Source organism: Pseudodesulfovibrio thermohalotolerans (genome assembly GCF_021353295.2).
Lineage (GTDB): Bacteria > Desulfobacterota > Desulfovibrionia > Desulfovibrionales > Desulfovibrionaceae > Pseudodesulfovibrio > Pseudodesulfovibrio thermohalotolerans.
On record NZ_CP120635.1, the window covers coordinates 3,548,426 to 3,604,935 of the forward strand.

Consider the following 56,510-nt stretch of genomic DNA (forward strand, 5'->3'; position numbering starts at 1 on the left):
CGGTCCGCTTCACCCGGGGCGGAGCCATGCGGATTTCCGGCGGCTCGCGCAACTTCGTTCTGTCCGACGCCCAGGCGCTCATCGACTCCGTGCCCTCGGTAATCGACGGCACGCCCTTCGTCACAACCACCATGACCGTGCGCGGCGGCGGCAACGCGGTCGATGCCCAGATCATGGCCTGCTGGCCCAACTATCAGGACATCCGCAGCTTTCATCCGGACATAGGCCGTTTCTTCAGTTTGCGGGAAGTCGAGGATCGGGCAAAGGTCTGCGTGCTCGGGCGCAAGATCGCCCAACGTCTGTACGGCAGGCCGGAAGCCGCCGTGGGGCGCGATCTATATATGTTCCGGGCCAGCTTCCGGGTCATCGGGGTCATGGAGGAAAAGGGGCGCGACGTGTCCGGCACCGACCAGGACGAAACCCTGCTCTTGCCCCTCACCACTTACATGCGCCGGGCCAGCAACCAACAATGGCTTTCCGGGGTCTATCTGCGGCTGGCCAAGGATGCCGGACTGGACATGGTCAATGAATCGGTCAACGCGATCATGCGTGAGCGGCATCGGATCGACCCGGGCGAGGATGACGATTTCAGCTCCATGTCCTCGGCCGACGCCATCAAGTTGCAACGGCAGGCCCTAGACCTGATGACCACCCTGGGCGGAATCACCTCGACCATATCGTTCGCCGTGGGCGGCATGGGCATCCTGTCCATCATGATCCTGGTGGTCCGCTCCCGCCGCGTGGAGATCGGCGTTCGCCGCGCCGTGGGCGGACGCAGACGGGACATCGTCCGGCAGTTTCTGTTCGAGTCCGGGCTCATGGCGGCAGTGGGCGGCGGCCTGGGCGTGGTCGTGACCGTCATCCTCGTGCTGGTCGGGTGCACCCTCGCCGACCTGCCCATCATCATCGACCCCGCCAGCCTGGCCACCACACTGGTCGGATCGTGCCTCCTCGGCGTTGCGGCGGGAGCTTATCCCGCCTGGCAGGCCGCTAACATCGAAATTCTGGACGTGCTCAAGTCCTGATTTTGTTAGTTCAACAATATAGGGATATTGCAGCTTCTAATAGTTGGCTATATATCTTGCCGTCGTTGCTTTTTCGTCGTTTTCAGCTCCCTCTTTCGGTTCTTGAAGTCCTTGCGCCCGCTCCGTGAAGAGCAAGGCCGCTCCTCCCCTCCCTCTTCATCGCGTCGGTTGGCGCGGCTGTGTCCTGATCGTTCGGAATCGGGGCCGGAGGCATCTTTTTCACGGATGTTGCGCGGTTGTGCGTGGAGAGGTAGTGTGAACGCCAAACACGAGCCGAGGAGTCGAGATGGCCGCATTTCCCCCCGTGACCCTGTTGGTCCGAAACATCGTCAATTCCGCTGACTTCTACAAGAACGCCCTGGGATTCGATCTGGCCTGGGACGGGCTTCTGGTCGGGCCTTACGGTCAGTCCCTGCGCCTTGTGGAGGGGCGGGATACCACGGCCGGGGGGTGCGTGATCGTCACCCTGGAGGTGCCGGACGTGGTCCGCGCGGTGGAGGGCATTCTGGACAACGGCGGAGGCCGCGCCGAAAAGCTCATGGGGGACGAGCCCATCTACCTCGGGCCGGATGGCGAAATGCTCTCCCTGACCGGCCGAGGCGTGCCCGGCCTGGAACGTGTGGGGCTTATCGTCTACGACTTCGACGGCGTGATGACCGATAACCGCGTGCTTACCGATCAGGAGGGGCGCGAATCCGTGTTCGCCAACCGCAGTGACGGCATGGGCGTCAACCTTATCCGCGCCCTGGGCATCACCCAGGTCATTCTTTCCACCGAGGTCAATCCCGTGGTCAAGGCCAGGGCCGACAAGATCGGCCTGGAAGCCGTTCACGGCATCCGCGACAAGGGTGCCGCTCTCATCAATCTTGCCGAGAAAAACGGTGTTTCCGTGAGCGAAGTGCTCTTCGTCGGCAACGACGTCAACGACGCCGACGCCATGGGACTGGCCGGGTTCAAGGTCGCGCCCGCCGACGCTCATCCGGCCGTCCTTGCCCTGGCCGATCTCGTCACCGAGGCCCGGGGCGGGCAGGGCGTGATCCGCGAACTGGCCGACATTCTCGCCGCTGCAAGGGGCTAGTCCCGGCGGTCCGCTCCCCTGCTTCGGCAGGTCGGCGCGGGGGGGGCCACGCTTGCCGCGCGTATCTTGTACATAACCGTTTCCCGCTTTGTCCCCCGCCAACCGGCGGCGGCAGGCTATACGGCAACAATTCCATCCTTTTCTGGACATTTTTGAGACTTTTGGTCTACGGATGAGCCATAGTCGGGTGCAGAAAGTCGTCAGCGGGAGCCGGGATCATGTCGCAAGCATCGTTCGAGAACATCTGCATATTTCACATTCTGGATGGCCTGCGGGACGGGCTGTCCCATTTCTCTCCGCCGAGCCGGGTGGCCGTGGTCTATGCCGTGGGCCGGGGTGAGCCGCCGCGCATCTGCGATCCGCAGGGGCTGCTCGAAGGCCATGAGCCCAAGCTTCAGGATTATTTTCTGTATTCGAGCCGCTGGCGCGGCAAGGAGGAGCGCATCGAGGGGTTGCGCGTCCTCAGCCCGGATGAGGTCGGATTGGACCTTGCCGGACTCATCAACCTGGCGGCGCGGTCCAACTCCGTGAGCTACCAGATGTGGTTTACCGAAGAGCACCCGGATATGTGCTCCCTCGGTCCCACGCGGAGCTGGCTGGAATACGCGGCCGAGCTTTTTTCCCAGCATTTTGCCACGGGCAGCGTCCTGGGCCTGGACACCGCCGGATTCATGCTTCAGCACTGCGCCATTCACGCCATTAGGGATTACATCGTGGACGAGCGTTCCCGCCAGGGGTGGCTGGATACCCAGATCAGGGTTTATCCTTTCCTGGACGCGCTTATCGGCGTGTCGGCCACCAAGGAGGAAGGCGCTGCCCCGAGGGGGCGCATCGTGGTGGTGGAGCCCACCCAGCTCGATCAGGTCCGCTTCATTTGCCGGTTCCCTGAACACGAGCAGCCCAAGACCGCGAATTTCAAGCATGTCCGCAAGCTGTTGCAGGCGGTTGAGGACTCGGGCAGGGTCCTGGTCTCGAACGGGACCTCCGTGCTCGGCATCGCCATCGGCCCCATGCCCGGCGCCTACCTGGCTGCCCAGTTCTCCGGCTCCTACGGGTTCCTCTGGATTCGCGATCAACTGGTGTGCAGCTTTGGCGACGGCCGGTTCCGCTCTTCCAATCTTCGGGCCAATCTGGTCCAACTGGAGGAGCAGCTTCTGGAAACGGACATGACCATGGAGAAGCAGAACGCCTTGTTCAAGATCGTCACCACCATGGTCAACCGGGTGCGCGATCGCAAGCACGGCTGTACCCTGGTGGTGGACATGGCCCGCGAGCCCATGACCATGTCCGGCCAGCATCTGGTGGAGCCGCTGGACCTGACCAGCACCAGCCATCTCAAGCTGGCCTGCTCCCTGGCCAAGCTGGACGGAGCCGTGCACATTGGCCGGGACCTCAAGCTGCACGGCTTTGCCTGCCTCATGGACGGCCGCAGTGTGCCCGGCGAGAACCGGGCCAGGGGCGCGCGCTTCAACTCCGCTCTGCGTTTTACCGCCGAGCACGAGGAGCTTGTGGTGGTGGTCGTGTCCGCCGACCGGCCCGTTTCCATCATCAAGGACGGGGTGGAACTGACCGCCCTGTGCCACTTCCAGCACATCTGCGGCCTGCGGCGTCCCCCGCTTCTGGCCGAGTGGGTCATGAGCTGACCCCCGTTCCCGGACCATGCGCGCCGACTGGATATCCGATCCCCTCTTCTGGGTCCTTGCCCTGCCCGCTTTGGCCGTCTCCGGACTGCTCGTCCAGATGGTCCTTTCCCTGTTCCGCTGTTGCGCCTCCTTCAAGCTGCGGGGACGCCCGGTCCAGCTCAAGTGGTGGATGATTCCCGTAACATCCGCTGTCTGCGGCTTGCTGTGGCTTCTTGCCGCGCTTTACGTCGTTTTTGGTCAAGATATTCATTTCTATGGATAATCATTACGATTATCGACGTAACGAAAATACTGTTCAGTTGTAACGCAAGCGTTGCCCTCCTGTAACAAATCGGGTCGCCAAAACTGAAACCCCGAGTAGGTTCACTAACTTTGGAGCACTGCATCGAAACTGTGGGCCGTGCCGAAAGAGGGGGAAAAATGCGACTCAGCGTCAAGATGATACTGTTCTGCCTGTTGGTGGGGATTGTTCCCCTGGCGGGCATGGCGGGTTACAGTTTGCACAACGCTTCGGAGAGCTTGAAGGAACAGTCCTACAGCAAGCTCGTGGCCCTGCAGGAAGCAAAGTCCAAAGAGCTGGACGGGCTGACCGAGCTTTGGAACCGTGACATCACCATGTATTCCGAGGCCAAATACGTATACAGCGCGTTGGTCAGGCTTCGTGACATCATTTTCTACGCCGCTAAACCCGGCGAGCGCATGAACCTGGCTGACGAGGATTACGCGCACGCCCTGAAACGGGTCGTCCCGGATTTCGCCCCATGGGTCAAGGTGCGCGGGTACGCCGACGCCCTGCTTCTGGACGACACCGGGCGTATCGTCTTTTCCGTGGCCATGGGCCGCGAGTTGGGTGAGGACATCGTCAACGGCCCCATGGCCGGGAGCCGCCTCGCCGGGGCCTGGAAGCGGGCCTTGAAGGGCGAGACCGTGTTCGTCGACTTCGCCCCCTACTCGCCTCTCGACGGGCTGCCCTGCGCCTTTATCGCCGCTCCCGTCCGCCGTTACGGCGAGGGTATCGAGGGCGTGGCCGTGCTCCGCATTCCCATCGATTCCGTGGACAGGGTCATGCGCGTCAGGGCGGGCATGGGCAAAACCGGCGAAACATTTCTGGTGGGATCGGATGGGCTTATGCGGTCCGATCTCCATTCCGATCCCGAGGCGCACAGCGTGATCGCCTCCTTTGCCGATCCCGGATCGGGGACCATGGATTCCGAACCGGCCCGCCGCGCGCTCGGCGGCGAGAGCGGCCGCATGGACAGCGTCGACTATCGAGGTTGCGAGGTCCTGGCCGCCTATTCCCCGATCAACGTCGGCGGTGTGGTCTGGGGGCTGGTGGCCAAGATCGACGCTTCAGAGGCCCTGAATCCGGTGCGCGGACTTGAGAACGCGGCCATGGCCGTGGGCAGCGTGTCCGCAGCGGGTATTGTTCTCATTACCTTGATTTTCTTGCGTATGGTTCTGCTCAAGCCGCTCAGGGAATTGCGTGTTTACGCAGGCCGTGTGGCCGATGGCGACCTGGACGCGCGGCCCGAGGGCCGGTTCAAGGGCGAATTGGGCGAAGTCACCGAGGCCATTGAGCGGATGGTTCACAACCTGGGCGAGAAGATGCGGGAGGCTGGGGAGGCGTCGCGTCTTGCCGAGACCCGCGCCGCCGAGGCCGAGGCCGCCGTTGTCCGGGCCGAAGGGGAACGCCGGGCGCGCACGGACGCGGCCCGGGCCCAGCGCGAGGGGATGCTTCAGGCAGCCGGAATGCTGGATAATGTCGTCTCCGGAATGCGCGAGGCGTCGGCCACGGTGAACCAGGAGTCCGATCGGATCATGGAAGGGGCCAACAGCCTCAGTTCTCGCGTGGAGATCACGGCGGCGTCCATGGAGGAGCTTGCCGGGTCCATCCGCGAGGTGGCGAACAACGCCGAGACAGCGTCCAAGGACGCGGAATTCGCGCGCCAGCGCGCCCAGGAAGGGTCCGAGGTGGTGCGCCGCACCGTGGAGTCCATCGGCGACGTGTATTCCATCACCGAGCAGCTCAAGGAGCAGGTTTCCAGCCTGGGCGGCAAGGCCGATTCCATCGGCAAGGTTATGAACGTGATCTCCGACATCGCCGACCAGACCAACCTCCTGGCGCTCAATGCGGCTATCGAAGCCGCCCGCGCTGGCGAGGCCGGACGCGGATTCGCGGTGGTCGCCGACGAGGTTCGCAAACTCGCGGAAAAGACCATGGACGCCACCCGTGAGGTGGGCGGGTCCATCGCGGCTATCCAGGCCGACGTGCGCGAGAACATCAAGGGCATGGACCGCGCCGCCGAAAGGGTGGACGTGGCCAACCGTCTGGCCGGGGAATCGGGGCAGGCGCTCAGCGAGATCATGGAGTTTTTCGAGACCGTCACGCGGCAGGTGGAGACCATCGCCACCGCCAGCATTCAGCAGTCCAGCGTGGGCGAGGAGATCAATCAGGCCGTGAGCGAGGTGGACACCGTGTCCACGCAGACCGCCGGGGCCGTGGCCCAGACCGGCGGAGCCATCGGCGAGCTGACCGGCCAGATCGAGACCCTGTCCAAGCTTTACGGGTTGTTCATGCTCCTGGGTGAAGGCGTGGTCCAGCAGCAGGTGGAAGCCCTGGCCAAGGCCCCGGACCTGGCCGTGTCCGACAGACGGTTCAAGGTGTTGCAACGGGTGGTCCGGGACAATCCGAGTCTGGAGACGGCCTGGATCGTGGACTCCCGGGGCGTGCAGTCCTCGGAGTTCGCTACGGCGAGTGGCGGATCGGAGAACCTGAAAGGCGGGCCGGGGTCCAGTTGGGCCGACCGCGACTGGTTCCGCGAAACCATGCGCACCGGTGAGAGTTTTATCTCGAACATCTATTATTCCGAAGCCTTGGAAGACTATTGTTTGACCGTTGCGACGCCGGTCAAGGATGGCGAAGGCCACATTCTGTCCGTGCTGGCCGTGGACGTCCGCCACGCGGTCTAGCCGGTTACAGGCTTTCGGACGGTCCGGGCCGCGAATCCCGGCAAGGCGGCAGCGGCCGGTCTAGCGGCCGAATCGCGGACGGCGGTGAACGAGCATGGCCAGCACGACAAGGGCGGCCAATCCCAAGGCCCAGGCAAGCCCGGTGACCGGCAGAACCGACCGTTCCTCCACCTTGCCCGCGGGCGGATTGACCACTTCGGCACCGTCCGGCGCGTGCAGGCCGAAGCGCGCCAGGGCCGTGCCGTCGAACCGCATCACCGGCTCGGTGGAGACGGGCAGCATCTCGCGGACGTCAACGCCGTCGAGGACTTTGAGCGCCACTCTGGCCGCGTTCTCGCCGACATTCTTGGCGGGAATCATCAGCCCGCCTACCGCCCCGGACCCGAAGGCCGCGTCGTTGACGAGGAATATGGGCGAGGCCGCGCGTGCCCGGATGAGGGCCGCTATATTCTCGTTCGACACGGGGTTGCCGTCACGGTCTTCGGTAAACCGCAGGAAAAGAACCGCGCCCGATGAAGGCACGCTGGCCAGGGTGTCGCCCAGTTCGGCAAGATTCAGCTCCCCGTCGTCTCCCGCCTCAAAGCCCGGGAACATGATTTGCGCCCGGTCCAGATAGGGTTCCATGGCCCGGTTCACGGCTTTTCTGATCCGAGCCGACTCGGGAGCGCCGTCCACAATGGCCACCAAGAGCCGGGTCTCGGGACGCATGGCGAAGATAAGATTCACGTTTTCGCGCACAGAGCAGGTCATGGGAATGCCGGTGCAGTTGCCGCATTCGGAAAGCTCTCTCGGATTGGGGCGGTCCATGGCGCAGAAGATCAGCGGCGCGTTCGGGAACAGGTCCCTGAATTTGCGGGCAAAGGCAAAGGCGATGTCGCCCTCGGTCACAACGGCGTCGGGCGTCTTCCCGGCCATGGCTTCGGACATTCTGTCGTAGGCCGCGTCAAAGGCGTCCTCGTCCGTGCTGTCGGACGGGAGAAACGCCTGTTGCACCCCTGCCCTGCTGCCCAGGCCCTCGATCAGCCCTGATGCCAACCGCTGGTTCCAAGGGGTGGGGGCGGGGTCGGAATGGAGCAGGAGAACATCCCTGGCCAAGGCCGGGGCGCAGGTCCAGAGCAACCATGTCAGGCACAGTACTGCGGAAAATCGGAACCGTGTAATTCGTTTGTTTTTCAATATATCCTCGATCGTCAGTTCTCGGTAACTGTCGATATGCCGGGCGGCGCATTCGGCCGCATCAGGCCGTGCAGACCCGGTTTCGGCCCGTATCCTTGGCCTTGTACAGGGCGGCGTCGGCGGCCCCGATCAATTCGCTTGCGGACCACCCCACCTTCATGCGGGCCACGCCCACGGACACGGTGAAGCCGATGGAATCGTCCGCCAGCTTGCCGTCGGTGCGGACCCGGAAGTCGTACCGCTCCACATCCTTCCGCAGGGCTTCGGCATTGGTGACGGTCCGGGTCAGGTCCATGCCCTGCACGACCACCATCAGTTCTTCGCCCCCGTAACGGGCCGCGAACCCTTGGTATCGGACGGCGTGCGTGTCGACAATGTGGGCCAGGGCGCGGAGAACGTCGTCACCCGCCTGATGGCCGTAGGTATCGTTGACGTTCTTGAAGTGGTCCACGTCGATCATCATCACGGCCAGCGGCGTGCCGGTCCGGGCGAATTCCTCGGCCGTGACCTTGAGGTGCGCTTCCAGGGAGCGCCGGTTATGGAGTTGGGTAAGCAGGGGATCGAAGGCGGCGGTCATCCGGAAGTGTTCGGCCTTGGCGTTGAGCGCCCTCGCCTCCTCCCGGAATTCCTCTATGAGTTCCTTGAACATGCCCCGCACCCGGGACACGATCAGGGATTTCTGGCTCCCGTCCCGAAGGACCTCAACGGTCTCTTCGCGGAAGGAGTGGAGCCGCTTGTCCTGGCGTTCGTTGGCCCCGTGCATGGACGAGACTATCTCGTTCATCTCGTTGATGAGGACCGCTGCGGTGCGCTTTTCCTGGGCCAGGGCCTCCTCCAGCTCCAGTGCGCCGATGGTCTGGAGCAGATACCCGTCGAGCAGGCCGACGACCGTTTCCAGCCGCTTTTCCGAAAAGTCGTTCTGCATGAGCTGTTCGCAGATTTCGAACTGTATCTCGGATTTCTTGTGGTCGGAGTAAATGGACAGGCGGGAGAGCAGGTTCCGGATGAACAGGATGATGGCTATCCAGTCCGCTTCGTTGGGGTTGCCGGTTTCACGGAGATTCTTGAACAGGAGGTCGAGCTTGCTGGAGCTTGTGGACATCGTAGCTGTCTCCCGGTGTGAGCGGCTCTGAATTTGCTCGGCCAACCGGCCGGCCGGTAGAAAATGACGCCTATACAGTCTGATAGCACCGGTCGGCGATCCGGTTCAAGGGGAAAGGGGGAAAAGTGCGGGCGCAAAAAAGTGCGCCTTGCCGGGTTATCCGGCGGGCATCAGGGCCTGACATTTCAAATTATGCACTTTATGACGGCCTGGTGCGGGTATTATTGGCGCACGGTGCTCTTTCTTGGAGCGGGGCGACTCCATTCGCCATATGTCTTATCGAAACAATCGGCGTCTATTTCCTCCCATCCTCCGTCTCAGGTTCTTCGTTACCCTCATTTCGAGGTCCTTTACCTTTGATTCAAATATACGCTCCCCGGAAAATGGGCGCAAGAGGTTGGGCCGAATAATCCGCCTGGTAGGCCGCAACCATCGGTCGGGCTTGAAGATAAAAGTGCTTTTTTTTCGGGAAAGGGGGCCGGTCACCGGCCAGGGACACGCATTCCGTAGAAGGTCCAATTATGACAGAATATTATCCCTGTGTTCAAAAGGCAAGCACAAAGGGTCCTCCGGGGAAGATCGGGGCGGCGGACAGGAAAAAAGAGGGACTAGTCTTCTTCGAACGGGTCGCTGATGAGGTCCAGAACCCTGGCATGATCGAGGCTGTGGGCGGCGCTCCCCTTTCCGGCCAGATCAAGTCCCAGCGCGTCCAGGTTCGCTTCGGCCTCGGCGGCTTCCCGGCGGCCCAGGTTTCGGGTCACGGCGGTCATGGCGTCGTCCAGGCTCTCGGTGGCACGGGCCTTGAGCTCCTGTATGCGTTCGCGGGAGGTTCCGACAATGGATTCGTGGGGCGGGATGGATTGTATAGCGGGCATTTTCGTCTCCTTCTTGTTGGCTGGCCCGATAAACAGCAAGACCCGTGCTGACTAAAAAATAGTATGTAAATTCAAACAGTTGTGATTTTAGTCGTTCTCTCGGGCGGCAGGTTTTTCCGCTTTTCGGACCGGAACGAGGAACAGGGTCAGGATCACGAGACCGAAGAACGCGGCATAAATTCCGGCGAACCAGGCCGGATCGATGTCGGGAAACAACACCCGGCCCAGCCAGTATTGCACGCACGAAACAGGTTCTCCGCCCTCTTGGCCGGCAGCGCGGCGCAGGGCCGCTTCCCATTTGGTCAGGGGGCAAAGGCTGCCTGCAACGGTTTCGGCCAGGACAAAGCCCATGAGGGCCGCGTGGGTCCAGCGGAACCCTCTGTTTCGTGCGAACCTCCATCCGGCCGCCGCTCCGATCCATATGGCGGGCAGGCCCAGGACGATGAAGGCCGCGACCGCGAAATGGACGGCCAACACGACGTCCGCCCAGAAGGCCGGTGCGCCGTCCGTCATCGGCAGTGGCCCGGCAGCCCCGCCAGGAATCGGCGGAACCCGTCCGTATAGCCTGGGGACGTCAGAAAGCCGTGGTTGTGGTCACCGGTCAGTCCCCAGAACAACTTGGGGCCTTCGTATGTCTCGTACAGCTCCCGGCCCATGGCGTAGGGCACGAGCTCGTCGTCGGGGCTGTGCAGGAACAGGGCGGGCGTCCGAACTTCGGATAGGGCGCGCAGGCTGTCGTATCGATGCTGGATCAGCCAGCGGACCGGCAGCCAGGGGTATTGCTTCGCCCCCATGTCCGTCAACGAGGTGAAGGTGGATTCCAGGATTAGTCCGCCGGGTTCTTCGCCCCGCCGCGTCAGGTCCGCCGTCAGCCGTGCCGCCACGCCGCCGCCCAGACTGCGCCCGAACACGATAATGTCGCGCGGCTTGACGTCGCGGATCTTCACCAGCCAGTCCCACGCTGCCAGCGCATCGGCCCTGGTGGCCTTTTCCGATGGCCTGCCGCCGCTTTGCCCGTATCCCGAGTAGTCGAAAACCAGCACGGACAACCCGAGATCGTGAAATATCCTGTACGATTCCATCAGGTGGGAGATGTTGCCCCCGTTGCCGTGGCAGAACAGCAGGACCCGCTCCTCGCCCTCGCAGGGCAGCCACCATGCGTGAATCCTCGTGCCGAGCGCGTTTTCCAGCCACACGTCCTCGAATGCCAGCCCGTTTCCGTCCGGCGTATCCGCCAATTCGTTCCTCGGGCAATAGACCAGTCCGTTCTGGGCGCAGAACACCCATGCCGCCATGCCTCCATAGACGGTCCCTGCGGCCGCCGCTATCTTCAAAATCGTCCACATGCCGATACCATACACCGCGCTGCCCTTTTGTGCACCCTTTCCATTTTTCCGGCCTTGATTTACCTTGCGCCCATGGACATCGCAGGCATCATTCTGGCCGGGGGGCTCGGCACCCGCATGGGCCGCGTCAAGAAGGCGTTTCTGACCATTCGGGGCCAAACCATTGTCGACCGGCTTCTCGCCGTCTACCGTCCCCTGTTCTCCGAAATTCTCATCTCCGCCCGCGATCTCGACGATTTCGCCGACTACCCCTACCCTCTCGCGCCGGATAAATACGAGGCCCGTTCCTCCCTGACCGGCATCCACGCCGGGCTGGTCGCCATGCGCGCTTCGCACGGCTTCATGGCCGCCTGTGACGGGCCGTTTCTTCAGCCCGGACTGGTACGCGCCCTTCTTGAACAGGCCGCCCCGGAAGACGACGTCGTCATTCCCCTCAAGGATGACGGCTACGTCGAACCCCTCTGCGCCGTCTACTCCAAGCGGTGCCTCCCGTTCATCGAGGCGCAGCTTCAGAGCGAAAACTACCGCATCATCGGATTCTTCGATCAGGTTCGGGTCAGAAAAGTTCCGATCTCCCTGCTCCGCCAGGGCGATCCCCACCAGGTATCCTTTTTCAATGTGAACACCCCCGACGACCTGAGGCAGGCCGAACGTCTGGCCGAAGAACTCGGGATTTAGGCGGGCTAAAGGTCGGGGGCAGATGATATGCCTCCGGCGGCCGGGGGAAGCCTTGGCACATAGCCAAAGGACTCAAGCATACGTCCGGCGGCGTGTTTGGTGTTCTTGTTATACGATTTCGAAGCGCCTTGATCCAGCGGGTGATCCAACCGCAGATTTAATATGTCAAGCAATCCCATGGCACCCCTGCGGCCATGACACAAACGGTCGTTCCGGCAAGGTCAAGCCCTCCGTGTGGACCGGTCTTGCCGTGCCGACTTTGCAAGTGTCGTGACCACTGCAGACGATGGCGAGAGGGCTGTGTGTGGCTTCGGCTTGATGGCTAAAAAAGATCATTCCTAAATATAACCAGTGAGTTGAGAGTTCCCCTCACATCCCCCATGGGAACATGACTTCCGCAGTGATCTGTTCTTTTCTATTAATCGCCATAAGCAATATCGGTTGACATGTTTATTTGATGCAAGTTAAAGGGTAGTAAATTGAACTTGGAGTGCCGCGAACTACGTAAATAAAGTAAAGAATAATTGTATGAATTACGCTGTTTTCACAATTAAAGAATGGAATACTTCGACTTTTTCTCATGTGTGTAAAGATTATCCAGGGACTTGGCATATTTTTACAAACAAAGAAGATCTTACACTTGAAAATTTATCTCGTATAAACCCGAGGTATATTTTTTTCCCGCATTGGAGTTGGATGGTTGATGAACAAATCACCAGTAGCTACGAGTGCGTTTGTTTTCATGAGACAGACTTGCCTTATGGAAGGGGCGGAAGTCCTATCCAGAATCTGATTGCGAGAGGACACAAAAAAACTGTCATAAGTGCTATCAAAATGACCAACGACCTGGATGCTGGCGAAATCTATCTTAAAACAGAGCTTTCCTTGGAAGGCTTGGCGGAAGAGATCTATTTGCGATCAGCGCAGGTTGTAGCCGGGATGATTTACAGAATTATCACAGAGAATGTGATTCCTATTTCCCAGAATGGGGACCCTGTATATTTTGAAAGAAGAACTCCCAAACAAAGTAAACTTTCTGCCGATTTTGATTCTTTGGATGCAGTCTTTGATCATTTAAGAATGCTTGACGCAGATACATATCCGCGAGCGTATATTGACGTTGGGATGATGAGAATCGAATTCTCAAGACCTGCATTACGTTGTGGTAAAATTCTTTGCGATGCAACTATAAGAATTAAAGAAGCTGAGTAAAATGAAAATCAAGTACGATAAAGTATTATGTTTTTTTGCTCACCCCGACGATGAGACCCTCGCGATGGGGGGGACAATAGCTAAGCTCGTTGAGGCGAACGTGCATGTCAAAGTTGTTATTTCCAATACAGGAATTGCTTCCAGAAGAGATAAGTTGTCAGAAGAAGATGTAGCCTCTCAATTGCAAAATTTGAAGGAAGATTGCTCAAAAGCTTTATGTAATCTAGGCATTTTACATGATGACATTATACTGGGAGAATTTTCTGACAACGAAAGCGATAAACATACGCTTCTTGAGTTGAATCATTGGATTGAACCTATTCTTGATGATTTTATGCCAGATGCGATTTTCACACACCATAGATTTTGCACGAATATTGATCATCAGTATTGTTATAATTCTGCTGTCGTAGCAACAAGGCCAGGACTTAATTTCAATATAGATTTTTACACATGCGAAGTCCCTAGTTCAACAGGGTACCTGAAGCCGACACAGTTTGAGCCAAACTGTTTTGTCGGTTTAGAAGAAAGGCATGTTTCCGCAAAGATCAAATCAATGAATACCTATAAGGGAGAGGCTCGTCCTTACCCGCATCCCCGATCGGGGGAAGTCCTGAAAGCCCTTGCCCAAGTGCGTGGTTCAGAAGCTGGATGTTTTTTTGCCGAAGCGTTTATGCTCAACCGCCTTTATCCATTATGACAGGAAAGGATGCAGCCGCTTCGTAGGTACTTTTGGGGGTAACCTTTATGAATCTGATGCATTACCTCCATTTTAACACCACAGAAGGCCGAATGGTGGCATCTGAAAAAACGGTATTATATCAACGAATAAGCTGAGTTAACCCATCATTGGATTTCAGGTCCCCATGTACCCTCTTTCTCGGTGGTTAATTTGTAGCGCATTTTTTTTAACGGAAAAACGTGTAGATAGGGAGTAGGACACCTCGCCATCTCCCCTCCCCGCCCATTTTCTCTCTTAAACTTTTTGGTGCTGCCTCCGGCCCCCCCATCTCCTTTTCCTTCCGAAACTTTTTGGAGCCGCTTCGCGGGCAGTCGGTTTGCGCCGCTCTTTTGGTCAGTCGGCTTGCGACAGGATGATGATATCGGTTCCGTCCATGCGGATTTCGCCGTTGTCGGCCATCTTGCGCAGTGTGCGCGACAGGGCTTCCGGGGTGATGCCGATGATTTTGGCGAGTTCGCGGTGGGAGAGATCAAGGGTTACGCGGCCGTCGCGGTGTCGGCTTTCGAAGTAGGCCATGAGCCTGGACGGGACCTGCTTGAGGGACAGGGAGTCGATCATGTTCATGGCCTCCTTGAGCCGTCGGGACATGACCCGCATCATGGTCAGGAGGATGGTCGGGTCTTCCCGGACGAGCCGTTCGAACTCGGGAGGCCGAATGAAGAGGACGCGGCTGTCTTCGAGCGCGCCTAGGTTGGCGGGCAGCTTGCCGTCGGAAAAGGTGGAGCAAAGGCAGAAGGGTTCGCCCGGGCCGAAGACGAAGATGGTCTGCTCCTTGCCGTCCTCGGCCAGCCGGAAGAGTTTGACTTGGCCGGACAGGAGCACGTGTAGCCCCTGGGCTGAGTTGTCCTCGCTGAAGAACAGGGATTTTTTCGGAAAGCGCAGGACTTCGGCGTGTTCGGCCAGCCTGTCGAGCTGGGACTCATCGAGTTTGGCGAAGATCGGAAACGCGCTGATTTCGTTCTTGAGGTCGAGTGGCTGCATGGGAAAATCCGAAAATTGCTGAATGTTGATCGAGATCAATGCCGCCGGTCAGCCGTGCGTCTATCCTGGGGGCCAGAACGACAAAAAGCAAGGAGGCCACCCATGAGCGCAACCATCCACTGCCCCTATTGCAATGCCAGCCGGGAGACGGGCGATTTTGAAAGCTACGCCCCCTTCTACGTCAATTGCGAGGAATGTTCCAGGCGGTACATCGTCGAACCCGTGCGAAGCGGCGTCGTCGTTTACCGCGACGGCGAAGCCCCCTGCTGCTCCGATCCCGATTGCCGTGAGACCGAGATGGCCGGTTCGGGCCAGGAATAGCCCTCGGCAAGGAGTCTCTTATGTTCAAGATGTTGCAGAAACTGACCAAAAACCTGATCTATGCCATCCCCGCGATGATGCTCGCCGGGTTCGTCTACGGCCTGTGGGCGGACACCGGCTGGCTCAAGGCGGCCATCGTCCCGTTCACCTTCCTCATGGTCTATCCCATGATGGTCACGCTCAAGATTCGCAAGGTTTTTGAGGGGGGCGACGCCAAGGCGCAAATCCTGACACAGCTCATTAATTTCGGGCTGACTCCCTTCCTGGCCTTCGGCGTCGGCCTCCTCTTTTTCCGCGACAACCCGTACATGGCTCTTGGGCTGCTGCTCGCCGGGCTGGTGCCCACCAGCGGCATGACCATATCCTGGACCGGGTTTGCCAAGGGCAATATGTCTGCCGCAGTGAAGATGACGGTCATCGGGCTCATCGCCGGATCGTTGGCCACCCCGCTCTATGTCCAGGCCCTCATGGGCACGGCCATCGAGATGCAGATCTCCGCCGTGTTCAAGCAGATTCTGTTCATCGTCTTCCTGCCCATGGCGCTCGGCTATCTGACCCAGCGGTTCCTGGTGAAACGGTATGGGCAGGAGCGGTTCCAACGCGAGTTGGGGCCAAAGTTCCCCGGCCTGTCCACCGTGGGCGTGCTCGGCATCGTTTTCGTGGCCCTGGCGCTCAAGGCGAAAACCATTGCGGCCGCTCCCGGCGTGCTGCTCGATATTCTCGTGCCTCTCGTCCTGCTCTACGGCGTCAATTTCCTGATTTCCACTTTCGTGGGCAGATCGCTTCTCCCGCGTGGCGACGCCATCGCCCTGGTCTACGGATCGGTCATGCGCAACCTGTCCATCGCCCTGGCCATCGCCATCAACGCCTTCGGTGCGCAGGGCTCCGACGCCGCCTTGGTCATCGCCATGGCCTACATCATCCAGGTCCAGTCCGCCGCCTGGTACGTCCGCTTCACGCATAAGGTTTTCGGCCTTCCCGAAGAGCTTGCGCAACCGGCCTGACGGTTGGTTGAGGGTGCCTCCGGCGGTCGGGGGAAGGGGAGGAAAAACCCTTTGAAAAGGGTTCTTTCCTCCCCTTCCCCCGAACCCCCATCCCCTCCTTTTCCCAAACTTTTTGATGCCGCTTCGCGGAGGGGGGTGACCCTCAGGAAGTGCTTCTTCTCAAAAAACTATCATCGGGTCGGGAAACCTGTTTGTTAAGGAGCACTACTTAGCGCGTCCGTCCGCTCTCCGCGAAAGCGGCGACAAAAAGTTCTGGAGGGGGAGTCCAGAGGGGGAACCTCTTTCAAGAGGTTCCCCCTCTGGCCGCCGGAGGCAAAAAAAAGACCAGCCCGACATCACTGTCGGGCTGGTCTTTTATATCGCGTTGATGGGCGGTTAGTCCCAGGTGCGCTTGTCTTCGATGGGCCGGATCTGCGGGGGCAGGGTTCCGGGGGCGAGGACCTTGAGGATGGGGCGCAGCTTGATCTTCTCGCGGAAGAGATGGAGCAGCTCGTCCTCCTGGTTGAACTGACCCGCCTCGATGGACAGGATCATCTCGTCGATGCCGCCGGGGTTGGTGACTTCGATCTGCCAGCGTTTGACCTCTTCGAACCGGGCCATGACCTGCTCCACCTGGTGGGGGTAGACGAACATGCCCTTGATGCGGGCGGTGGTGTCCACGCGGCCGACGATGCCGCCCAGGCGCGGGGAGGTGCGGCCGCAGGCGCACGGGGCGCGGTCCAGGTATCCGAGATCGCCGGTGGCCAGTCGGATGAGCGGGTAGGTGCGGTTGAAGGCGGTGACCACGATCTCGCCGACTTCGCCGTCCTTGAGCGGAATGCCGGTGTCGGGGTGGCAGATTTCGACGTAGGCGCGGTTGGACAGGTGCAGTCCGGACTTGTGGAAGCATTCGTAGCCGATGCAGCCCACGTCCGCAGTGCCGTAGCCCTGGCGCATGATGCAGTCGAATTTCTTTTCCAGGGTGGAGCGCATCTTCTCGGAGAACTTCTCGCCGGTGACGAAGGCCACTTCGAGGAAGAGGTCCTTGCGCAGGGACAGACCGGCCTCTTCGGCCTTCTGGGCCAGGTGCATGAGGTAGCTGGGAGTGCCGACGTAGCCGGTGACGCGCAGCTTCTGCATGATCTCGATCTGCGAATTGGTGTTGCCGGGACCGGCGGGCACCACGGCGCAGGACAGGTTGCGCAGGGGTTCCTCGAACATCAGTCCGGCGGGCGCGAGATGGTAGTTGAAGGTGATCTGGGCCAGGTCGCCGGAGCGGAAGCCCGCGGCGTAGAAGCCTTCGGTCCATCCCCAGTAGTCCTCGGAGCGGTCTTCGGGGTCGAAGATCGGGCCGGGGGAGAGAAATACGCGCTGGAGCTCGCCCAGGTCCTTGGTGAGCAGTCCGCCGAGGCGGGGGCCCATGGACTGGAGGAAAATGAGTTCCTTTTTCTTAATGATAGGGATATGCTTGAGATCGTTCAGCGTGCGGAACTTGTCCACATTGAACTGCGCGCGGTCGAATCGCTTCTTGACGTCTTCGGAATATCGATAGGCGTAGGAGAGCAGCTCTTTCAACTGCAACTGGCAATACTGCCTGCGCTCGGACTCGTCGAGCACCTCGCGGCGGGAGTAAATTCCCTCGGTGCGGTCTTTTCGTGTCATATTTGTGCTCCTTGGTGGCTTGATTCCAATAACGGATGGGAGCGGGAATATAACACGGCAGATTTTTTTTGCAAGAAAAACTTTAAATTTGCAGATATTCCGGCAAGTTGCAAGGCAAAGATTAAAGATGGCCGAAGTTTTAAAATGTGCTTGACACCAGAAGGCCAAATGGATACTCATACGTTCCCTAACGGGTCGTTGGGTCGTTAACTCAGTTGGTAGAGTATCTGCCTTTTAAGCAGAGAGTCACTGGTTCGAGCCCAGTACGACCCACCAAAATGCGTCCCCATCGTCTAGTGGCCTAGGACTCCGGCCTCTCACGCCGGCAACAGGGGTTCAAACCCCCTTGGGGACGCCAAGACAAATCAACGGGTTACATCGAGAGATGTAGCCCGTTTTTTGTTTGCGTGGCTCGTCCGCGTGGCTCGATCGCCACATCAGCTTCACCGGACCAGTTTAAGGGCAGGCGGTTCCCTGTCCCCGTCATCCCGCCAGGCCGCATCCAGGGCATCCACCGCGCCGGTGCTTTTCTTGACCTTGTGGATGTACCGCTGGGTCGTTGCAATGGACTTGTGACGAAGCAACTGCTGCACTTCCACGATGGTCGCCCCATTGTGGATCGCAATGCTTGCGGACAGGTGGCGGATTCCGTGATAACCGAAGTTCCTCACGCCGACGTCGGCGCACAGCCGCCGCAGCCAGCGGTTGTTGATGTCCAGAAGGCCTTCGAACCGGCTTCCGAACACCAGTTCCTCGTCCCTGGACATCAGCTTCCATTCCGCCAGGTGCGCCCTGAGCATGCCGGAAATGGGCAGCTCGTCGAACTCGGCATTCCCGCTTCTGCGCTTGTTGGTCCAGAAACCGATCATGCCCGTGGCCAGATTGACTTCCGACCACTTGAGCTTCCACAGTTCGCCCCGACGGGCAGCCGTGTGAAACGCCAGCAGAAGCAGTTGCTGTTGCAGGGGTGTCGCCGCATCCACGGCCTTGCGGTAGTCCTCCAGGGGCGGAACCCACCTCGGGTGACGCTGCTCGGGGAACTTGTCCACGGATCGGAACGGATTCGTTTTGTCCATGCCCAGATACCGCGCACCCCACTTCCAGGCGGCGGCAAGGTTTTTCCTGTCCCGATTGGCCGTGTTCCCCGTGGTCTGCTTCTTGAGTCGGCTCAGATGGTTCAGGGCCACCACAGGGCTGATCTCATGAACCAGCTGTGTCGGTCTTGCCGTCATTTCGAACAAACGCCGAAAGGCAAGGCGCTTGTCTGAGCAACTTCCCTTGGACCATGTGGCCGTGGCGTAATCCATGTAGGCATTCGCCCAATCTCCGGCCAACACTTCCAGGCCCACGCGATGCATGTCCTTTCGTTTTTCCGCATCGGCGAGCTCCAAGGCTTCTCGGGTCTTATTTTCCCATTTTTCCGCGTCTTTCATTTTGTCAAAGAGCTGGGTGCGCCTGATCTGCCGCGACCCGTCGGTGGGTGTGTACCGCACGGCCCCACGCCACCGTTTTCCTTCCTTGTAAGGCATTGTCTTTTCTCCTTATCGGGAAGGCCGCTTACTTGGATTCACGCTGCCACAGTTTGTGTTTGTCGGTCAAATTCTTACGCCGCCGCTTTCTGGCTACAGGGATATCGTCTGGCTGATCCGACGCCCTAACGGTGTTGCGAGCCAGGTAGGCGTCCACGTGTTCCCGGTGAAACCGGATTCCACGCGTTCCGACAATGAAGGCTTTCAAGCGAACCTTCATATCGCGACGCCTGACAAGGCTTTCGGAAATTCCCAAAAGCTGGGCAACTTGTTTAACCGTCAACACATTATCCACGTTCACGACCTTCAACCGGTTTCGTTGAGCCGGACATCCTGACGCCCAACACACCAGTTCAACACTCCCGGCATGCGCAAAGTCAAACGGCTGGAGGGGGAAAAGAATAAAAAAACGACCCCGCCGGGAAATGGCGGGGCCGCATCTAATAGGAACTGCCCAGGTAGGCGTTCGATATGTCACGGCGACCGGGGGAATGCCCTGCCGCTTCCTCGATGGCGTCTCGCGCTTCGTTGTCGAGCCGGGGCCATTCGTCCCCGACCGTTGCCTGGGCTGCCTCCTGGAACACCTGCACGCTCTCGTGCTGGTTGGGCGGCTCAAAGCCAGCGTGATTCACATACATTTGATGAAACCTTTCGTGCCGAAGGCCGTGCAGGGTTCCTCCGGCATTCTTACCCGCAAGGCCGTGTTTCCTGGCCGCATAGTCCAGCCGGTGCAGCCAGTTGTCGCCCATGCCCTCGGGCATGAGGTTGTGGATACCCTTCCTGTTGGAGGGGGACACGTATTCCGCGGCTCGGCCAAGAGCTGCTTCCTGTCGCGGGGACAAGTCGTACAGGGTCCGGGGCCTGCCGCCCTTGGTCCCGTATTGTACGAGCAGGCTATGGTTTTCCCTGTCCCAGTCACTGGGCAAATCCAGTTTGGCGGATTCTTCTCGTCGCAGCCCGAGCTCATACATTAACTCGATCTGGACCGCCGCCCGACCAGCATGCCGGAACGACGCGTCGTTCCGCATGCTGGTCAGGGATTCTTCAACAACTTCCGGGCTGACCGTGCGGGACGCCTGGTTGGCTATGGACCCGCGCTTGACCCCGAAAGTGTCGTTGTTCCCGCTGATGCGGTCGTTTCCGTAAGCGTCGCAAAGATGCCTGGCGGCACTGAACACCTCGGCTATCCGACCATCACCCACACCGTCCGAGCGCATGACATCCGCCACGCGCTGGAAGTGCTTGTTCGTCAGTTTGGACCATTTCTGGACCCCAAACCCAACCCTTCGCAGCGTCTTCACAAAGAAGCGTCCGTTTTGGCGGATTCGGTACTGTTTCGTTTTCGGACCGGACAAGGTTGCCCGGTTTACCGCATACTTGAGGCTGTCGGATTTTCCCATTGGAATTCTCCTTCCGTTAAAGGTTCGGGGCAGCGCCCCTGGGCCAAGCAGATCGGACTTTTCCCGTTATCCAGGAAAGACCTGCCTGTGGCGGAAACCCGCCACGCATCACCGGTCAGGGGTAGAATGAATGCCCGATTCCCATTCGGAAGAGGATTCCGGAAAACCTAGTTAATAAAGGGTGATGCCCCGCAAACGCGTATGTCTTGCGGATTGGATGGCATCCATTGGGGAAGTGCGGCAATGACAGACGTAGATATCTGTCATTCAACCTGTGGCGGGTGCTGCGTTACAGCCTGCGTTTGGATTCTGAAAAGACCGTTTGTTTGGAAAACGGCGCGCGGATCGTTGAAGCCCAGGGCTTCTTCATGCGTCATCAGTTCGGACTTCGTCACGAACTTATGACGCGCGTCAATGCGTTTCACCTCCTTTGGGTTACGGAATTATCCGGTGGATATGCCCCACCATATGACGCCGCAAAACCTTCGCGCAAGGTCCGGCGGCAGGGTTTCTGCCCCTCCCGCCCATTTTGCCGCGAGCGTGACGCAAGCAGCCGCCGGGGCAAGGCCAAGCCCTGCGGGCGGACGCTTCGCGGTCCGGCCTTGCCCCGACGACTTTACTTGCGTCGTGATTACCGCAGGCGACGGCGAGAGGGATGGCGGAGTCGACTCCGGCTCAAGGGATATCCTCAGGTCCCTGCTCACGCATCCACTCCCAAAAGCAACAAATCCCTTGCTACTGATTATCAACTTATTTATTGATCTTGATAAGCAACTAGTTGCTTAACCCTGTTAACAAGGTGGTTGATTAACCATGGCTGAAGATGACGTCGTTGACCTCACCCCTGTGAAAACCCCGGAGCAATTGCTGAAGGAAGAAGTCGGGCTTTATCTGAAGATTGTGCGGGAGGCTCAGGGCAAGCCCCTCAGATGGGTCGCCCAGAAGTTGGGGTGCACCAGCTCGTTTATATCCCAGATTGAAAAGGGGAACGCTTCGATTCCGCTGGATCGGGTACTGGACTTCTCCCTTGCCTATGATCTTCCTGTGCCGGAGTTCGTTCGAATTGTTCTCGTCGCCATGCACAACGACACTTATCGGGCGCTCATGAGCATACTGGAAAATGACCCGGAAATGGCCCATGCCGCCGATCAGTGCCACTCGACGAACGACGCGAAACTACGAGCCAAGCGCCGCAAAATTCTCAATCCGGGACTGAGCTCAAAATCGCTTGATCGAATGCGGGAATTTATCTTGAAGAACCAAAAGCCAACATATGGGGAACCGGTGGCAGGTGACTCGTGATTGATTTACGGAAACAAGACCATCTTGGGGTAACCTCGTCGTCTGAAAATGGAGACATTCACAACAATGACGCATTTCTATTTTTGGGAAATTGCCCTGCCCACAGGTACGAGGCCATAATCACAGACCCACCTTACGAGATCGGAATTGCCGGCAAGGATTGGGATTGCAAAAAGCTGCGGATCGACGTTCTGGCTTATCAATTCCATCGTGTTCTGAAACCTGGCGGCAATGTCTTTGTATTTTGCTCGGATTTTCAATTCGGCGACTGGTATTGTGAACTTTCGCGCTACTTCCCCAAACTGCGCAAGTTTGCCTGGTGCAAGCCCGACTCCGTCGGGTTCAACAAGGGTATGTTTCAGGAAAGCTTCGAACTTGGGTTGCATGCGTGCTCGGAAGACTCATTTTTCGATGATCAAAAATACTACAAAAATCATATGGTCACTGGGAAAACATCGGGGAAAGAACGGCTGATGCCTGACCCCGACGAAGAATGGTCAGAGAAAAAAGGCGAAAAAGCCCTTCATCCCACACAAAAACCGCTGAAAGTGGTCGAAGATCTGGTTGCGGCATTGAGCAAAGAAGGTGACACCATTCTTGATCCCTTTGCCGGCACCGGAACGCTTGGGGTTGCAGCCAAAAAACTGGGCAGGAAATTCGAGATGGTCGAGTACGGCTTCCGGAACCACATTGCGGCATGGGACCGGATTCGAGGGGAAGAGTAAACCATATCCCAACAAGCCGAATCAATATTCGAGCCGAAGCTCGACTGCCCGATTCAACTTCATCCTAAGGTGTCCCCATTTTGGGACGACTCGGGACAACAGGCGATAAAACGCTGCCGAGTGGTTCCTGACGCGCAAATGGCAAAGTTCGTGGAAAATTACGTACTCGATGCAATCCTTCGGCGCTGCGACGAGCTCGGGGTTCAGGATGATCGTACCGCTATTGGTACAACTTCCCCAACGTTTCCGCATCCGAAGCATTCGCCACTCCGGAACGGTTTTCACGCCGATCCCGGAAGTTCTCTCCAGACACGATCCCACCAGGGAATGGAAAATCGCATCCGCCCGATCACGAAGCCAAGCATCCACCAGTTTCTTGGCCACATCTGCGCCATCCTGGGCCAGGAGGGTCACTTCCAGATGCGCTCCCTTGAGCTTGGCTGAACGTTCGAGACCAACCAACAGCTTCAACCGATATTGCCGTCCCAGATACCTGACTTCCTCGCCGGAGACATATCGCCTGGCCGGGATGGCCGGGGGATAAGCCGCGAACATCCTCTGCTGCTTGAGGACCCATGCTCCCCGGCTTTTTACCTTGGCCGCTATCTCATCTTCGGTCGCCGTCCGAGGCGTATCCGTGACGACGGTACCATCGGGGAAGACATGGATGGCCAAGGTCTTCCTGGTCGCTGGCCGGATGGAGTAATCGATTCTGGTGGTCCCGTAATGCACGGAACCGCGGGCTGGCAAATCAGGCAAGGTCACGTCTCTTGGCAACAAGAATCAATTTGTCGATGACAGCATCTATCACTTCGCCGGGGAATGTCACACCGAATGATTCCGAAGCGTCATACAAAACGTCTTCAATATCGTTCTTCATTTCGTTGACAATATCAATATTGTCGCTCCAATCCCTGATTTTCCTGGATGTTAGGGCGTCGTCTATGGATATCGCCATCTGGGGCAAGGAAGCTTCAGCAATCTGCCCTTCCAGCATTTCCCCCAGGATTCCGAAGTAAACGGCGGCTTCGTCCTTGCCCTTGAGGGACGGCGGCAGGTTGCCACGTTCCCCCTGTTGCAAGTCATCCAGCAGTCCCCGCATCTTGCCGAGATATTCGGCATCGGAAAGCCGGTGCGCACGATGGCTGCTGATGGTTTCGTTGATGATTTCCGACAGGCGTTTGAAGAGGACAGGGTCCTCGTCCATCCGGACGGTGATCGTTTTCTTCACCCGGGCCGCGATGTGGTCGGCCTTGGCGGCATCCCCCTGGATCAGCTCCAACTGTTGCTCGAAGGCGTCCACGGCAAAGATATCCACCGGGGCGACCACCTCCTGCACGGCATCCGCTCCGATGTGCTTGCTGACCATGTTCTTGAGCTGCTGCTCGTAGGCCGAGTAATCCACGGCCTCGCCGAACCGATGCTTGACGGCGTTGCGAAGGTTCAGGAAATCCTTCAAATCGGTCTTGTACCGGCGGATCGTCTTCTCGGGCGTATTGTCGAGAAACCGCGCGCTGCTCAGCGCCAGTTGCAGGGTGTTGGCAAAGAGGCGTAGGGCATCGTAAAACCGCTCCCGGATATCTTCCGGCTCCAGAGCCAGTTGCATGGCCTCGATGTCCGCCTTGTTCCCGACTTCCTTGAAAATCTCCCAGACATTGGCATGCCTGGCCTTAAGTTGTTCGATCTCGCCGCTGACGTCGAGAATAGTGTTCTCAATGTCGGCCCGGTCGAACCCTTCCTTTTCCAGGGCGGCATAGGTGTCGATGGCTTCATTCAAGGCCCCGAAGATGCCCCGGTAATCCACCACCAGGCCGTAATCCTTGCCGTCCCACAAACGGTTCACCCGGGCAATGGCCTGGAGGATGTTGTGCTCCTTGAGGTTCTTGTCCAGGTAAAGGACGCTGTTCCGAGGCGCGTCGAACCCGGTTAGAAGCTTGTCGATGACGATCAGGATTTCGGGGTCGTCATTGTGGTTGAAGGCGTTGATGATGCTTTCGAGATACTGCTTCTCGTTGCCGTACCGGCGCATCATGTCGTTCCAGAACACCTGCACTTCTGGCATCTTGGATTCATCGGTGGAGGTGTTCCCCTCTCGGCTATCAGGGGAAGACATGACCATGGCCACGGAGACTTCGTCCTGTTCCTCGAAACACCGAAGGTAGGCCAGAGCCGCCGGGCGGCTGGCAACGGCGAACTGGGCCTTCTTGCCGGTCCCCTTGCAAAACTGCTTGAAATGCTGGGCGATGTCATAAGCGACTTCTGCAATCCGCGACTCGGCGGAAAAGAGCTGCTCGGCCTGCCTGAACTTCTTTTTGAGGTCGCGTTTCTGCTCGGGAGTCAGCCCTTCGGTAATACGGTCGAACCACTTGTCCAGTTCGGCATCGTCCCCGTGCAGTTCGCTCATGCGCCCTTCGTACCTGAGCGGGGCCACGGCCCGGTCCTGAACCGCCTGGTTCATGGTGTACTTGTGGATGAAGCCGCCGAACTGGTCGGCCGTGCTCTTTTCCTTCTTCAGGAGCGGCGTACCTGTAAAGCCGATATAACAGGCATTGGGGAAGACCACACGCATCTTGGCATGGCTCTGGCCGTATTGGCTGCGGTGGCTTTCGTCCACCAGCACGAAGATGTTCCGGTCCTCATCCTTGGTGCGCTTGTTGGCCACGGTCTCAAACTTGTCGATGATGGTGGTGACGATGGAGGCGCGTTCTCCGGCAATGAGCTTGAGCAGGTGTTCCCCGGTCCGGGCCTGGACCACGTCCTTGCCGCACGCCTTGAAAGTCTTGGAAATCTGGTTGTCCAGGTCGATGCGGTCGGTGACGATGACCACCTTGGGATTCTTGATGCGGGGATCGAGTGCAAGGGCCTTGGCAAGCATGACCATGGTCAGCGACTTGCCCGATCCCGTGGTGTGCCAGATGACCCCGCCCCGACGGCGGCTGTCGCCCTTGACGTCGGTGACCCGGTCCACCGTGGCCTTGACCGCGAAATATTGCTGGTAACGGGCGATTTTCTTGATGCGGCTGTCGTAGATGATGAAACCGTATATGAGTTCCAGAAGCCGCTCCGGGCGCAGGAGGGAATGCAGGGTCTTGTCCTGCGGCGTGGGGGTGCGATGCCCGGAAGCAAGGATGCGCATCAGGACTTCCCGCTGTTCGTCCGTGGCCTCGGCCATGAGCCGGGACCGTTGCGCTTCGGCCAAAGGCGCGTTGACGATGGCGTCCAGGGCTTCATTTTGGCCGTCAGCGTCCTCTTCCTTCCAGATCGACCAGAACTTTGCATCCGTGTCCGTGGTGGCGTACATGGCCCGATTCTGGCTGATTGAAAGCAATATCTGGCTGTAGATGTACAGCTCCGGGATTTCCGTGACCCGCTGATTGCGCAGGTGTTGGCTGATGCCTTCCTTGATGGCCCCGCGCTGGTCGGGCCGCTTGCACTCGATGATGGCCACGGGAATGCCGTTGACGAACAGCACGATGTCCGGTCGGCGCACGGCATCGGAGTGGCGCCGCTCGAACTCGAACTCGTCGCACATGTGGTAGACGTTGTTTTCCGGGTGTTCCCAATCGATGTATTTCAAGGAATGGCTTTTCACGGACCCATCAAGGGTCTGCTCCAGGCTGATGCCGAGGGCGAGCAGATCGTAGACCTGTTCGCTGGTGGCGATCAGGCTGTCGAACGGCACCTGGGCGATTTCCCTCACGGCCCGCGCGATATTGGCATCCGAGAACCCGTGCTCCTGCCCCTTGAAGGTGATGGAATTCATCGCCCGCAACCGGGATTCCAATACGTCCAGCAGGACCGGCATGGACTTGCGCCCTCCACGCATGGCCAGGGCCTTGGTGGGCGGGACATACTTGTAGCCGAGCTGTTCCAGCAGGATCAGGGCAGGGGCGTGGGAGGAGGCGTATTCTTTGAAGTCGAATGAACTCATGTAGCACCCCTCACGGCTTTGTTGCAACGACCTCAATCGCAGCAAGATGCCCCGGGCTAAAAGACTCAAAACCCCACTTGGGAGCTTTCAATTCGCCCTTTGTAAATCTTTCGCACAGATCAACCAACGCATCTTTATTATTAATTTCCAGGGCTACCTTAACCTTGTCAAAGTATGCTGAAGATTGGGAACGCGCGAAGACTTCAAACGGTGCATGTCGAAAACCCACGTACAACATAGAAATGGGGTACCACCCATTCCACATATCCCCACCTTGAAGACAACTATGGATGAATAAGAAAAAATCGGCCTGCATTATGTGATTAAAGCTAAGTAGCGGGCATACGTCTGCTCGGCTTTTCAACATATCAGCATGAATTGACATCCGATTCATTTTAAGTCGCTGATTTCTCGTAACCTCAAGGCCTTCAAGATATGGTCGATAGCGAGTGTACGATTTCATAGGGCGTTCGTTGGAGCCAAGCCGACCAACATAATAGAAATCCTGTACTAACTCGGGCACTACTTCAAAACGTTCTTCCTTCAAGGCAATGGCAACGGCGGATAAGAACAACTCATGAAGAAAAAATCGGTAATTATCGGCAGCAATTTCCACCCATCGATGCCTTCCGTCATCGGGCCACTGGGTAAACGGATAAAGCCTTTCAATGAACCGACGAAGAGTCTCTCCAGCCTGCTGTGCAGGGACATATCGAATTAAGGTTGCGAAAAATTCAACCAGTTCATTTTTGGGTTCTTCCAGCATCTCGATGCTCCGCATCAAGCGATCATCCAGTTCCCCATCACCTTCAGGTTCAACCCGAAAACGCTCAAGGTTCTCGACAACCGTATCGAAATAGTCCCTGCAGGCCCCAAGAGCATTTGCTTTCCCGGCTTGAAGCGCCGTCATTGCCGCTCGTTGCTTCGAGGAACTTCCGAGAGTGATTTCTTCGTCACTAAGAATATACGCAGGCGGTTTCCCCAATTCCGGCTTTTTAAAAACCGGCTTGTTGAAGATCGCCCGTAGCAACTGTTCAAATCCCTTCTCAAACAAATCAGGGGTAGACATATCGATATAACTTCTACCCGAAAGAAATATCGGGCAGCACGCTTGGCCCTTTTCATCCCGTTCCATTATGATCGGGATATATCTTTGATCCTTGCTCGCGGGATCCGCTTGGCCGTATATCTCCGGGGTGATGATGAGCGTTTCCGTTCCAACCCCGCCTTTGCGGCTATTGGCTTTTTCCGCATAGGCTTTGTCACAGAGCATAAGGACCTTGGTGATATTAGCGTCCGCCCTCATCTGCTCCATGTATTTGTTGACGTCCGAACCTTCTACGAGATCCCATTTATCCAGCACCACATCGACGCCCATTTCGACAAGCCGCTCTGCAAGAGCGACGACTTGCGATTCGTAATCGGGTGTCGTCCAGCTATAGGAAATGAATACCTTTGGGATGAATTTTTCGATATCGCTCATGTTTTCACCGTTTATTTGCGAATATGGCCGGGAAGGATGCCCTCCCGGCCATTCATTTTATCGATCTCCACACGCCGGGTTGTATTTCGCTCGAATCGCCTGTTCAATTTCTTTACGCCCGGCCTGCTGCTTATTTGGGGTATAGTGAGGTGCATACCCCAATATCCCCTTGCTGTGACGGTCCCAACAGCCGGCACGATCGTGATTTTCCACACGAGACTTAAGCTCTTTTGATTCTCCAACATCGAGAACCGTCCATTTCTCCGTCGAGTCTTTGCGCGTCAGGATCGTATACACCCCCGAGCGGTCATGTAGCTTACCGGTTGAGGTGTATGGCCCTTCCGCTGGATAGCCTGCAATAGTTATAGACATGTTGTTTCCTTCATCTGCTGAATGAGCCGTCTTGAACTATGCCGGACCGTTGTGTATGCTCCGCGTACGCTTATGGCGGAGGTCCGATGAACCTGCAACGGCTCGTGTTCGAGCAGGTTGACCTCAAGGGCGGTCTGATGGTTCCAGCATCAGGCCGCTTTTCTTGTGGCTTTCAATCATTTTCCTTCTCCTGACCCGTTACCCTTTGGGAGGATACGGATCGTTTCCGTAGCTGTTTTTTTCACGGATTCTTCCATCCTTTCCGTGAATGCTGACCTCAAGGCCTTCCCGTTTCCCTTGGTCAATGGCTCGTTCTCGAGCTTCGGCCTGGGTTTCGGTCTTGAAGGAAGCGCGCTTTGCGCCGCCTTTCTTGCCTTGCCAGCCGCCATCAGGATGGGGCGTGACATGCATGTCTTTACCACTCATTGATCTCACCTCCTTTGGTGCTCATTTTCCGATTGCCCGGTTGCGAAATTTACAACTTCTTTGCCGCCCAATATGCCGCCACCTTGTCGATGATGGCATGAGCGATCTTGTCCATGTGCTTCCCTTTAGAGTAGTCCGCCGGGGCCACATAATGAACCCGGCCTTCGCTCCTCAACTGCTCGGCAAGCTCCTTCGAAGTCTTCGGTTTATACACAGCGATTGAATGTCCCCCCTGCGCTTTGACAAGCCGCATACACGGGACATCCGTCGCCCCATCACCGATGAAAATCATATTGGTGAACGGCACTTCTCGTTGATCGGCCTCGATATACTGGTTGATTTTCTTGTTGTCGCAGATGTCCCGAACCCCCTTGTTGATCCGAAACAGGAACTGCGTCTTGGTCGTATAGTTGACGGCAAGCCCTGGGGCCTCGGCGACGCCATGCTGGTCGTACATGAACGACGAAGCGAACACGTCGGTAAATTTGTTGGCAATGCTCGTTCCCAAAAGCATTTCTCGTATGCCGGAAGAGATAATGTAGTGTTGAGGAATCAACCCTTTCTCTCTGGCGTAGTCGTCAACTCGGTCAAACCATCCCGAGACCCCGGGAAACATCTCGATTCCCTTGGCGTATTGCTTGAAATCCTGCCGCGTAACCCTCATGTCATGTTCTCTGGCCTTCCGAAGCATGAGATACATATATGCGAGGATTTCATCCGCCTGCTGATCCTTGGCGCGCCTTTTCACCTCATTCCAGAACGTTTTGCTGGTCAGCTTGAGTTTCGGGATGAAGTCGTATTCCTGCATATTCCCGGGGGCAAGCGTGCCGTCGAAGTCGTAGACAAATGCAATTCTCTGTTTGCGAAAGCTCATGCGGCCCCCTTCAGAATTGTTTTTAGATTTTTTCTAGACTTCAAAATATACCCTCTCCGGTCGCCGAAGCCAAGCCTTCACGCCGCGTGCTCGCAACTATGTTTTATAGTTAATTTTAATTTGCACGCGTTATGATTTTACCCGCACTTTTCCGGTCAACAGCTGCTGCATAAGGCCCTTTTTCTGTTCTTTAAGGGCGGCAAGCTGATTTCGATGCTCCTCGATTTCCGCAACGGCGGCATTGAGGACTTTGGCGATGGCCTCCTGTTCCCTGGGCGATGGGCATGGAACGTTGATCTTGAAAAAGTCCTTCTTGTTCAGGTTCAGAAGGCCGTCCGAGCGGGCTCCGCTTGTGATGTACCGCTTCAATTCCCTGGCGTGGTAATCGCCGACGAAGAAATGCTCATAGAAATCAGCCGAGACTTCATCGGACTTGGGACGAAAACTGATGAAAACATTCGGGACGGAAATCTCGTCCTGATCGCGCAAGAGGTAAGCGCAGCCGCATTGGTATTTCTTCGAGTTGCCCTTGTTGTAGGCAAACTCGCCCTTCCGCAAATGGGTGTAGCTGGCATATTGCCGACCGGCGATATCCTTGCCCCATTTTTCGCGCTGAGAGACAAAACCGATTCCGGCGGAAATGCTATAGGGAGGAATATCCTTGTCGCCCACGGTATCCGTGACCGGTTCAAACAAAGTGCCCAAGGGAACTTCCTTCCACGCTTCCCCGGCAAATTCCCCGAACCGCACCTTGCCCGTCAGGAGCCGCTGCATGAGTCCCGCTTTCCGCCGCTCCTTGGCTGCGATGAGGGCCACGGTTTTCTCGATGGCACGGTCCCAAGTGGAAAGGATGGCGGCTATTGCGGTCTGTTCTTTAATAGGCGGCACAACAACAGGAAAAGCTTTTATTATCCCTGCGCTCAAATTGTCCTGACTCCCGCCATTGCTAAAGGACCGAAGTTTATAGTAATTATTTTGAAAATATTGGAAAAAATAATTTGGATCATGATTCTTCTTCAGAAGAACAGCCGCGCACGCTTGATTCGTCGCAGCAGTTACCCCCAACATAGCGACTTTACCTCTTGTCTTGCCTTGACCATACATCGCGATAAGCAAGCACCCTTCAGGGAAACATTTGGCCGCTGACCGTTTAAGACCTTCTTGGGTGATGGCCTGGCTGGTTTCAAAGATCGTACAAAAATCAATTTCGGATGTCGTAACCCATGGTATTTCTCCATTCCAATAGCTATCAATGGTCCGATCTGGGGTCCCCCCTGATGAAATAGTAGCGACATCTCTTACCCTCACTAACGACCATCCTTCAGGCACGATCATTCCCCACCTTCCTTCTTCGCCCCAAGCGCTTTCTTCTCTGCGGCCTTCACGCGCCGGGCAACCTTTGCCAAATCTTCATCCGGCACAGGCAGTTCCTCGGGCATGGTTCCGCCCAGCTCCTTGATCGTCTGGCGGACCTTTTTGCCGACCTCGAAATGGGTCTGGTTGGCCGCTTGTTTGCCCCGGATGTTCTCGCGCCGTAGCTTCTCCTCGGTCTGCGTGGCACGGAACAGGTTGGCGGCGAGTTCCGTGCTGCCCATGTTGTCGAGGATGTTCTGACTCTTTTTCAACCCCTTGTGCCGATGGATGCCCTTGGCGTCGAGGCCGCCATATAACCCCTTGTACCCGTGGTTCTGGAAGATGGCGAAATCAAGATTGGATTCGACCCCGGCCTGATGAGCGGCTTTCACCAACTGCTTGTTGTGCTCCTTCATCTCCTCACGCAAAAACAGCCGCTTCTCTTCTTCCTTGAGCTGCTGGAACGACTCGTCATCAGCCAGTTCCTGCCGACGGGTCTGGATGGCAAAATAGGTCTGCCCGTTGGCGATGACCGGCTTCGAAGGATCGGCGTTCTGCACGATCAGGTAGCAGGCGTAACGGCTGAGGGCATACGACTCCATGGCCCTCTGCCCCCCCTTGCCCAGGGTGATCATCTCGTGGACTTCCACGAAATGATCGGACACCCGCTGGCCGCTGCTTTCACAGCTCGTCTTGGCTTTTTCTATGACGGGAAGAAAGTTGCGGTATTCCCCGTAGCCAAGCACCTTCGACAACTGGCGGGCAAGCCAGAAATCATCGCCGTTCTCGTCCTGAAGCTTCAATTCCTCAAAGGTCAGGTGGTGCGCCTTCTCGACGCCTCGTTCCCTGGTCATTACAGCACCCCCAGCTCTTCCAGGTATCCGGCCATCTCCTTGCGGACTCCGGCCAGTTCCTTTTCCAGTTCCTCGATTTCGCCCTGCACCTTGGCGATGTCCACTTCTTCCTCTTCCTCGAAGGTGTCCACATAGCGGGGGATGTTCAGGTTGAAATCGTTCTCCTCGAGTTCATCGAACCCGGCCGCATAGGCGTACTTGTCCACGAACTCGCGGGCCTGGTAGGTGTCCACAATCTTGCGGACATCCTCGGGGCGCAGCTTATTCTGGTTCTTGGCGTCGGCGTATTCCCGGCTGGCGTCGATGAACAGGACATCCTTGTCGGGCCGGTTGCGCTTGAACACCAGGATGGCCGCCGGAATGCCCGTGCCGAAGAACAGGTTGGCGGGCAGGCCGATGACCGCATCCAGAAGGTTCTCCTCGATGAGCTGCTGCCGGATCTTGCCTTCCGCGCCGCCCCGGAAAAGCACCCCGTGCGGCACGACCACGCCGACCCGCCCGGACTCCAGGGTAGTGGTCTCGATCATGTGCGAGATGAAGGCGTAATCCGCCTTGGACTTGGGAGGCAGGCCGCGGTGGAAACGGTTGTGGGGGTCGCTCTGGGCCGACTTGTAACCCCACTTGTCGAGGGAAAAGGGCGGGTTCGCCACCACCACCTCGAACTTCATGGTGGTATCGTCCTCGATCAGTTTGGGTTCACGCAGGGTGTCGCCCCATTCGACCCTGGCCCGGTCCATGCCGTGCAGAAACATATTCATCTTGGCGAGCGCCCAGGTCTCGCCGTTGATCTCCTGCCCGTACAGGGAGAAATCCTCGGACGTCCGGCGGACCCGATTGCCGCACTTGATGAGCAGCGAGCCGGAACCGCAGGCGGGATCGCAGATGCGCTCGCCCGGCCGGGGATCGACCAGTTCCGCGATCAGCTCCGAGACCTCCGGCGGCGTGTAGAATTCCCCGGCCTTCTTGCCCGCACCGGCGGCGAAGTTGGCGATGAGATACTCATAGGCATTGCCAATGACATCCAGATTACCCACCCGCGACGGGCGCAGGTCCAGGCGAGGATCATTGAGGTCCTCCAGGAACTTTTTCAGACGCCGATTGCGGTCCTTGGTCTTGCCGAGATTCGCCTCGGAATTGTAGTCGATATTACGGAAGACGCCCTGCAACTTGGCGCGGTTCGCATCTTCGATCTTCTCAAAGGTAGTGTTGATGACCTCACCCACATTGGTGGCGTTGCGCTGGTCGAAAAGGTCATAGAAAGTGCACCCTTCCGGCATGACGAAACGCTCCCTGGCCAGACGGCGTTCGATGCGCTCCCTGTCGCCTTTGAACTGCTGACTCAACTCCTCGTAGCGCTCCCGGTAAACGTCCGAGAGATACTTCACGAAAAGCATCGCCAGGATATAATCCTTGTACTGACTGGCGTTGAGGATGCCCCGGAAGGTGTCGCACGCCTTGAAAAGGATATCGTTGATCTCTTTCTGGTTCACTTTGGTGGCGGTCATATTTTCTCCGTTAATTTTTCTCTTGTGATGCGGCATCCAGTATCTCGGACAACAGCAGTTCCCGCTGCTCCATGACCCGTTCCGTCAAAATTTTTTCTCGCAAACCACACTGGTAGACCTTGGCTATCAATGCTTGTCTTTCGAGAGACGGGACAGGGACCGAAAGCGCTTCCAATGTCTTCCGGGTGATGTGAGGCAAGGCCGTCCCGGCCGCGCACTGCCCGTAATATCGCTGGGCCTGCTTGCCGTTCAGGAACCAGGCCAGATAGTCCGGGCGAACCAACGCGGGGTTGGCCTTGATGATGAAAAAATACGGTGCGGCCACGGCGTTCTCGAGCGGCTTGTCAACCAGCACTCCAAAAAACCGCATCCCCCGATTCACGAAAAGGATATCCCCCTCCTCCAGGAAGGTCGGTCGGCGGCGACCAGTCGGCACGACCTTGGGCAACCGATTCTCGTTTACGCCCAGAACAGGGTCCACATTCTTAAGCTGGACCACGGATATCGTGCCTCCCGGATCGTGTTCAATCCTGCCCCGAAATGGATGCCCGGCAAACAATTTCGCTACGCGCTTCAAGGGGGCCGATTGGCATTTTGAGCGCACCAAGTTGTTTGTTTTTTCTCGAATCATGTGTTTCGATATAAGCAAGCGAGATCGACTCGTCAAGTGCAGTTTGCATTTTGATGCAAAAAATATTTCAAGTATGTCTCGGCGAACTTCTCGACCCTGATCGGTCAGCGTCCTGTGAGATCGTCCAATATATAGCCAATTGGAGCGTGAGGATTGTCGAAATGAAGGCAGAAGGGGAGGGGCCGGATGTCTAATTGCGGGAAAGGTCATTAAGCAGACACTTTCGATTGCCCGTGTGCCCCCCCCTAACAGGCACCATTTCTTGAAAGGAATTGGTCTCGATTGGTCGATTTTGATCGGCTGGGCTTCATCTCGTCCCGCTCAAAATCAATTTGAATACTTGATGCTGTAATCGTTCAGCATCCTGGCAAGCCGGGGAAAGTTCTCTTTTTTCCATTCCATGCACAAAAAGTATTTGCCCAAGGCGTCTTTATAATAACGCCGCCGTCCGTTGGCATCAAAGACCTTGAAGGGATCTGTCGTCAAAACAGGATGCCCCAAACCCAATACTTTTCGACAAAAGACCTGATCCTGCAAAAGACCAATATCCTTTTGTGAAAGTTTTTGAACCAATATGCCCATGACAAGAAACAAATAATCTTTACTTGTTTCATTGCCCAAGGCCGTTGGCAACTTTGTTCCCTTTATCTCAACAAAAGATTTTATTCTGTTTTTTCTGTAAATAGCGTAATTGACCTTGGAAACAGTTTCTTCATCTTCATTATCATACTTCCCATGGCATTCTTTACACAAAAATGCACATGTTTCTGACATGGGATAATGTGACACCTCTATCAGATGAACCGTTTCATCGATTTCTATAGAATATTCGGAACCTACTTTTTCAGAACGCTCCAAACATTCTTTTATGATATCATTTCTTTTTCTGGTCATTAGATGAGCGGATTGCAACGACCTCCTTTTTCCGCAACAATCACAGACGGCATTTTTCTTATATGGCCGGGTAGTTTCCTTGATATTATTGCGGACCTTGGGGCCCAAGAAACACACGAAGTCGTCATGAGAAATGGTGCAGGTGGCCATGTTAACCTCTTTTCTTTTATATTACAGTAGTATAAAGAATAGATGTTGTCAACAATTATTTGAAAGTCGATAGCCTCGCCTGAGATTGCAAAGGGGCCCCATTTCCACGTGGCTCGCCCGTGGCTCCATGCGTGTCAAACGTGCTTTTCGTGGCGTTGATGCCGTTTGCAACTGACTGAAATCACGTAGGTAAGCGGCCTCCCGTGGTTTTCAGTATACCCTCTCACGCCGGCAACAGGGGTTCAAACCCCCTTGGGGACGCCAAAGAAAATCAAGCACTTACGAGAAATCGTAGGTGCTTTTTTCGTTTTTGGTCACAAAATAGGTCACAAAATCATTTTTTATGAGCAATTTTAGGTGGTTGGGAATTGCATCTATATGAAGGGGTTCCCGGTTCTTTTTTGTGACCTTTTCTATACTCTCTGAATAACTATATTTTTACTCTCAAACAAGACACCGGCATAGTTTTGTGGCAACAGGTCAAATTTGAACGTGGTGAGTTTCTTGAGCAGTTAAGATATACGCCAAAACAACACAATGCCTTTTATTTCGATGGTTTAGCTCTCTTCCTGTCCATGACAGAGCCAAGTGCATCTCTGGTGTCATCAAGTCCAAGTTCGTGGAGATACCTCGTCGTGGTTGTGGCTGACTTGTGTCTGAGAATTCTTTGGATAACAGCGACTTGAACGCCTTCGTTGTATAACACTGTGGCTGTTAAGTGCCTGATCGCATGGAACGTAAAGTGTTTCACGCCGACGCGGTTGCAAGCCCTCTCCATGAAGTGCTGGCGGGATGTAAACTTCTTTCCGTAGTGCTTCTGGCTCAGGTGAGTAGAGTCCTGATTGGTAAAAACGTATTCGGAGTCGATCTTGGTTTCGCCTTTCCAGAGTTTCAGCGTGGTGGCCAAAATTTCTGTCATGGGAATGATGCTAAACTCGTAGTTCCCACCTTCGCGTTTCTTGGTCCACAGTCGGACTGTCATATTTTCAAAATCAACGTCCTCCCACTTCATCCGAAATATTTCGCCTTTTCTTGCTCCCAGGTGAAGGAACGCTACGAGCATAATTCTGTCTTGAACCTGGCAAGCATTGCACACCTTCCAGAAGTCTTGCTCTGGCGGAATGTAGCGAGGTTCACGCACTTCGGGAAAGCGTTCTGCGTCTTGGAAAATGTTGTAGCTCTTAGGAAAATCTGCAAGGTATTTGCTGCCCCAATTCCATGCAGCCGAAAGGTTTTTTCTGTCACGATTGGCACTGTAGCCGGATCGGTCCTTGAACTGCTTGGTCAGATACTTGAGCGCTTGAGGATGCCCAAGCTTCTGAACAGGAAACTCTGCTCCAAAGAATTCGATGAACCGCTTAAAGACGAGGTTCTTCTCCTCAATGGTTCTAGGGCTGAGTTTGTTCTCACAATGATCTAGATAGGTGTTGCCCCATGGACCTGCCCTATCCGTTTGTACCACCCGCGATGTTAGTGCTCCCCCCTTGGCGTTTGGAGGGCTGGCTCCACTCTCCCCCCGGGGGGAGAGTGGCCTTGGGCGCGGGTGGCTTGTATCCCAGAGCGCTGTGAGGCCTGAATGTGTTGTACTCCCAACGCCACTCGTCGATCAAGTAGCGAGCTTCCCTGAGCGTTGTGAAGATTTCTCCATTGAGGAGTTCATCACGTAATTTACCGTTGAAACTCTCGTTGTATCCGTTCTCCCAAGGGCTTCCCGGTTCAATAAACAAAGTCTTCACTCCGACTCGTCCCAGCCATTTTCTGACGGCTTTTGCCGTGAACTCCGGTCCGTTATCCGATCTGATGTGATCCGGTGCTCCCCGTTCAACAAACAGCCTGCTCAAGCGGTAAAGCACATCTTCCGATTTGAGGCTTCTCGCTACGTCGATTGCCAGACACTCACGAGTATATTCATCGATCACAGTGAGCATCCGAAAGGCTTTGCCGTCATGGGTTCTGTCCATGACGAAATCATACGACCAAACATGACCTGGCCAGCATGGACGAAGGCGAATGCAGGAGCCATCTGCCAGCCATAGTCGTTTACGTTTCGGTTGTTTTTTCGGGACTTGTAGCCCCTCACGTCGCCAAATGCGTTCCAGCCTCGTGTGGCTGACCTTCCAACCATCTCTGTGCAGCAGTTCCAATATCCGACGGTATCCATATCGTCCGTATTGGGTGGCCAATTCAATCACTGCGGCGGTTAGTGCAGCTTCATCTGCACGAGGATTGGACGCATATCGTTGCGTAGAACGGACTTGTCCAAGTACTCGGCAAGCTTTCCGTTCTGATACCTGCATCTTTTCTCGAACCCGGTATACACAACGACGGCGGCGCGAAGGGCTCAGAAGTTTCCCTTTGCCGCTTCTTCCAGAATCATTTTGTCCAGATTGAGGTCAGCGACCAACCGCTTCAGACGAGAGTTCTCTTTCTCCAGTTCCTTAAGCTTTTGGGCCTGACTGACACGCATTCCGCCATATTCTTTGCGCCATCGATAATAGGTTTGCTCAGTCACGCCGAGCTTGCGGCTGACCTTGGGGACCGTTTCTCCCCGGGCCAAAAGGACTTCTGCTTCACGCAGCTTGGCGATAATCTGTTCCGGTGTGTGCTTTCTGATGCCCATTGAAACCTCCTGCTGTCCACATAACCCTAACATTGGGCCTGGACCAGTTTTTCATGGGCGGGTCATATTCGTGTGATGGTCGGGAGAAGGCAGGGGGCGTGAGAGAGCTGTAAACCTAGATGGTGAACCACGGCGTTAAGCGGCTTGCCGCAAGGGGGGGGCTGGAGTGGTCTTGCCCTACGTTTTGGAGTTAGATCGACACATGGCTAAAGGTGAAGGATGCTGATGTTCGCATCACTCCTTTGGAGATACTCTGCTGCAAGTCTCCTGTGACATTTCCCCGCAGTAGGTTCACTGCATAAAAAGCAAGCATCATTTAGGTCAATCTTAGAAAGAGCAAAACCGATGTTCCGTGTGTTCAGTAAGTATTCGTATTTTTTGGTGTATTGCTCCCATGAAATTTGCTTCTTTTTGTAGCTATCTAGAATCTCTTTGGTGGGAGCCAGTTCGGGGACGTGTTCATAGTTGGCTCCAAGTATTTCTTTTAGAAAGAACTTAAGATCGTTTTTCTTCGTAAATCCAGCCAATTGTGATACATTATTAAGGCGTACATCAACGAGAGTCTTAATTCTTGCTTTTTTCAGTATAGTGAAAAACTCTTCAGCACTTTTCTTTGCAAACCCGACAGTATAAAGTTTAATCATGGTGTACCTCATAGACGATGTCGTTTTCGTCGATTCTATAGGCAATCTTGTTGGCCTGCTTTTCATATGCCTCTTCAAGCAATTCTTTTTGATTTTTGAAGAAATGACTCTGATTCAATTCGTACACTTTCAGTAGCCTCTGTTCTAATTCTTCATGAGTCTCAACATGCTCTGTATCCAATAAATGCATAATAGGTAGGCAGTACTGCTTTAGGTTTTTGCTAATGAGAATCGTGCGATGACAAGTTATTGGATCTTTTTCAGCGCACATTAATGCGACATTAAATTTCTTTGCTCCTGAATAAATTCTTTCAAGGCCAGATTTGAATTTGGGTAGGGAAGATACACAGTTGAAGTTGACTTGACCGTCAACATAGCATGATTTCTCATCAACCCTTGCTCCACACTCATTCCCAAGGAAAACATAGTATATTTGATGGGAGTTTAAAGTCCGCTTGATGTTTTCTTTATTGTATTCAGGATGTATCTTACTGTATGGACTCGATCGCACATCGATTACAGCTTTTATTTTTTGTTTATGTAAAGTCTGTAAAAATGAATCAATGTCAGTAAATGACGTATATCCAATGGTGAAAATGGTTCCCATGTTATTCAATCAGTCCCGCAGCGACTTTGTAACAATATCCATTAAACGGTACGCTTAAGCTAACAGTAACATAACAGTTGTTGACGGAATATTCGCCAGCCCCTTTTTGTTCGTATTGTCTACTTTTAACGGTGTCTGAAAGTGACAGTACGTATGTATACTCTTTATATATAAAGGAAAGTCGCGCTTTAAGTCGTGAATTCCCATTGAAGTCTTCTTCTTGAATCTTAACAGTGGCCTCTTCCAGGCTGATCAAGTTGAGGGATCCAGGTAATAACCTGGCGATGTCCTCGGGAACACGATCATTTGTCCCATTTGTTGAGGAGTAGCCAGTACCCCATAAGGAGTCTGGATAATCGCAGTAGGGAGCTACAGGTGCGTTCAGGCGGCCATTGTGCGTCCATGCGGTCCCATCGATATAATGGTTTTCGCATTGAGCCCCTTGGGGGCATGAATCCCCTACACCGCATGTGATGAAGTCCAAGATTTGGGGAGTTCTCAGATTTGCAAGTCGACACTCCACCTCAGATACTCCCCCCTCATCGTGCTGGCTTACTGGACGGAACCAATTAGTCACCATATTGTTCTCAATTTTTTTACCGGCGATGCAAAAACCGCCTCTTTTCCATGATTTTGCAAGGCAAAGAAATTGAACCTCTGGCATAGGCTACTCCATGAATTATGTTCGGAAAAAACCTACAATAAGTCTAGTCATCGCTTGCTTCTGCGGATGGGCCAAGCTTCTTTAATATATCTTTTTCCTTTTCTTTTTTGTCGATGAAGGTTTTTAAGTAGTCGTAAGGTCTAAGTAAACAGATGAGGATCCATAAAAGCCAACCAGTGAGGACTAGGCATACGCCAAAAGACCCACGTAGGCACCATATATTCAAGGCATTCAGGCTAATGATCTGAAACTTTGCTGCAATTTGTTCGTGCCCCCAAATTAGAGCCACATCAACAGCTGGCTTTAGTACCCGGATGAGTAGTGAAATTGAGAACAGTCCAATCCCCATGACCATCGGTTTTAGAAGCCTTTTGTGAAGTTCGATTGCGTGCGTGTATGTTTCTTCCTCTTCCCGTCGGAGAGACGCTATAATTTCCGGCAACAGCACCGCATACCATGCCCCAGTAATACCAATTATTACAGCGGCGGAGCCTCCTATAAGGGAGTATATGTCTAGTTGCTGCTCTATCGGAATTTTCCCTCCAACGAGCAGCCCTAGACAAAAAGTGATTATTCCTAAAAAAAACTTCATGTTATGATCAATCCACCACTGTAGATAGGAGCTGTTGTCTCTGTCCGACTAAAGCTTCGAGCAAAGATTGGGCATTTATGACCTCTGGGTTGTCACGTTGCACGTTAATAGTAATATCTGTCTGTGCAATACTGTGGTTCAGCCAAAATGGGCTTTGTTTTCCTCGGATCATAAAACCGACATCAGCATCATTGACCGTTTCCCAATGGTTTAAAATGCCCTGCATATCATCGTCTGTAGGCGTCATTTTCAGTTCTGTTTTGAGTTTGTAGTTGTGATTATGTTGTCGGTTTTCGCCAACTCCGATCTTCCCCAATAACCCTTGGAATAGGGACGTGTCAGTGTGGATGTGTGCTGACAGCTCAGCCTTGTAGATAACCTTTGTTATATTCTGCCGCTGTGCGCGTATGTATGCAATCTCTCCGGGATTTAAAACCCGGCTGGATTTGAAAGCGGCTCGTCCATATGGACGGCCATCTTTGGTATTTAGAAAGGATCTGATGTATTTTTCAACCTCGTCTTTTCCCATTGGCCTGCTTTGAAACCGAATGGTCGCGAAAAGATAGCTATTCGGAATGAACCAGAAATATGTCGCGAAGCCCGGGATATACCCATCAGAAAAGTTACTCGTTTCAACGTCAGCTGCTTCAACGTTTCCGACAGGGGCGTTTCCGCGAATGGCAACAATTCTGCCGTCGTCTGTGGCTGGGACCCCATTCCAACAAGTCAATAAGTAATCACCGGGCCCATTGTTCTCCATAGCATAACAGTAAATTGGCAACTGATCATCTTCTTCCGCGCCGAAAGTCTGGGTGTGCTCAAGATCAAGCGGGTCTACCCATTGACTTAATTCATTAAGGGATTGGCTAAGGTCGTGACTAAGATGATGGTCCTCACGCCAATGATAATAACCACACCTTTGAACCCGGAAAAAATTAATTTTAGCGATTTCGTTTGGCACTATCTTCCTTCCTGTGTTTGTGGCTGTACTAATGAGTTGAGGTTGCAGCTATGACTAGCATTTAGGAGCTCACGCTTTCGCTTAAGCCAAAACCGATATTTGTTCCAGTTCTCTTTGTCGTTGGAGGGCTCCAGATATCAAGAGATTCAGTTGTTACGATGAGAATAACATATTGACTTTTATTGAGTTTATGTTATAATAATCACGTCGTATTTAGCCAAGCCATAACCACGGCTCGGCATCCCATCACATAACCCGGACGATCACCATCCCTCGCGTCTGCTGCGGCAGCCGTGGGCTTTGTTGCGTCCTACGAACAGGAGGCTCCCATGTGGAACGAACCTTCGCGGGCGCGGCTTGATGCTGTGCCGCGCCTGTACGAAACCGAGGATATTCCAGCCCAAAACAAGCTTATTTACCTGCATTTCTTCATTGGTGGCTGCGACTGGTACGTGGCTGAGTTCAATGGCGAGGATACCTTCTTCGGATATTCCATTCTGAACAGGGATTACCAGAACGCCGAGTGGGGGTACTTCTCGCTGGCCGAACTTAAGGGCCTGAGCGTGGGGTGGATTGAGGTCGATTGCGAAGAGCCATGGGAGGTTGTCCCGGCCTACGCCATACCGGAAATTCGGAGGAGGGCGTGATGGACATCCGCGACATGGAGGACCTGATTGTCAGCTTGTTCGATCCCCAGCTCACGTTGGCCGAGAAAACCGGGTTGCTGCGCGACAACCCCGTTGATTTCACCTGGTGCCTGAGCGACGTGGACGGCCCTGTGGTGATTTACGGAGTAGAGGTCGTTTTCGAGTCCGGCGTGGCGTATCGGTTGGTCCTGATTCCCGGAGACCGGTGAGAATGCGTCGTATTTGCGCCCTGAGCGCGTTTTGCCCGTCAGTCGGCATCAAGCCGCCGTGTCGGTATGAAAATGGCCTGTCCTCGCACTGGCGCGGCAGAAACCCGGATGTGCGCCGATGACGATGGCCGTTCAGCGCGTCGTTCAGGAGGACGGCACCGGGTGCGGATTGGCCTGTGTGGCAATGGTGGTCGGCTGCACCTACGCGGAAATCAGGATTCTTGCCATCAATGAGCTGGGTTTTGACCCGGCTGGACCATTCTTCACGGACTACGCTGACATCCGCGCCATGCTGGCCAGCTTCGGCTATCGGCTGTCCCGGCGCTCCATATTTGCAGGTTATGGCTCTCTCAGCCCCCTATCCCTTCTGGGCGTTGAACGGGCTGGCAGCGGCGAGGAAGACCACTGGATGGTCCACGTGAAATGCGGCCTCGACCGGTATGCACTGGACCCGGCAGGGAAGGTCAAATCCGAGCGGCGGCGTGACTGGTGGAGGATTTCCCCTATCAGCTATGCGAACATCACCAAGTTATAGGTCCCGCAATTCGTAGCGTGGTTCTGATGGAGCCCGCCGACAGTTTACTGGCGAGTATTGGCCGCATGCCGCTGGCCGGACACGGAGGGGCATGCCTATCATCAAACCGACAGATTCGGAGGAACGGCATGAGAATGGTAGCAGTCGATGCTGACGCCCTGGTTTCGAAGGGGCAGGACAAAGGGGCCAGCCAGAATAGCCTGCGACGTGGGCTGGCGAATCTTCGCGGGCAGGGTGGCACTAGCAACACGATCCTGGCTAATGGTTTGGAAAACGCCCTAATCGCCAGTGAGCAGCACCCGGACAAGGACGTTGCAGCCGCTGTCAGGGACGCCATTGAGTCCCTGCTCCAAGAACTCGAAATCATCTAACCGGAAGGGAGGGGGCGCTCCCTCCTCCCGCTAAATACCCGTAAAGAGCTTTTCCAGGGACACCTCAAGAGCCGTCGCCAGCCGGATCAGGATGGTCAGGGAAATGTTCTGCTGCCCCCGCTCGATGGAGCTTATGTAGGTCCGGTGCATTTCGGCCAGCTCGGCCAGACGCTCCTGCGACAAGCCCGCTTCATCCCGTAGTTGGCGCACTCGAATCCCCAGTTCTCGTATCACTTTCTGCTCGCTCGCAGAGTACATGTCGCTGTTGTTTTTCGGCACGGCGGCTCCTTTTATTGGAATCCAACCGTGCTTGACTTGTAGAATATATGACTACAGAATATGTTCTACAAGCTGCACTTCAGAAACCCAGGGACGTCTTCCATGGCGGAGGTCGGGCCCGCAATCATCAAGAGCGCCCAGGCTGCATGCTTTGGGCACAAGGAGGTTAGAATGTCCGAGGTTGAACAGAAGAAGGGGTTCAGCTGGCTGGGGCTGCTTTTCGGCGGGGCCTACTATGCCGGGTACGGAAAGGTCGCCAAGGGCCTGATCATGGCCGTCATCAGCTTCATCCCGTTGACGGCTATTCCGGTGAACATCTACGCGGCCCTCAAGGCCAAGAAGCAGTTGCCGGTCGGGAACCAGCCTTTCAACTGGGGGATGGCAATCCTGGCGTTCTGCATCCCGGCGGTGCTCGGTGCGGGGATTCTGTTTCTCGCTCAAGGTGGGACGACACGGGCGTACACGGAAGCCGACTTCCGGTCAGACGCCTCGGGCTATTGGCGTGTCCAGTCATCCGGCGAGCAGGTGGGGTTTGATCTGAGGCAGCGGCCTTACGCTTCCATTGTAAACGGCTCACGCTACCCGCTGGAGATGGTGCGCTTCATCCCAAAAGACGAAGACGGATATTGTTCCTTGGTCTTGGCCCTCACGACCGGGGATTTGCTCAGTTTGGGCTTTGCCCCTGAGTCCGATTCCAAAACAATGTCGTTGAGCCGCACCGGAGCACCCGTGGAAATATTGCTATTCATGCGGAAGTTATAGGTTGAGGCCAGGGCCTGCACCGCATGGTTGGGTGTGGGCCCTGGCTCTTGGCTTTGCCTTAAAACACGACGATGAAGGACCTGTCGGGCAGTGTAAGCTATTTATTTCGCTTTTTTTTCCCTTTCGACTTTGGCTTGGTCGGGAGTCCATGTCCGCCGACGTATATCATAAACATGTCTTTGTCCTGCATGCACTCAGGAAGATCATCCTGAGCCTCTTCCCATAGGGTGTTAGCGTTGCGTTTGCACCCCGCCTTCAATGCGTCGGCGAGGGCCTCTTGGGCTTCCATAAGTTCTTCTTTCAACTCACAGTCAGAGCTAAGGACAACTCGGCATAGAGCCTCAACGAATTGTTCAAGCTTTCTGGTCTTTTTCGCAAGGGACTGGAGGGACACCTCTTCTTTCTGTCCCTCGACCTTGATCCCCTGAGAAGAGGCATAGTGCACGATCGCATCACTCACGATTTGGGCTTTGTTCTTTTTCTGCCCCTTTCCCTTGAGTTGAACAGCAAGCGCGTCCAAGGCCTTGATGGCTTCCGCGGAGTAAAGATAATTGCGAGTTTTGGGTTCCTTCACGTCCATAATTCACCTCTTATGTTTTTTCTTACGCTATTTCTTATGCTCTGCCTTCGTCAGGCGTCAATAAATATAATGAAAAATATTATGTAAAAAATAAGATTTTATGAAATGCGGATTTTTAAAACATAACAAAAAATATACTGGTTTTTCTTACATGTTTTAGCCTCGTCAGATTCGACAACAAACCACGTAAAAACAGGTTGTTATGAGCACAGGCATATCCAGCTAAATTGAGAGGAAAAGTTTCGTTTGTCCCGCCGCTGTCCATTTCCAGGTCAGCGGTGTGCGGCAACTGAACCTTCACGCATGAGTGAGTGTCGCGCACTCGTTACTTTTACTCGTGTGTGAAAGGCTTCAGATGCCTAAGAAAATTACTTGGTCGGCTATTGAGCCTGAGCCAGAGTGCTATGTCCTCTACATCCAGGAGCGGGTCCTCACGTGGCACTACAAAGCGGGTGGATATGCATCTCCCAAAGTGCGCCCTGTCGCCCCAGGTCTGGGGGAGTATGCGAATCACAATGACGCCGTGAAGCTCACCCTCAAAACCAAGCGGAGGCGAAAAGGGTTCATTAAGATCGCCTTCGCACTTGAAGACCGTCCACGCTGGTTTGTCTCCCTCGTCTACCCGCGACGGATGGCGAAGAAGGTGACCCCTGACCAGCTGAGGAAGGACCTCGCCTTTATTGGGCGCAAGTTCCGGACGCACTATCATAATGGCTACGCCATCTACCTGATCGACTACACGGACAAGGCCCGGTTTCATATCCATCTGCTCGCCCGGTGCGGGAAGTCTCCAGCAAGGAAGTCCGGTGACTCAAGGCCGGGGTTTCGGTCCTTGATGAAGGAATGGTGGTTCGGACGTGTCGGGTCTTTAAAGAAGAATTTGGTCGAAGTGAAGAACCTCCGGTTCTCAGAGGATTCGTATGCCGCCTGTTCCTACATGGTGAGCGGCGAAAAACTCCAAGACCATAGGAAGGTCACGTCCTTCATGGGCAACCGGCACAGTTTCGGTTGCTTCAATGAGCAGAACCTGAAGCTGGCTAAGCCCAGGAGGATCGAAATTCCTCCCGAGGCCTTTCCTGAAATCCGCAAGGTCATTTGCTTCGACGTCCATGAGGACAGCAGACATTCCGACGGCTCGTATCTTGCCGACCACGAAAGCAAGGTCCTCCACGCCGGGGCGGGGCTGCATATCATCAGCGACCCCACCCTCGAAAAGAAGATCAAGCGGAAACTGCTTCAACGGCTCAAGCTGGAAAGGGGGGAATAGTTCATGCCTCCCTCCGACACTATCCTGACCCCCAAGGAAGTGGCTGCGCTTCTGCGGGTGTCTACCGCCTATGTCTACAAATACAAGAGCCTTCTCGGTGGCATTCAGGCCTGCGAGAACGGAAAAATCTTGTTCTTTGAAAGTGATATCAAGGAATACATGAGGAAGAATAATGGCCTACCAAGAGAAGAACGGGAAGTGGCGAGCGGTCAAAATCATCAACTACGTCAAACGGACAAAGACCTTCAAAACCGAAAGACAGGCAATCCGTTGGGAAGAGGAGCAGACCGCCGAACTCTGGCAGGCAGAGCAGGAGAACTTGGTTTACGTCTCTCTAGCTGAATGGAGCATCGAGTATCTCGAATTTGCCAAGCAGAAGTTCGTCCCGAAAACCCTGAAGGAGGAGAAGGTACCAGCCTTCAACCGGCTTTTTGAGTTTGTGCCGTCCAGCCTGACGGTCGAAAGACTGTCTGTTGCTGACTGCCAGCGTATGCTCATGGCTCAGGCCAAACATCGGAGCGGCAACGCAGCCAACAAGGATCGCAAGAACCTGCTGGCCGCGTGGAACTGGGGTATTAAGGTTCTCAAGTTGCCGAAGGATAACCCCTTTGCCGATGTTGACCCGTTTCCCGTTGAGCAGCAGGGCAAGTACGTCCCCTCGGTTGAGGACTTCTGGAAGGTCTATGAGGTCGCCAGGCCCGAAGATCAGGTATTCCTGCTCACTCTGCTGCACACGGCGGCCCGGCGCGGCGAATTGCTCAAACTCAAATGGGATGACGTTGACCTCGAAAGAGGCAAAATTCGACTGTGGACCCGGAAGCGTACAGGGGGCAAGGAGTTTGATTGGTTACCCCTGACCAAGCGTCTCCGGCGGGAACTTGGGGAACACTCCAAGAGTCGGATTTCCGAGTTGGTCTTCTGCCGCGAGGACGGATCCCCCTACAAATGGCGGCAGCACCTCATGAAGATTCTGTGCGAGCGTGCTGAGGTGAAGCACTTCACCTTCCACGCTATCCGGCACTTAACGGCCTCAATGCTGGCCCAGGAGGGTGTGGACATACCCACCATTCAGGCTATCCTGAGGCACAAGAACCCAATGACTACTACCCGGTACCTGCACCGACTGGGCATCACCGAGAATGTCCTGGAAGATGTCTTCGGTGAAGATGAAGAATAAGGAAATACCATGTCGGCACTCCCAAGTTTTGCTGGTAACAGTACCAGTGAACCCCAAAACCAAGGGAGGCCGACATGGCAAAGCTCAAAGTATCATCTGTTCATCGGTTTGTTGAAGCGTTTTCCGGCGAGAAGGTATGGATAGGAGTGGACGTCCATAAGCTGAGTTTCAGCGTGGCTTTGCTCAGACCTGATGGTGCCGTGAAGGACTGGACTTGTCCGGCTGATGCAACAGCACTCACCCGGCTTGTCATGTCATTACCTGTTGAGGTTGGCGCGGTTTGCTATGAATCTGGACCGACTGGCTTTGAGTTGGCCAGGAGCCTCGAAGCAGAAGGTGTTACGGTTGTCGTTGCTGCGCCAAGCCGAATCCCGCGCCCCATCACCGCTACCAACAAGACCGACAGCCTGGACTGCCGCAAACTGGCCGAACTGGCAGCCTCCGGCCTGATCAGACCAATCGCCATTCCTTCCGTTGAAGCTGAAGCCTTCCGTGCTCTTGAGCGTCGAAGGCATCAGCTCACCGACTCTCTTCGTCGAGCTAAACAACGGATTCGTTCACTTCTTCTTTATCTTGGAGCGCAGGAGCCTGCCGATCTGGACCATTGGAGCAAGGCTGCCATACTCACACTTCATCAGGTGGAACTTCCTTCGGGGGCAAAAGAGACTCTTGAAAGCTTGCTCGATGAACTGGAGTACTTCGCTTGTGCACAACGCAAAGTGGATCAGCGTTTGCGAATAAGCATCCGGGAACAAGACGAGGCAAGACGTATTGCCGCCATGAGGTCCGTTCCCGGCGTTGGCGAAGTCGTGGCCACGACTTTTGCGGCAGAGGTTTACCGCCCGGAACGTTTCAATCGCAGCGAAGAGGTGACAGCTTACCTGGGCCTTGCGCCAGTGATGCGGCAAAGTGGAGGCAGCAAGGGTAAGGCAACACTTCGCCCGGTCGGTCAAAAGCGATTACGAAGTTTACTGATTGAAGCAGCTTGGGTGTGGAAGCAGCGAGATGAGTGGGCCAGGGAGTTCTACAACCGAATTTATAGCCGACATGGTGTGGCACAAAAAGCAATAGCTGCGCTTGCTCGTAAATTGGCCGCGCTTTTGTGGAAGCTCAGCTTACCTGTAACGCAGTCGTGAACAAAGATCGCGGCGGGGCTTTGGTGGCGTAGACCACGAAAATAGAAATGGCGATCTTAAACTGATTTACGTACCGAATAGGTACTTGGTGCCGTAGAGCACGAATAAGAAAAGGAATACAAACCAATAGCCGTTATGGTGAGGGTGGAGTCTGGCCTAAGAAATAGGGAAATCGAGTAAATAGGGAGTCCTTGACATGGGGCCGCATAAGAAAAGCCCCGGAACATCATGATTCTGGGGCTTTTTCGTGTTCATCGACACGTAAATCGACACGCAAACAAAAAACGGGCTACAGCTTTCACTGTAACCCGTTGATTTGTCTTGGCGTCCCCAAGGGGGTTTGAACCCCTGTTGCCGGCGTGAGAGAGACCGAGCCGGATTAAACACTTTATCAAACACCCTGATATACTTCGATAAAAATTTTTCAAGCTGCACACAAAGCTCAAGAAACTCAAAACAATTTGGGACCAATTTTGGGACCAAAAGATTCCGACACGTTGAAATTGCACGGAATTGAGGATAACCGCCCGCCAATTGAAGAAGAGTGAGTATGCTCCTCATTATAGCAGGGATGCCTCTAGGCTTGGTTTGAGGTGAGCCTTTCAGCTTTTACTGCTCAGTTTTTGTTGATGATTTCAGTGAAAACCAGATGGTTTTCGGTGGTGATGTTGAGCTGTGACTGAAAAGCCGGTTTACCGGCTTTTTAGCTTGAGCTTGAGGATGAATATCGGCTGGCTGAATTATTTCTTGTTATTTCTAATGCTGCTGATAGATTATTGAAAAATACGGAGTAGATATGAACGTATTCTATGCCACTTCCCCTCAAGTTATAAAGAATCTCAGGCTGTCTGATTTTGCGATAGTCTTCGTCTCCGACACTTATCAGTCCAAGTTTTCGAGTAGTTGGGACGATTTTGGTTACAAAACGACCTGTCAGGTTTTTGTAGTCGATGGAGCCCATGTTTCAAGCATTGGGTATGCAAAAATGTTGTTAGAAGATGCAAAGCATACTCATATTCGAATGCGAGAAATTATTGGGGAAAGGAAGTATATAGCTCTTTCAGCGATGGAGATTGACTATCTAACGCTAGCTGAAGATCGTGAATTTTATTTGAAGCTTAGTAAGATTGTGTCACATTCAAATATCGATGAATATTTTTTTACTGCTCGAGATGCTGGGTACATTAAGCTCTATGGTGAAAGTGACTTGTTTGAGTCAAAAGGGTTTGAGGACTCCTTGTTGCGGGAAATGGGTGCGCGTAAGGCTTTAGAATACGCTAAGAAAGTTCATGGGTATGCTGCATTCAACGACATCGAATTTGATGTCCGGTATAACCTAGATTCGTATGATGGGGAGCACACCATCTCCTTTGATTTTACGGATGGATTTTATCCTGCAAATATTAATTTATTGATTGGAGCCAATGGAACAGGGAAAACTCAAGGTTTATTCACATTAATGCAAGATATGCTTGATGTTGGTGAGAGCAGGAGAAGGAGAAAAGAATCTATCGATAGTTCTTTGAAACCGTTTTTTACCAATATCGTTTGTTTTTCTTACTCTCCATTCGAAGATATTAGTACTGTAGCAGGAAGAAAGGATGTCAGAAGCTCTTCGATTTTCCAACCGTTTGGTTTTTATAGAAAAGGAGAGTTTAATAAGGACAGTCCCTTGATTACAGCAGTAGAGTCTCTTTTTGAAATCATTAGAAAAGATCAGGAAGATGGTGATTTTGATATTCGTCCAAGTAGGATCAGCTCATTACTCGATATTATGGGTATTGGGATACCTGGCTTCGATGACCTTGGAATTGTTGTTCCTACAAAGAAAGGTAGAGAACGGGTTATTCCAGCTGAGGGCGATTATGAAAAGCTATTGAAGTACGAAAGCAGAACCAAAAAGGAATGCGGTGTAATCTACCTTAAAGACGGTGAGCGTTTAAAGTTAAGTTCTGGGCAGTCTATGTTTTCAACCTTAGTAGTTGGAGCCTTGAGCCATATTAAGAAAGAAACACTGTTAGTGTTTGATGAGCCAGAGCTGTATCTCCATCCCAGTTTAGAAATTGTCTTGCTCCAGATGTTGCGAACTCTACTTGAAAAGTACGATTCGTACGCGGTGATATCAACACACTCGTTAGTCTTGGCACGTGAAGTCCCGACAAGGTGTACATCTGTTTTGAAGAGGCGGGAAGGAGTGCCTGTGATCGGAAGACCTCCTTTTGAGACATTTGGTGCAAGTATGGATCGAATAAACTCGTATGTGTTTGATGATGCGAAAGGCCATAAGAAGTACCATGACTTTTTAGATCAAGAATATAAAAAATATGGTGGTTTTGAAAAAACCATGGATGCTAGGAAGTCCGAGTTGAACGAAGAAAGCATCCTATACTTGATGGGGAAAGAATAGTCATGGTTTGTAAGATAGAATCATTGAATCATGACGACGTTGCATTGGTGGAGGGTCATGTTGGTGATCGTAGGCGAGGGCGTAATCGAGATTTATTTCTAGAGTTCGAAGATGAGTGGAAGCACGCTGTTCAAAACTATATCGAGCACCAAGGTAATCCAGAACATATCGTTCCTATTGGAATAGAGGAAGGGCGTTTGAAGACTGCTTTACACAATCTTTGGGATCACCCTACCGGGCGCTCAAGGGAAATTAAAGATGAGCTTCAATCGCATAATTTGAATTACTGTCCATTTTGTGGCGAGATGGGACATCCAGAGACCCATGATCACTATCTGCCGAAAGCTCATTTCGCTGAGTTTTCTATTGCGCATTGTAATCTGGTCCCAATGTGCGATGCGTGTCAGGGGAGAAAGAGGACGGAGTACTTAATTAATGGTCATAAGGGGTTCCTGCATCCATACTATGATGAGGGGATCATAATCAATCTTTCAATTACAGGCGACTTTGATCCGGTCCCTATGATTGAGCTAGAGTATGCGTGTCCTGCTGATTTGCAACTTGTTTTGGAGACTCATCTTGATTCTCTTGATGTCAAAGAACGAATTTTCAAACACTTATCGAATTTTTACATGGGTATAGTTATGGGGTTAACGGCAGCTTGTGCAAATAAAGAAGATGTCAGGCAAGCGATTATTGATTCATTGACTATTAATAAAACTACTTATGAAACCATTAGCATAAATCACTGGGATGCGATCATTTATAGGTCTCTCTTATCTTCTGATGAATGGATAGACCACATGGTTCAAAAATGTGAGGCTGCTCGCGCCCAATAGGTGGTTGGCTTTTGCAGTGGTGAAGAACAATCTGGGCTGAGTGTCTGTGTCTTATTTGTTGATTTTTTTATAGATTTGCTACATTATTGATTGTTGCGCTTAGCATTTTGAAATTGTTGTATTTTTTGAGTGCGCCTTAATCCAGAAGCTGAGTTGGAGTGTAAATTGGCAACAACCTATACACCTTTGAGATATCCTGGTGGAAAGTCGTCCATTGCGCCTTTTCTTGAACAGGTTATTGACCTGAACGGGATTCGAGGTGGTGTTTATGTTGAGCCATACGCTGGCGGGGCCGGTGCTGCTCTTAGGCTGCTTTTCGAGAATGTGGTAGATAGAATAGTCATCAACGATCTCGATCCGTGCGTTGCAGCATTTTGGAACGCTGTGCTTAATGACACAGATAGATTTCTTTGCCAAATTGAATCGGTCCCACTGGATATTGACGAGTGGTACAATCAGAAAAGAGTTTTAGATAGCTGGCGAAAACATGAGCCGTTTGACGTTGGCTTTGCTACCTTTTATCTGAATCGTTGCAATTACTCAGGTATCCTGAAAGCTGGTCCTATTGGTGGCAAAAAGCAATCAGGGAAATATAAGCTTCATGTGCGCTTCAATCATGGGGTGCTGATGGACAAGGTCCTTAGAATTGCAATGTGCCGTGAGAAGATTGAAGTACACAATCTGGATGCTTTAGAACTGTTGAGAGACGTTGTCCCCGCGATTGATAGTCCGACTTTGGTGTATCTTGACCCACCATATTACGACAAGGGAAGTCAGTTGTACCTCAACGCATATGAGCATGATGATCATGCGAATCTGGCGAACCTCCTTCCACAAGTCGGCGACTCTGCCCATTGGGTGATGACATACGACGATGCGAGAGAAATCCGTGAGCTTTACGAGGTGAATTGGGTAGGCACCTATTCACTAAACTATTTTGCGCACCACGCAAAACAGGGGAACGAATTGGTGATCGCTCCCCCGAATGTTATTTTACCAGAACAAGTTGATGTTGCTTACGGCGTTAACTGATGTTTCCCATGAGATAACGTCAAAATTTTCCCCAAAACAATTGAAACAGCACGTGTTTGATCCATATTTGTGGAATCTATGTAATTGTGTGCACCTGTCTGCAATAGTTGGACAAGTTTGTTTTCGCTAACAGACTGATTGGAAATAAAAGTTTTTTCATTTAAAGTAAGCATCTTCTTGCCGGCATCGAAGTACTTTCTAAGATACTTATCCATTTTTAAGTTCTCATCATTTCCCGCTGCCTCAGCTAATAGCCTTAGGGTCATCCTAATTATACCACTGTAAGTGTCGGATAACGTGTCTTGGTTGTCCAAGTAGAAATTGTACGTGTCATCAATGTCGCAGTATAAATTGTTGACGATCCCTTTTTCCAAAAAGAGTTTTCCACCAAATAGATGTTGTTTTTCGGCTTTAGTTCGACGCGTTTTGCGGGGCTTGTTTCCTCCTTCGGAAGAGGGTTGTGGAGTTTCCTTTTTTATCGCTGAATCAGGTTGGGGAACAATTATTTCGAAATCAGCATTTTCGTTCTTCGCAAAAATACCATTAGCTGCTTTTTTTAACGTCTTAACGATGTCGTCTTCATGGCGATTGTGGCGAGTGCTGATTTTTTTCCTCCTATGTAAATCTTCAAGAGCCAGGAGTGACCCGCCCATGAAAAACTGGTCCAGGCCCAATGTTAGGGTTATGTGGACAGCAGGAGGTTTCAATGGGCATCAGAAAGCACACACCGGAACAGATTATCGCCAAGCTGCGTGAAGCAGAAGTCCTTTTGGCCCGGGGAGAAACGGTCCCCAAGGTCAGCCGCAAGCTCGGCGTAACTGAGCAAACCTATTATCGATGGCGCAAAGAATATGGCGGAATGCGTGTCAGTCAGGCCCAAAAGCTTAAGGAACTGGAGAAAGAGAACTCTCGTCTGAAGCGGTTGGTCGCTGACCTCAATCTGGACAAAATGATTCTGGAAGAAGCGGCAAAGGGAAACTTCTGAGCCCTTCGCGCCGCCGTCGTTGTGTATACCGGGTTCGAGAAAAGATGCAGGTATCAGAACGGAAAGCTTGCCGAGTACTTGGACAAGTCCGTTCTACGCAACGATATGCGTCCAATCCTCGTGCAGATGAAGCTGCACTAACCGCCGCAGTGATTGAATTGGCCACCCAATACGGACGATATGGATACCGTCGGATATTGGAACTGCTGCACAGAGATGGTTGGAAGGTCAGCCACACGAGGCTGGAACGCATTTGGCGACGTGAGGGGCTACAAGTCCCGAAAAAACAACCGAAACGTAAACGACTATGGCTGGCAGATGGCTCCTGCATTCGCCTTCGTCCATGCTGGCCAGGTCATGTTTGGTCGTATGATTTCGTCATGGACAGAACCCATGACGGCAAAGCCTTTCGGATGCTCACTGTGATCGATGAATATACTCGTGAGTGTCTGGCAATCGACGTAGCGAGAAGCCTCAAATCGGAAGATGTGCTTTACCGCTTGAGCAGGCTGTTTGTTGAACGGGGAGCACCGGATCACATCAGATCGGATAACGGACCGGAGTTCACGGCAAAAGCCGTCAGAAAATGGCTGGGACGAGTCGGAGTGAAGACTTTGTTTATTGAACCGGGAAGCCCTTGGGAGAACGGATACAACGAGAGTTTCAACGGTAAATTACGTGATGAACTCCTCAATGGAGAAATCTTCACAACGCTCAGGGAAGCTCGCTACTTGATCGACGAGTGGCGTTGGGAGTACAACACATTCAGGCCTCACAGCGCTCTGGGATACAAGCCACCCGCGCCCAAGGCCACTCTCCCCCCGGGGGGAGAGTGGAGCCAGCCCTCCAAACGCCAAGGGGGGAGCACTAACATCGCGGGTGGTACAAACGGATAGGGCAGGTCCGTTTAAAGACTATGAAAACTTTCTAGAACTTTTCGACGTGAAAGCTCAAAAAGGGGTATTACAAGAAGTTTTCAGGATTCCAAAAATCAAATTCTATTGCGGATGGGCTAAAGGTAATAATTAATCTTCAGCATAAGGTTTACAACAGAGCTTAAGAGAAATTTTGTAACTTACCGGACCGTTTGTCGATTTTCTGAAGATGCGTGGTCATTTTCTTGGGGTTGCGCCACTCAACAACTAAAAACGAACGTGCATATACAAACCAGCACACACCCCTTGGCAAATTGATATCCTCTGACACCTGCTAATTCGGGTTCTTTGCCACCTACTTCGACAGCCATGGAGCACGGCCCTCGAAGGCCTTGACCGCTTCCTTCAACTGATCTGGATCAAGTCCAAGTGTAAAGTCCCCCATCTTAGGGCCAGCTAGTAGTAGAGGCTTCCCGCCGTTTTTTGGTGAGAGCCCAGAGGGCAGGGGGTACCCCCTGCCCTCTGGGCTGCAAATTCCACTGGCGTCATGTCGCCTAGCGATTCATGAGGCCGATCTTCGTTGTACTCCCTGATAAATCTCTCCGTGCATTCACGCACTTCGCTCAAGCTATCGAAGATATACAAGTCCAAGACCTCTTCCCGATAGGTCCGGTTGAAACGCTCAATATATGAGTTTTGCGTCGGCTTGCCTGGCTGTATGAACTCCAGCCCAACACCGTGCTGATCAGCCCAGGCTGCCATGGCCGAACTGGCAAATTCAGGTCCGTTGTCCATCCTCAGCTTTTCCGGGTAACGACCTCTTTCTTCGGCTACCCGGTCAAGTACCCTGAGCACTCTTCCGGCTGGCAGGTTGGTGTCTACTTCCACGGCAAGCACCTCTCGATTGAAATCGTCAACAGCATTAAATGTTCTGAAAGCCCGCCCGCTGTAGAGAGTGTCACGCATGAAATCAATCGACCAACAATGGTTCGCCAGCAGCGGCTGGGCCACGGCTTTCCTTGTCCTTTGGGGGCGACGTTTCTTTGCCTTGCGTTTCAAATTCATTTTCAACAAGCAATAAACCCGCCAGACGCGTTTGTGATTCCAAGGGGTCCCCTGCTTGCGAAGCACAGCAAAAAGCTTACTGAAGCCCCATGTGGGCTTTTTCTCGGCCAGTTCAGTCAAAGCGGCGATGACGGTACTATCGTCGCGCGGATGAGGCTTGTACGCGTAGTAGCTCCGGCTGACGCCAAGAGCTGTACAAGCCTTGCGGACACTCATCTCGAACTCACAGATCATGTGCGTGACGAGCTGTTTTCGCTGAACCGGCCTCAGAGTTTTTTTTCGATGACATCCTTGAGAGCCATGTTTTCCAGGCTCAGATCCGCAAACATCTGCTTGAGCTTACGGTTTTCTGCCTCAAGGTCTTTCATCCGCTCTATGTCGGACGCCTCCATGCCGCCGTACTTGGACTTCCATTTGTAGTACGTAGCGTTGCTCACGCCGTGCTCTCGGCTGACGTCCTTGACCGTCCGTCCACTTTCCACGGATTTCAAAATCCGCACGATCTGGTGCTCAGTGAATCTTGATTTGCGCATGTGAAACTCCTGGGCGCAGTTTGGGCCAGAAGTCTCTACTTTGCAATGGACCTACTATACGGGGACTTTACAAAGGGCTCCATCGTCGTGTTCGACCGAGGCTATGTCTGCTACCGCTGGTTCGCCGCACTCATGGAGGCGGGCGTGTTCTTCGTAACCAGGCAAAAGAAAAACATGTCCTACAAGGTCCTCAAACGCCGGTCCGTCAACAAAAAACTCGGCATCACTTCCGATCAGATCATCCAGGTTATGAGTGGCGGGAAGCCGCTCAAGCTGCGCCGTGTGGGCTATCGCGATGCCAAAACCGGTGAGCACTTCGTATATCTGACCAGCCATTTCTCGCTTGCAGCAAGGTCGGTTGCGGAAATCTACAAAGAGCGCTGGCAGATAGAAATTTTCTTCCGGCTGATCAAACAGAATTTGAAGATCAAAAAATTCATTGGGACATCGGAAAACGCCGTGCTCTCGCAAATCTACGTGGCTATGATCATGTATCTTCT

The 56,510-nt window shown here is 54.0% G+C and carries 57 protein-coding genes, 2 tRNA genes and 1 pseudogene (2 of these 60 running past the window's edge); 28 read left to right on the top strand and 32 right to left on the bottom strand.

All coding sequences use genetic code 11. From position 1 onward, the window contains the following. From LF599_RS16640 to LF599_RS16660, 5 genes are all read left to right on the top strand, one after another. Positions 1–1,025: the 3' portion of an ABC transporter permease gene (locus tag LF599_RS16640; protein ID WP_279521583.1), read on the top strand. It extends 196 nt beyond the left edge of the window; 1,025 of the gene's 1,221 nt are visible here — the last part of the coding sequence; its start codon lies beyond the left edge, outside the window; it ends in the stop codon at positions 1,023–1,025. A gap of 286 nt (positions 1,026–1,311) precedes the next feature. Further along, positions 1,312–2,103 carry an HAD hydrolase family protein gene (locus LF599_RS16645; RefSeq protein WP_279521584.1) on the top strand — a complete coding sequence of 264 codons (792 nt, stop codon included), beginning with the start codon at positions 1,312–1,314 and terminating at the stop codon, positions 2,101–2,103. 218 nt (positions 2,104–2,321) lie between these two features. Next, the gene (locus LF599_RS16650) at positions 2,322–3,746 is read left to right on the top strand and encodes a DNA integrity scanning protein DisA nucleotide-binding domain protein (protein WP_279521585.1); all 1,425 of its coding nucleotides are present in this window, start codon (positions 2,322–2,324) and stop codon (positions 3,744–3,746) included. Between the two features lie 16 nt (positions 3,747–3,762). After that, the gene (locus LF599_RS16655) at positions 3,763–4,008 is read left to right on the top strand and encodes a competence protein ComEC (RefSeq protein ID WP_279521586.1); all 246 of its coding nucleotides are present in this window, start codon (positions 3,763–3,765) and stop codon (positions 4,006–4,008) included. A gap of 158 nt (positions 4,009–4,166) precedes the next feature. Further along, positions 4,167–6,716 carry a methyl-accepting chemotaxis protein gene (locus LF599_RS16660; RefSeq protein ID WP_279521587.1) on the top strand — a complete coding sequence of 850 codons (2,550 nt, stop codon included), beginning with the start codon at positions 4,167–4,169 and terminating at the stop codon, positions 6,714–6,716. Positions 6,717–6,776: 60 nt separating this feature from the next. On the opposite strand, the gene LF599_RS16665 is transcribed toward LF599_RS16660, so the two are convergent. The 5 genes from LF599_RS16665 to LF599_RS16685 form a co-directional block, all read right to left on the bottom strand. After that, positions 6,777–7,892 carry an ABC transporter substrate-binding protein gene (locus LF599_RS16665; RefSeq protein ID WP_269940604.1) on the bottom strand — a complete coding sequence of 372 codons (1,116 nt, stop codon included), beginning with the start codon at positions 7,890–7,892 and terminating at the stop codon, positions 6,777–6,779. Between the two features lie 61 nt (positions 7,893–7,953). Then, entirely contained in the window at positions 7,954–8,994 is a 1,041-nt protein-coding gene (locus tag LF599_RS16670) for a GGDEF domain-containing protein (RefSeq protein ID WP_269940603.1), read from the bottom strand. A 608-nt stretch (positions 8,995–9,602) separates the two neighbouring features. Next, positions 9,603–9,869, bottom strand: coding sequence for a hypothetical protein (locus tag LF599_RS16675; RefSeq protein ID WP_279521588.1), 267 nt, complete (start codon positions 9,867–9,869; stop codon positions 9,603–9,605). A gap of 87 nt (positions 9,870–9,956) precedes the next feature. Beyond that, positions 9,957–10,382 carry a DUF2784 domain-containing protein gene (locus LF599_RS16680; RefSeq protein ID WP_269940601.1) on the bottom strand — a complete coding sequence of 142 codons (426 nt, stop codon included), beginning with the start codon at positions 10,380–10,382 and terminating at the stop codon, positions 9,957–9,959. Then, a complete protein-coding gene (locus tag LF599_RS16685; protein WP_279521589.1) occupies positions 10,379–11,215 on the bottom strand; it encodes an alpha/beta hydrolase in 837 nt (278 codons plus the stop codon). Before LF599_RS16685 ends, LF599_RS16680 begins: the two co-directional genes overlap by 4 nt. 72 nt (positions 11,216–11,287) lie before the next feature. Here LF599_RS16685 and mobA point away from each other — a divergent pair, with 72 nt between their 5' ends. The 3 genes from mobA to LF599_RS16700 all read left to right on the top strand — a co-directional run bounded on the left by mobA (position 11,288) and on the right by LF599_RS16700 (position 13,805). Next, complete coding sequence (mobA, locus tag LF599_RS16690; protein ID WP_279521590.1) at positions 11,288–11,893, top strand: molybdenum cofactor guanylyltransferase; 606 nt, start codon at positions 11,288–11,290, stop codon at positions 11,891–11,893. Between the two features lie 528 nt (positions 11,894–12,421). Next, positions 12,422–13,105, top strand: a complete 684-nt coding sequence (locus tag LF599_RS16695; protein ID WP_279521591.1) for a hypothetical protein — start codon at positions 12,422–12,424, stop codon at positions 13,103–13,105. A 1-nt stretch (position 13,106) separates the two neighbouring features. After that, entirely contained in the window at positions 13,107–13,805 is a 699-nt protein-coding gene (locus LF599_RS16700) for a PIG-L deacetylase family protein (protein WP_279521592.1), read from the top strand. A gap of 375 nt (positions 13,806–14,180) precedes the next feature. On the opposite strand, the gene LF599_RS16705 is transcribed toward LF599_RS16700, so the two are convergent. Beyond that, the gene (locus tag LF599_RS16705) at positions 14,181–14,828 is read right to left on the bottom strand and encodes a Crp/Fnr family transcriptional regulator (RefSeq protein WP_279521593.1); all 648 of its coding nucleotides are present in this window, start codon (positions 14,826–14,828) and stop codon (positions 14,181–14,183) included. A gap of 102 nt (positions 14,829–14,930) precedes the next feature. On the opposite strand from LF599_RS16705, the gene LF599_RS16710 reads away from it, so the two are divergent. Both LF599_RS16710 and LF599_RS16715 read left to right on the top strand, forming a co-directional pair. Continuing rightward, positions 14,931–15,149 (top strand): hypothetical protein, encoded by a 219-nt coding sequence (locus LF599_RS16710; RefSeq protein ID WP_279521594.1) that lies wholly within the window; start codon positions 14,931–14,933, stop codon positions 15,147–15,149. Positions 15,150–15,169: 20 nt separating this feature from the next. Further along, the gene (locus tag LF599_RS16715) at positions 15,170–16,153 is read left to right on the top strand and encodes an arsenic resistance protein (RefSeq protein ID WP_279521595.1); all 984 of its coding nucleotides are present in this window, start codon (positions 15,170–15,172) and stop codon (positions 16,151–16,153) included. A gap of 375 nt (positions 16,154–16,528) precedes the next feature. Here LF599_RS16715 and LF599_RS16720 read toward each other — a convergent pair whose 3' ends face one another. Further along, positions 16,529–17,794: a phenylacetate--CoA ligase family protein gene (locus tag LF599_RS16720; protein WP_014322828.1), complete on the bottom strand. Its 1,266-nt coding sequence runs from the start codon at positions 17,792–17,794 to the stop codon at positions 16,529–16,531. 200 nt (positions 17,795–17,994) lie between these two features. Here LF599_RS16720 and LF599_RS16725 point away from each other — a divergent pair. Beyond that, a tRNA-Lys gene (locus tag LF599_RS16725) sits at positions 17,995–18,070 on the top strand. A gap of 6 nt (positions 18,071–18,076) precedes the next feature. After that, a tRNA-Glu gene (locus LF599_RS16730) sits at positions 18,077–18,152 on the top strand. Between the two features lie 85 nt (positions 18,153–18,237). Here LF599_RS16730 and LF599_RS16735 read toward each other — a convergent pair. Genes LF599_RS16735 through LF599_RS16740 form a run of 3 tightly spaced genes read right to left on the bottom strand, consistent with a single transcriptional unit; the run spans position 18,238 to position 20,723 of the window. After that, a complete protein-coding gene (locus LF599_RS16735) occupies positions 18,238–19,323 on the bottom strand; it encodes a site-specific integrase (protein ID WP_279521596.1) in 1,086 nt (361 codons plus the stop codon). Between the two features lie 28 nt (positions 19,324–19,351). Beyond that, positions 19,352–19,801 carry a helix-turn-helix domain-containing protein gene (locus LF599_RS18350; RefSeq protein WP_404823726.1) on the bottom strand — a complete coding sequence of 150 codons (450 nt, stop codon included), beginning with the start codon at positions 19,799–19,801 and terminating at the stop codon, positions 19,352–19,354. Then, positions 19,764–20,723 (bottom strand): integrase domain-containing protein, encoded by a 960-nt coding sequence (locus LF599_RS16740; RefSeq protein ID WP_279521597.1) that lies wholly within the window; start codon positions 20,721–20,723, stop codon positions 19,764–19,766. Before LF599_RS16740 ends, LF599_RS18350 begins: the two co-directional genes overlap by 38 nt. Positions 20,724–21,536: 813 nt before the next feature. On the opposite strand from LF599_RS16740, the gene LF599_RS16745 reads away from it, so the two are divergent. Together LF599_RS16745 and LF599_RS16750 are read left to right on the top strand one after the other, a co-directional pair. Next, positions 21,537–22,025: a helix-turn-helix domain-containing protein gene (locus LF599_RS16745; protein ID WP_071545322.1), complete on the top strand. Its 489-nt coding sequence runs from the start codon at positions 21,537–21,539 to the stop codon at positions 22,023–22,025. Next, on the top strand, positions 22,022–22,750 hold the full coding sequence (locus tag LF599_RS16750) for a DNA-methyltransferase (protein WP_279521598.1): 729 nt from the start codon (positions 22,022–22,024) through the stop codon (positions 22,748–22,750). Before LF599_RS16745 ends, LF599_RS16750 begins: the two co-directional genes overlap by 4 nt. A 21-nt stretch (positions 22,751–22,771) precedes the next feature. Here the strand turns inward: LF599_RS16750 and LF599_RS16755 are convergent, their stop codons facing one another. The 18 genes from LF599_RS16755 to LF599_RS16840 form a co-directional block, all read right to left on the bottom strand. Then, positions 22,772–23,509: a M48 family metallopeptidase gene (locus tag LF599_RS16755; RefSeq protein ID WP_279521599.1), complete on the bottom strand. Its 738-nt coding sequence runs from the start codon at positions 23,507–23,509 to the stop codon at positions 22,772–22,774. Continuing rightward, positions 23,502–26,681, bottom strand: a complete 3,180-nt coding sequence (locus tag LF599_RS16760; protein WP_279521600.1) for a type I restriction endonuclease subunit R — start codon at positions 26,679–26,681, stop codon at positions 23,502–23,504. Before LF599_RS16760 ends, LF599_RS16755 begins: the two co-directional genes overlap by 8 nt. A gap of 10 nt (positions 26,682–26,691) precedes the next feature. Then, positions 26,692–28,164: a toll/interleukin-1 receptor domain-containing protein gene (locus tag LF599_RS16765; protein WP_279521601.1), complete on the bottom strand. Its 1,473-nt coding sequence runs from the start codon at positions 28,162–28,164 to the stop codon at positions 26,692–26,694. A gap of 57 nt (positions 28,165–28,221) precedes the next feature. After that, positions 28,222–28,536 (bottom strand): hypothetical protein, encoded by a 315-nt coding sequence (locus tag LF599_RS16770; protein ID WP_279521602.1) that lies wholly within the window; start codon positions 28,534–28,536, stop codon positions 28,222–28,224. Between the two features lie 198 nt (positions 28,537–28,734). Beyond that, a complete protein-coding gene (locus tag LF599_RS16775; RefSeq protein WP_279521603.1) occupies positions 28,735–28,962 on the bottom strand; it encodes a DUF2188 domain-containing protein in 228 nt (75 codons plus the stop codon). Positions 28,963–29,011: 49 nt separating this feature from the next. Then, positions 29,012–29,836, bottom strand: coding sequence for an HAD family hydrolase (locus tag LF599_RS16780; protein ID WP_279521604.1), 825 nt, complete (start codon positions 29,834–29,836; stop codon positions 29,012–29,014). A 129-nt stretch (positions 29,837–29,965) separates the two neighbouring features. Then, entirely contained in the window at positions 29,966–31,171 is a 1,206-nt protein-coding gene (locus LF599_RS16785) for a restriction endonuclease subunit S (RefSeq protein ID WP_279521605.1), read from the bottom strand. Beyond that, positions 31,168–32,043, bottom strand: coding sequence for a DNA damage-inducible protein D (dinD, locus tag LF599_RS16790; protein WP_279521606.1), 876 nt, complete (start codon positions 32,041–32,043; stop codon positions 31,168–31,170). Before dinD ends, LF599_RS16785 begins: the two co-directional genes overlap by 4 nt. Next, positions 32,043–33,548, bottom strand: coding sequence for a type I restriction-modification system subunit M (locus tag LF599_RS16795; protein ID WP_279521607.1), 1,506 nt, complete (start codon positions 33,546–33,548; stop codon positions 32,043–32,045). Before LF599_RS16795 ends, dinD begins: the two co-directional genes overlap by 1 nt. A gap of 10 nt (positions 33,549–33,558) precedes the next feature. After that, positions 33,559–34,179 carry a restriction endonuclease subunit S domain-containing protein gene (locus LF599_RS16800; RefSeq protein ID WP_279521608.1) on the bottom strand — a complete coding sequence of 207 codons (621 nt, stop codon included), beginning with the start codon at positions 34,177–34,179 and terminating at the stop codon, positions 33,559–33,561. A gap of 327 nt (positions 34,180–34,506) precedes the next feature. Continuing rightward, the gene (locus LF599_RS16805) at positions 34,507–35,223 is read right to left on the bottom strand and encodes a hypothetical protein (RefSeq protein WP_279521609.1); all 717 of its coding nucleotides are present in this window, start codon (positions 35,221–35,223) and stop codon (positions 34,507–34,509) included. Between the two features lie 544 nt (positions 35,224–35,767). Next, on the bottom strand, positions 35,768–36,685 hold the full coding sequence (locus LF599_RS16810) for a tyrosine-type recombinase/integrase (RefSeq protein WP_279521610.1): 918 nt from the start codon (positions 36,683–36,685) through the stop codon (positions 35,768–35,770). Beyond that, positions 36,669–37,843 (bottom strand): IS3 family transposase gene (locus LF599_RS16815; RefSeq protein ID WP_404823699.1). Its coding sequence is split into 2 segments (ribosomal slippage): positions 36,669–37,579 and positions 37,579–37,843, totalling 1,176 coding nucleotides; the frame shifts between segments, so codons are not numbered across the junction. The genes LF599_RS16810 and LF599_RS16815 overlap by 17 nt, the downstream gene beginning before the upstream one ends. A gap of 206 nt (positions 37,844–38,049) precedes the next feature. Continuing rightward, a complete protein-coding gene (locus LF599_RS16820) occupies positions 38,050–38,487 on the bottom strand; it encodes a DUF488 domain-containing protein (RefSeq protein ID WP_279521611.1) in 438 nt (145 codons plus the stop codon). Further along, positions 38,480–39,094: a DUF488 domain-containing protein gene (locus LF599_RS16825; RefSeq protein ID WP_279521612.1), complete on the bottom strand. Its 615-nt coding sequence runs from the start codon at positions 39,092–39,094 to the stop codon at positions 38,480–38,482. Before LF599_RS16825 ends, LF599_RS16820 begins: the two co-directional genes overlap by 8 nt. Before the next feature lies 1 nt (position 39,095). Further along, positions 39,096–39,758: a dual OB domain-containing protein gene (locus LF599_RS16830; RefSeq protein WP_279521613.1), complete on the bottom strand. Its 663-nt coding sequence runs from the start codon at positions 39,756–39,758 to the stop codon at positions 39,096–39,098. Positions 39,759–39,801: 43 nt separating this feature from the next. Next, positions 39,802–40,350 (bottom strand): hypothetical protein, encoded by a 549-nt coding sequence (locus LF599_RS16835; protein WP_279521614.1) that lies wholly within the window; start codon positions 40,348–40,350, stop codon positions 39,802–39,804. Positions 40,351–40,357: 7 nt separating this feature from the next. Continuing rightward, complete coding sequence (locus tag LF599_RS16840; RefSeq protein ID WP_269940569.1) at positions 40,358–41,311, bottom strand: hypothetical protein; 954 nt, start codon at positions 41,309–41,311, stop codon at positions 40,358–40,360. 329 nt (positions 41,312–41,640) lie between these two features. On the opposite strand from LF599_RS16840, the gene LF599_RS16845 reads away from it, so the two are divergent. From LF599_RS16845 to LF599_RS16860, 4 genes are all read left to right on the top strand, one after another. Continuing rightward, a complete protein-coding gene (locus LF599_RS16845; protein ID WP_279521615.1) occupies positions 41,641–41,958 on the top strand; it encodes a DUF2958 domain-containing protein in 318 nt (105 codons plus the stop codon). After that, a complete protein-coding gene (locus LF599_RS16850; protein WP_269940567.1) occupies positions 41,955–42,167 on the top strand; it encodes a hypothetical protein in 213 nt (70 codons plus the stop codon). Before LF599_RS16845 ends, LF599_RS16850 begins: the two co-directional genes overlap by 4 nt. Before the next feature lie 118 nt (positions 42,168–42,285). Next, positions 42,286–42,702, top strand: a complete 417-nt coding sequence (locus LF599_RS16855) for a hypothetical protein (RefSeq protein ID WP_279521616.1) — start codon at positions 42,286–42,288, stop codon at positions 42,700–42,702. 128 nt (positions 42,703–42,830) lie between these two features. Further along, positions 42,831–43,073 (top strand): hypothetical protein, encoded by a 243-nt coding sequence (locus tag LF599_RS16860; RefSeq protein ID WP_279521617.1) that lies wholly within the window; start codon positions 42,831–42,833, stop codon positions 43,071–43,073. Positions 43,074–43,103: 30 nt separating this feature from the next. On the opposite strand, the gene LF599_RS16865 is transcribed toward LF599_RS16860, so the two are convergent. Continuing rightward, positions 43,104–43,352: a helix-turn-helix domain-containing protein gene (locus LF599_RS16865; protein WP_279521618.1), complete on the bottom strand. Its 249-nt coding sequence runs from the start codon at positions 43,350–43,352 to the stop codon at positions 43,104–43,106. Positions 43,353–43,523: 171 nt separating this feature from the next. On the opposite strand from LF599_RS16865, the gene LF599_RS16870 reads away from it, so the two are divergent. Next, the gene (locus LF599_RS16870) at positions 43,524–44,114 is read left to right on the top strand and encodes a hypothetical protein (protein ID WP_269940564.1); all 591 of its coding nucleotides are present in this window, start codon (positions 43,524–43,526) and stop codon (positions 44,112–44,114) included. A gap of 97 nt (positions 44,115–44,211) precedes the next feature. On the opposite strand, the gene LF599_RS16875 is transcribed toward LF599_RS16870, so the two are convergent. Then, complete coding sequence (locus LF599_RS16875; protein ID WP_279521619.1) at positions 44,212–44,694, bottom strand: hypothetical protein; 483 nt, start codon at positions 44,692–44,694, stop codon at positions 44,212–44,214. Positions 44,695–45,049: 355 nt separating this feature from the next. On the opposite strand from LF599_RS16875, the gene LF599_RS16880 reads away from it, so the two are divergent. The 7 genes and pseudogenes from LF599_RS16880 to LF599_RS16905 all read left to right on the top strand — a co-directional run bounded on the left by LF599_RS16880 (position 45,050) and on the right by LF599_RS16905 (position 52,552). After that, the gene (locus LF599_RS16880) at positions 45,050–45,961 is read left to right on the top strand and encodes a hypothetical protein (protein WP_279521620.1); all 912 of its coding nucleotides are present in this window, start codon (positions 45,050–45,052) and stop codon (positions 45,959–45,961) included. 3 nt (positions 45,962–45,964) lie between these two features. Further along, positions 45,965–46,120, top strand: a pseudogene (locus LF599_RS18355) (helix-turn-helix domain-containing protein); the annotation flags it as partial. Between the two features lie 13 nt (positions 46,121–46,133). After that, a complete protein-coding gene (locus LF599_RS16885) occupies positions 46,134–47,138 on the top strand; it encodes a tyrosine-type recombinase/integrase (protein ID WP_279521621.1) in 1,005 nt (334 codons plus the stop codon). A gap of 74 nt (positions 47,139–47,212) precedes the next feature. Continuing rightward, entirely contained in the window at positions 47,213–48,274 is a 1,062-nt protein-coding gene (locus LF599_RS16890) for an IS110 family RNA-guided transposase (RefSeq protein WP_269942321.1), read from the top strand. A 796-nt stretch (positions 48,275–49,070) separates the two neighbouring features. Continuing rightward, positions 49,071–50,681, top strand: coding sequence for an AAA family ATPase (locus tag LF599_RS16895; protein WP_279521622.1), 1,611 nt, complete (start codon positions 49,071–49,073; stop codon positions 50,679–50,681). Positions 50,682–50,683: 2 nt separating this feature from the next. Continuing rightward, positions 50,684–51,520, top strand: coding sequence for a hypothetical protein (locus LF599_RS16900; protein ID WP_269940554.1), 837 nt, complete (start codon positions 50,684–50,686; stop codon positions 51,518–51,520). A 165-nt stretch (positions 51,521–51,685) separates the two neighbouring features. Next, complete coding sequence (locus LF599_RS16905) at positions 51,686–52,552, top strand: DNA adenine methylase (RefSeq protein ID WP_279521623.1); 867 nt, start codon at positions 51,686–51,688, stop codon at positions 52,550–52,552. Here LF599_RS16905 and LF599_RS16910 read toward each other — a convergent pair. Beyond that, the gene (locus tag LF599_RS16910; protein WP_279521624.1) at positions 52,537–53,205 is read right to left on the bottom strand and encodes a hypothetical protein; all 669 of its coding nucleotides are present in this window, start codon (positions 53,203–53,205) and stop codon (positions 52,537–52,539) included. The two genes, LF599_RS16905 and LF599_RS16910, sit on opposite strands and share 16 nt — an antisense overlap. 53 nt (positions 53,206–53,258) lie before the next feature. Between LF599_RS16910 and LF599_RS16915 the strand changes: the two genes are divergently transcribed. Next, positions 53,259–54,433, top strand: a protein-coding gene (locus LF599_RS16915; protein WP_404823699.1) for an IS3 family transposase whose coding sequence is annotated in 2 segments (ribosomal slippage) — positions 53,259–53,523 and positions 53,523–54,433 — 1,176 coding nt in all. Because the reading frame shifts where the segments join, the coding sequence is not laid out codon by codon here. A gap of 435 nt (positions 54,434–54,868) precedes the next feature. On the opposite strand, the gene LF599_RS16920 is transcribed toward LF599_RS16915, so the two are convergent. Beyond that, positions 54,869–56,010, bottom strand: a protein-coding gene (locus tag LF599_RS16920; RefSeq protein WP_404823727.1) for an IS3 family transposase whose coding sequence is annotated in 2 segments (ribosomal slippage) — positions 54,869–55,758 and positions 55,758–56,010 — 1,143 coding nt in all. Because the reading frame shifts where the segments join, the coding sequence is not laid out codon by codon here. Between the two features lie 45 nt (positions 56,011–56,055). Between LF599_RS16920 and LF599_RS16925 the strand changes: the two genes are divergently transcribed. Continuing rightward, a protein-coding gene (locus LF599_RS16925) for an IS4 family transposase (RefSeq protein WP_279521626.1) crosses the window boundary here: on the top strand, positions 56,056–56,510 show its 5' portion. Its footprint extends 169 nt past the window's final position; the window shows 455 of its 624 coding nt (coding positions 1–455); it begins with the start codon at positions 56,056–56,058; the stop codon falls past the right edge of the window.

Excerpts from the sequence above, each read along its gene's own strand:
- LF599_RS16645 (WP_279521584.1), top strand. The coding sequence starts at position 1,312 with ATGGCCGCATTTCCCCCCGTGACCCTGTTGGTCCGAAACATCGTCAAT.
- LF599_RS16650 (WP_279521585.1), top strand. The coding sequence starts at position 2,322 with ATGTCGCAAGCATCGTTCGAGAACATCTGCATATTTCACATTCTGGAT.
- LF599_RS16655 (WP_279521586.1), top strand. The coding sequence starts at position 3,763 with ATGCGCGCCGACTGGATATCCGATCCCCTCTTCTGGGTCCTTGCCCTG.
- LF599_RS16660 (WP_279521587.1), top strand. The coding sequence starts at position 4,167 with ATGCGACTCAGCGTCAAGATGATACTGTTCTGCCTGTTGGTGGGGATT.
- LF599_RS16670 (WP_269940603.1), bottom strand. The coding sequence starts at position 8,994 with ATGTCCACAAGCTCCAGCAAGCTCGACCTCCTGTTCAAGAATCTCCGT.
- LF599_RS16675 (WP_279521588.1), bottom strand. The coding sequence starts at position 9,869 with ATGCCCGCTATACAATCCATCCCGCCCCACGAATCCATTGTCGGAACC.
- LF599_RS16680 (WP_269940601.1), bottom strand. The coding sequence starts at position 10,382 with ATGACGGACGGCGCACCGGCCTTCTGGGCGGACGTCGTGTTGGCCGTC.
- LF599_RS16685 (WP_279521589.1), bottom strand. The coding sequence starts at position 11,215 with ATGTGGACGATTTTGAAGATAGCGGCGGCCGCAGGGACCGTCTATGGA.
- mobA (WP_279521590.1), top strand. The coding sequence starts at position 11,288 with ATGGACATCGCAGGCATCATTCTGGCCGGGGGGCTCGGCACCCGCATG.
- LF599_RS16695 (WP_279521591.1), top strand. The coding sequence starts at position 12,422 with ATGAATTACGCTGTTTTCACAATTAAAGAATGGAATACTTCGACTTTT.
- LF599_RS16700 (WP_279521592.1), top strand. The coding sequence starts at position 13,107 with ATGAAAATCAAGTACGATAAAGTATTATGTTTTTTTGCTCACCCCGAC.
- LF599_RS16705 (WP_279521593.1), bottom strand. The coding sequence starts at position 14,828 with ATGCAGCCACTCGACCTCAAGAACGAAATCAGCGCGTTTCCGATCTTC.
- LF599_RS16710 (WP_279521594.1), top strand. The coding sequence starts at position 14,931 with ATGAGCGCAACCATCCACTGCCCCTATTGCAATGCCAGCCGGGAGACG.
- LF599_RS16715 (WP_279521595.1), top strand. The coding sequence starts at position 15,170 with ATGTTCAAGATGTTGCAGAAACTGACCAAAAACCTGATCTATGCCATC.
- LF599_RS16720 (WP_014322828.1), bottom strand. The coding sequence starts at position 17,794 with ATGACACGAAAAGACCGCACCGAGGGAATTTACTCCCGCCGCGAGGTG.
- LF599_RS16735 (WP_279521596.1), bottom strand. The coding sequence starts at position 19,323 with ATGCCTTACAAGGAAGGAAAACGGTGGCGTGGGGCCGTGCGGTACACA.
- LF599_RS16740 (WP_279521597.1), bottom strand. The coding sequence starts at position 20,723 with ATGGGAAAATCCGACAGCCTCAAGTATGCGGTAAACCGGGCAACCTTG.
- LF599_RS16745 (WP_071545322.1), top strand. The coding sequence starts at position 21,537 with ATGGCTGAAGATGACGTCGTTGACCTCACCCCTGTGAAAACCCCGGAG.
- LF599_RS16760 (WP_279521600.1), bottom strand. The coding sequence starts at position 26,681 with ATGAGTTCATTCGACTTCAAAGAATACGCCTCCTCCCACGCCCCTGCC.
- LF599_RS16765 (WP_279521601.1), bottom strand. The coding sequence starts at position 28,164 with ATGAGCGATATCGAAAAATTCATCCCAAAGGTATTCATTTCCTATAGC.
- LF599_RS16770 (WP_279521602.1), bottom strand. The coding sequence starts at position 28,536 with ATGTCTATAACTATTGCAGGCTATCCAGCGGAAGGGCCATACACCTCA.
- LF599_RS16775 (WP_279521603.1), bottom strand. The coding sequence starts at position 28,962 with ATGAGTGGTAAAGACATGCATGTCACGCCCCATCCTGATGGCGGCTGG.
- LF599_RS16780 (WP_279521604.1), bottom strand. The coding sequence starts at position 29,836 with ATGAGCTTTCGCAAACAGAGAATTGCATTTGTCTACGACTTCGACGGC.
- LF599_RS16785 (WP_279521605.1), bottom strand. The coding sequence starts at position 31,171 with ATGATCGTGCCTGAAGGATGGTCGTTAGTGAGGGTAAGAGATGTCGCT.
- dinD (WP_279521606.1), bottom strand. The coding sequence starts at position 32,043 with ATGACCAGGGAACGAGGCGTCGAGAAGGCGCACCACCTGACCTTTGAG.
- LF599_RS16795 (WP_279521607.1), bottom strand. The coding sequence starts at position 33,548 with ATGACCGCCACCAAAGTGAACCAGAAAGAGATCAACGATATCCTTTTC.
- LF599_RS16800 (WP_279521608.1), bottom strand. The coding sequence starts at position 34,179 with ATGATTCGAGAAAAAACAAACAACTTGGTGCGCTCAAAATGCCAATCG.
- LF599_RS16805 (WP_279521609.1), bottom strand. The coding sequence starts at position 35,223 with ATGGCCACCTGCACCATTTCTCATGACGACTTCGTGTGTTTCTTGGGC.
- LF599_RS16820 (WP_279521611.1), bottom strand. The coding sequence starts at position 38,487 with ATGATTAAACTTTATACTGTCGGGTTTGCAAAGAAAAGTGCTGAAGAG.
- LF599_RS16825 (WP_279521612.1), bottom strand. The coding sequence starts at position 39,094 with ATGGGAACCATTTTCACCATTGGATATACGTCATTTACTGACATTGAT.
- LF599_RS16830 (WP_279521613.1), bottom strand. The coding sequence starts at position 39,758 with ATGCCAGAGGTTCAATTTCTTTGCCTTGCAAAATCATGGAAAAGAGGC.
- LF599_RS16835 (WP_279521614.1), bottom strand. The coding sequence starts at position 40,350 with ATGAAGTTTTTTTTAGGAATAATCACTTTTTGTCTAGGGCTGCTCGTT.
- LF599_RS16845 (WP_279521615.1), top strand. The coding sequence starts at position 41,641 with ATGTGGAACGAACCTTCGCGGGCGCGGCTTGATGCTGTGCCGCGCCTG.
- LF599_RS16855 (WP_279521616.1), top strand. The coding sequence starts at position 42,286 with ATGACGATGGCCGTTCAGCGCGTCGTTCAGGAGGACGGCACCGGGTGC.
- LF599_RS16860 (WP_279521617.1), top strand. The coding sequence starts at position 42,831 with ATGAGAATGGTAGCAGTCGATGCTGACGCCCTGGTTTCGAAGGGGCAG.
- LF599_RS16870 (WP_269940564.1), top strand. The coding sequence starts at position 43,524 with ATGTCCGAGGTTGAACAGAAGAAGGGGTTCAGCTGGCTGGGGCTGCTT.
- LF599_RS16875 (WP_279521619.1), bottom strand. The coding sequence starts at position 44,694 with ATGGACGTGAAGGAACCCAAAACTCGCAATTATCTTTACTCCGCGGAA.
- LF599_RS16880 (WP_279521620.1), top strand. The coding sequence starts at position 45,050 with ATGCCTAAGAAAATTACTTGGTCGGCTATTGAGCCTGAGCCAGAGTGC.
- LF599_RS16885 (WP_279521621.1), top strand. The coding sequence starts at position 46,134 with ATGGCCTACCAAGAGAAGAACGGGAAGTGGCGAGCGGTCAAAATCATC.
- LF599_RS16890 (WP_269942321.1), top strand. The coding sequence starts at position 47,213 with ATGGCAAAGCTCAAAGTATCATCTGTTCATCGGTTTGTTGAAGCGTTT.
- LF599_RS16895 (WP_279521622.1), top strand. The coding sequence starts at position 49,071 with ATGAACGTATTCTATGCCACTTCCCCTCAAGTTATAAAGAATCTCAGG.
- LF599_RS16900 (WP_269940554.1), top strand. The coding sequence starts at position 50,684 with ATGGTTTGTAAGATAGAATCATTGAATCATGACGACGTTGCATTGGTG.
- LF599_RS16910 (WP_279521624.1), bottom strand. The coding sequence starts at position 53,205 with ATGGGCGGGTCACTCCTGGCTCTTGAAGATTTACATAGGAGGAAAAAA.